Origin of the sequence: Streptomyces sp. ADI96-02 (genome assembly GCF_003846185.1) — a bacterium.
Classification (GTDB): Bacteria; Actinomycetota; Actinomycetes; order Streptomycetales; family Streptomycetaceae; genus Streptomyces.
The window spans coordinates 2,911,821-2,955,445 of the sequence record NZ_ML123034.1 but is presented as its reverse complement, the minus strand read 5'-3'; the positions used below and the strand labels follow the sequence as shown (position 1 = coordinate 2,955,445).

At 70.3% G+C, this 43,625-nt stretch carries 37 protein-coding genes, 1 tRNA gene and 2 pseudogenes; 30 read left to right on the top strand and 10 right to left on the bottom strand.

Annotated elements, in window-relative coordinates; translation table 11 throughout:
• A partial coding sequence (locus EES43_RS31000; RefSeq protein WP_206430045.1) for a hypothetical protein occupies positions 1-183 on the top strand: 183 nt, incomplete at its 5' end.
• Positions 184-297: 114 nt separating this feature from the next.
• Positions 298-1,674, top strand: a complete 1,377-nt coding sequence (locus EES43_RS12790; RefSeq protein WP_124268846.1) for a polysaccharide deacetylase family protein — start codon at positions 298-300, stop codon at positions 1,672-1,674.
• A 226-nt stretch (positions 1,675-1,900) separates the two neighbouring features.
• Here EES43_RS12790 and EES43_RS12785 read toward each other — a convergent pair whose 3' ends face one another.
• A complete protein-coding gene (locus tag EES43_RS12785) occupies positions 1,901-2,890 on the bottom strand; it encodes an ATP-binding protein (protein WP_124268845.1) in 990 nt (329 codons plus the stop codon).
• Between the two features lie 102 nt (positions 2,891-2,992).
• On the opposite strand from EES43_RS12785, the gene EES43_RS12780 reads away from it, so the two are divergent.
• On the top strand, positions 2,993-3,817 hold the full coding sequence (locus tag EES43_RS12780; RefSeq protein ID WP_124268844.1) for a Fic family protein: 825 nt from the start codon (positions 2,993-2,995) through the stop codon (positions 3,815-3,817).
• Positions 3,818-4,332: 515 nt separating this feature from the next.
• On the opposite strand, the gene EES43_RS12775 is transcribed toward EES43_RS12780, so the two are convergent.
• Positions 4,333-5,178, bottom strand: coding sequence for an HAD family hydrolase (locus tag EES43_RS12775; RefSeq protein WP_124268843.1), 846 nt, complete (start codon positions 5,176-5,178; stop codon positions 4,333-4,335).
• Positions 5,179-5,678: 500 nt separating this feature from the next.
• Between EES43_RS12775 and ssd the strand changes: the two genes are divergently transcribed.
• From ssd to EES43_RS31845, 7 genes are all read left to right on the top strand, one after another.
• Positions 5,679-6,815, top strand: a complete 1,137-nt coding sequence (gene ssd / locus EES43_RS12770; RefSeq protein WP_124268842.1) for a septum site-determining protein Ssd — start codon at positions 5,679-5,681, stop codon at positions 6,813-6,815.
• On the top strand, positions 6,812-7,960 hold the full coding sequence (locus EES43_RS12765; RefSeq protein WP_124268841.1) for a TadA family conjugal transfer-associated ATPase: 1,149 nt from the start codon (positions 6,812-6,814) through the stop codon (positions 7,958-7,960). Before ssd ends, EES43_RS12765 begins: the two co-directional genes overlap by 4 nt.
• Positions 7,957-8,904: a type II secretion system F family protein gene (locus EES43_RS12760; protein ID WP_241192399.1), complete on the top strand. Its 948-nt coding sequence runs from the start codon at positions 7,957-7,959 to the stop codon at positions 8,902-8,904. Before EES43_RS12765 ends, EES43_RS12760 begins: the two co-directional genes overlap by 4 nt.
• Before the next feature lie 8 nt (positions 8,905-8,912).
• Positions 8,913-9,806 (top strand): type II secretion system F family protein, encoded by an 894-nt coding sequence (locus EES43_RS12755; RefSeq protein ID WP_124271949.1) that lies wholly within the window; start codon positions 8,913-8,915, stop codon positions 9,804-9,806.
• Between the two features lie 287 nt (positions 9,807-10,093).
• Positions 10,094-10,279 carry a DUF4244 domain-containing protein gene (locus EES43_RS12750; protein ID WP_124271948.1) on the top strand — a complete coding sequence of 62 codons (186 nt, stop codon included), beginning with the start codon at positions 10,094-10,096 and terminating at the stop codon, positions 10,277-10,279.
• A complete protein-coding gene (locus EES43_RS12745; RefSeq protein ID WP_124268840.1) occupies positions 10,266-10,718 on the top strand; it encodes a TadE family type IV pilus minor pilin in 453 nt (150 codons plus the stop codon). Before EES43_RS12750 ends, EES43_RS12745 begins: the two co-directional genes overlap by 14 nt.
• Entirely contained in the window at positions 10,709-11,314 is a 606-nt protein-coding gene (locus EES43_RS31845) for an Rv3654c family TadE-like protein (protein WP_346774283.1), read from the top strand. The genes EES43_RS12745 and EES43_RS31845 overlap by 10 nt, the downstream gene beginning before the upstream one ends.
• Here EES43_RS31845 and EES43_RS12735 read toward each other — a convergent pair.
• Positions 11,277-13,733: a DEAD/DEAH box helicase gene (locus EES43_RS12735; protein ID WP_124268839.1), complete on the bottom strand. Its 2,457-nt coding sequence runs from the start codon at positions 13,731-13,733 to the stop codon at positions 11,277-11,279. The two genes, EES43_RS31845 and EES43_RS12735, sit on opposite strands and share 38 nt — an antisense overlap.
• 79 nt (positions 13,734-13,812) lie before the next feature.
• On the opposite strand from EES43_RS12735, the gene EES43_RS12730 reads away from it, so the two are divergent.
• The 11 genes from EES43_RS12730 (at position 13,813) to EES43_RS12680 (ending at position 31,383) form a co-directional block, all read left to right on the top strand.
• Entirely contained in the window at positions 13,813-14,166 is a 354-nt protein-coding gene (locus tag EES43_RS12730; RefSeq protein WP_003967428.1) for an STAS domain-containing protein, read from the top strand.
• A 199-nt stretch (positions 14,167-14,365) separates the two neighbouring features.
• Positions 14,366-14,836 (top strand): ATP-binding protein, encoded by a 471-nt coding sequence (locus EES43_RS12725; protein WP_124268838.1) that lies wholly within the window; start codon positions 14,366-14,368, stop codon positions 14,834-14,836.
• A 357-nt stretch (positions 14,837-15,193) separates the two neighbouring features.
• Entirely contained in the window at positions 15,194-17,629 is a 2,436-nt protein-coding gene (locus EES43_RS12720; protein WP_124268837.1) for a sodium-translocating pyrophosphatase, read from the top strand.
• Between the two features lie 421 nt (positions 17,630-18,050).
• Positions 18,051-18,707 carry a small secreted protein gene (locus EES43_RS12715; RefSeq protein WP_124268836.1) on the top strand — a complete coding sequence of 219 codons (657 nt, stop codon included), beginning with the start codon at positions 18,051-18,053 and terminating at the stop codon, positions 18,705-18,707.
• Between the two features lie 166 nt (positions 18,708-18,873).
• Positions 18,874-20,400 (top strand): DUF7059 domain-containing protein, encoded by a 1,527-nt coding sequence (locus tag EES43_RS12710; RefSeq protein WP_124268835.1) that lies wholly within the window; start codon positions 18,874-18,876, stop codon positions 20,398-20,400.
• A 532-nt stretch (positions 20,401-20,932) separates the two neighbouring features.
• Positions 20,933-21,130, top strand: coding sequence for a hypothetical protein (locus EES43_RS12705; RefSeq protein ID WP_124268834.1), 198 nt, complete (start codon positions 20,933-20,935; stop codon positions 21,128-21,130).
• 281 nt (positions 21,131-21,411) lie between these two features.
• Positions 21,412-24,300 carry a type I DNA topoisomerase gene (topA, locus tag EES43_RS12700; RefSeq protein WP_124268833.1) on the top strand — a complete coding sequence of 963 codons (2,889 nt, stop codon included), beginning with the start codon at positions 21,412-21,414 and terminating at the stop codon, positions 24,298-24,300.
• A 429-nt stretch (positions 24,301-24,729) separates the two neighbouring features.
• A complete protein-coding gene (tmk, locus tag EES43_RS12695) occupies positions 24,730-28,107 on the top strand; it encodes a dTMP kinase (RefSeq protein ID WP_124268832.1) in 3,378 nt (1,125 codons plus the stop codon).
• Positions 28,108-28,301: 194 nt separating this feature from the next.
• Positions 28,302-29,507, top strand: a complete 1,206-nt coding sequence (locus EES43_RS12690; RefSeq protein WP_124268831.1) for a DNA polymerase III subunit delta' — start codon at positions 28,302-28,304, stop codon at positions 29,505-29,507.
• 163 nt (positions 29,508-29,670) lie between these two features.
• Positions 29,671-31,200 carry an alpha/beta hydrolase gene (locus tag EES43_RS12685; RefSeq protein ID WP_124268830.1) on the top strand — a complete coding sequence of 510 codons (1,530 nt, stop codon included), beginning with the start codon at positions 29,671-29,673 and terminating at the stop codon, positions 31,198-31,200.
• 109 nt (positions 31,201-31,309) lie between these two features.
• Positions 31,310-31,383, top strand: a tRNA-Thr gene (locus tag EES43_RS12680).
• A 593-nt stretch (positions 31,384-31,976) separates the two neighbouring features.
• On the opposite strand, the gene EES43_RS12675 is transcribed toward EES43_RS12680, so the two are convergent.
• On the bottom strand, positions 31,977-32,531 hold the full coding sequence (locus tag EES43_RS12675) for a hypothetical protein (protein ID WP_206430044.1): 555 nt from the start codon (positions 32,529-32,531) through the stop codon (positions 31,977-31,979).
• Between the two features lie 382 nt (positions 32,532-32,913).
• Here EES43_RS12675 and EES43_RS12670 point away from each other — a divergent pair.
• The 6 genes and pseudogenes from EES43_RS12670 (at position 32,914) to EES43_RS12645 (ending at position 38,507) form a co-directional block, all read left to right on the top strand.
• A pseudogene (locus EES43_RS12670) lies at positions 32,914-33,567 on the top strand (hemolysin III family protein).
• 1,216 nt (positions 33,568-34,783) lie between these two features.
• Positions 34,784-35,122 (top strand): helix-turn-helix domain-containing protein, encoded by a 339-nt coding sequence (locus tag EES43_RS12665; RefSeq protein ID WP_124268829.1) that lies wholly within the window; start codon positions 34,784-34,786, stop codon positions 35,120-35,122.
• A 519-nt stretch (positions 35,123-35,641) separates the two neighbouring features.
• Positions 35,642-35,845: a cold-shock protein gene (locus EES43_RS12660; RefSeq protein WP_097933814.1), complete on the top strand. Its 204-nt coding sequence runs from the start codon at positions 35,642-35,644 to the stop codon at positions 35,843-35,845.
• Between the two features lie 325 nt (positions 35,846-36,170).
• Positions 36,171-37,688, top strand: a complete 1,518-nt coding sequence (locus EES43_RS12655; protein WP_124268828.1) for a DEAD/DEAH box helicase — start codon at positions 36,171-36,173, stop codon at positions 37,686-37,688.
• Between the two features lie 46 nt (positions 37,689-37,734).
• A complete protein-coding gene (locus tag EES43_RS12650) occupies positions 37,735-38,139 on the top strand; it encodes a CBS domain-containing protein (protein ID WP_124268827.1) in 405 nt (134 codons plus the stop codon).
• Between the two features lie 56 nt (positions 38,140-38,195).
• Entirely contained in the window at positions 38,196-38,507 is a 312-nt protein-coding gene (locus tag EES43_RS12645; RefSeq protein ID WP_069752083.1) for an SCO5918 family protein, read from the top strand.
• Between the two features lie 103 nt (positions 38,508-38,610).
• On the opposite strand, the gene EES43_RS12640 is transcribed toward EES43_RS12645, so the two are convergent.
• The 6 genes and pseudogenes from EES43_RS12640 to EES43_RS12620 form a co-directional block, all read right to left on the bottom strand.
• Positions 38,611-38,970, bottom strand: coding sequence for a hypothetical protein (locus EES43_RS12640; protein WP_124268826.1), 360 nt, complete (start codon positions 38,968-38,970; stop codon positions 38,611-38,613).
• 71 nt (positions 38,971-39,041) lie between these two features.
• A pseudogene (locus EES43_RS31290) lies at positions 39,042-39,194 on the bottom strand (serine/threonine-protein phosphatase); the annotation flags it as partial.
• A complete protein-coding gene (locus EES43_RS12630) occupies positions 39,170-39,538 on the bottom strand; it encodes a hypothetical protein (protein ID WP_206430043.1) in 369 nt (122 codons plus the stop codon). The pseudogene EES43_RS31290 and the gene EES43_RS12630, both read right to left, overlap by 25 nt.
• Positions 39,538-40,791 (bottom strand): methionine adenosyltransferase, encoded by a 1,254-nt coding sequence (locus EES43_RS12625; protein ID WP_124268825.1) that lies wholly within the window; start codon positions 40,789-40,791, stop codon positions 39,538-39,540. The genes EES43_RS12630 and EES43_RS12625 overlap by 1 nt, the downstream gene beginning before the upstream one ends.
• An 80-nt stretch (positions 40,792-40,871) precedes the next feature.
• Positions 40,872-41,099 (bottom strand): hypothetical protein, encoded by a 228-nt coding sequence (locus EES43_RS31285; protein ID WP_241192398.1) that lies wholly within the window; start codon positions 41,097-41,099, stop codon positions 40,872-40,874.
• Positions 41,066-41,596 (bottom strand): phosphotransferase, encoded by a 531-nt coding sequence (locus EES43_RS12620; protein ID WP_241192397.1) that lies wholly within the window; start codon positions 41,594-41,596, stop codon positions 41,066-41,068. Before EES43_RS12620 ends, EES43_RS31285 begins: the two co-directional genes overlap by 34 nt.
• Before the next feature lie 209 nt (positions 41,597-41,805).
• Between EES43_RS12620 and EES43_RS31280 the strand changes: the two genes are divergently transcribed.
• From EES43_RS31280 to EES43_RS12610, 3 genes are read left to right on the top strand one after another with little or no spacing between them, the layout of a single operon-like run.
• Positions 41,806-42,294 (top strand): helix-turn-helix domain-containing protein, encoded by a 489-nt coding sequence (locus tag EES43_RS31280; RefSeq protein ID WP_241192396.1) that lies wholly within the window; start codon positions 41,806-41,808, stop codon positions 42,292-42,294.
• Between the two features lie 27 nt (positions 42,295-42,321).
• The gene (locus tag EES43_RS31275; protein ID WP_241192395.1) at positions 42,322-43,026 is read left to right on the top strand and encodes a hypothetical protein; all 705 of its coding nucleotides are present in this window, start codon (positions 42,322-42,324) and stop codon (positions 43,024-43,026) included.
• Positions 43,027-43,036: 10 nt separating this feature from the next.
• Positions 43,037-43,519, top strand: coding sequence for an NUDIX domain-containing protein (locus EES43_RS12610; RefSeq protein ID WP_206430042.1), 483 nt, complete (start codon positions 43,037-43,039; stop codon positions 43,517-43,519).
• Positions 43,520-43,625 lie beyond the last annotated feature (106 nt).

The window sequence follows — 43,625 nt, the reverse complement described above, 5'->3', positions numbered from 1 at the left end:
GCAGACATGTTCCCGTCTCCTCCGGAGGCGGCGCGGTCGCGCGCGGGTGTGAAAGACGCGGCCGTGGATCACGGCGTGCAGCGGCGGGCTTCATCAACGCTGAGTAAACGGATCGTAATGGAGAGTAAATTTCTCCGCCTCGCATTTGGGGCATTCGGTCCACTGTGTCACCTGATCAAGTGAATAAGCAGCTTTTCATTCGGCATGTCTAACTGACCATCACAGAAGTGCGTGCGAGTTTGGCCGCGCCGTGTCGGCACTTCAACGCAAATAACCTGCAAGGAAGAGGGTGGGCGGATGATGGCCGCCACGAAGAGGATCGCCTTGGGCGTCATGACCACGGCGCTGGTCGCCGTACTCGCCGGCTGCTCCGGGCTCGGATCAGGAGGCTCCGGGTCCGGTGCGGACAGGGAGAAGGGCGCCCACGGGGCCAAGGAGCAGGCCCCGGCCGGGCCCCCGAAGAACGCTGTCAAGCTCATCGGCGACGGCTCCACCGCCTTCACCGGAGCCCAGCCCAAGATGCCGGCCGTCAAGCGTCTGGCGCCCGGTCAGAAGCCGCCGCAGTTCGTGGTGTTCTCCTGGGACGGAGCCGGAGAGGACAGCCAGAAGCTCTTCTCGCACTTCCGCGGCGTCGCCAAGAAGTACAACGCGAAGATGACCTATTTCCTCAGCGGTGTGTACCTGCTGCCGGAGGAGAAGAAGGACCTCTACAACCCGCCTCAGCACTCGGCGGGCCGTTCCGACATCGGGTTCAACGACACCGAGGGCATCCGCAACACCCTCACCGAACTGCGCGCCGCCTGGCAGGACGGCAACGAGATCGGCACGCACTTCAACGGCCACTTCTGTGGCAAGGACGGCGGCGTCGGGGCCTGGTCCATCGATGAGTGGAAGAGCGAGATCACTCAGGCGAAAGGTTTCGTCAAGGGCTGGAAGACCAACACTCCGGAGCTGAAGGCCGAGGCCCCGCTGCCCTTCGACTACGACAAGGAGCTGGTCGGCGCTCGCACCCCCTGCCTCGAAGGGCAGAAGAACATGGTCGCCGCGGCCCGGACCATGGGCTTCCGCTACGACTCCAGCGGTGTCGGCGACCAGGTCTGGCCCAAGAAGAAGGGCGGGATCTGGGACATCCCGCTCCAGCTCGTGCCGATGCCGGGCCGCGCCTTCGAGACGCTCTCGATGGACTACAACTACATGGTCAACCAGTCCGGTACGACGACCCAGGGAGACCCGTCCCAGCACGAGTACTGGGGTGACCAGATGCGCGATGGCCTCCTCCAGGCCTTCGACCGCTCGTACAAGGGCAACCGGGCGCCGCTGATCATCGGCAACCACTTCGAGTCCTGGAACGGCGGCACCTACATGCGCGCCGTCGAGGAGACCATCGCCAACGTGTGCACCAAGGAAGGCGTGCGCTGCGTTTCCTTCCGGCAGCTCGCCGACTGGCTGGACGCCCAGGACCCGCAGGTTCTCGCCAGGCTCAGCACGCTCGCCGTCGGGCAGGCGCCCAAGGGCGGCTGGTCGTCCTACCTCAGTGCCCAGTCCGCTGCCGGGCAGCCCGCGGGCAAGGAGTCGGCCAGGAAGGAGAAGGCTGAGTCCGAGAAGAAGGCTGAGTCAAAGGACAAGGCGGAGTCCGAGGAGAAGGCTGAGTCCGCCGCGCGGAACGCCGAATAGTCCGCATCGACCGGCGTGGGCGTCGCCGGGATCGGCCCGTGACCGATGCGGGATCGCCGGCATCGGCCCGTGACCGATGAGCCCGCTGTGATCGGCCTGGCCGGGTTGGCCAGGCCGATCGCCCACGCTCCATGCGTCGATCACGCGCCCGTCGCGCGCTCGGGCCGCCCGGCCCGCAGCGCCGTGCGGTACGAGGTCGCGGGCCGTGCGCGCCGTGCGCCAGCCGTCAGGCGGGTGAGGCCGCGCCCGCGTGACGTTCGTCCAGCACGAAGGAGGGGTCGACCTGGGCGGCCAGGTCGGCGCCTGTCTTCTCGTTCCCCCAGCTCTCCGCGTTCTTCAGGTGGAAGTGCACCATCTGCCGCGTGTAACGATCCCAGTCGCGCAGCTCGTACGAGTCCTCGGCGGCGTCCTGCAGCGCCTGCAAGGCCATCCGGTTGTCCGCCTCCAACAGCTCGAACCGGGACGACCGGCCCTTCTCCATCGACCGGACCCACTCGGAGTGGCCGAAGCCGGTCAGCAGGTCGTCGCCGACCTCCGAGCGCAGGAACCCCAGATCGTCCGGCCCCTGCACCTTGTTGCCGACGACCTTCAGCGCGACGCCGAAGTCCCGTGCGTACTCCTTGTACTGGCGGTACACCGACACCCCCTTACGGGTCGGCTCGGCCACCAGGAAGGTCATGTCGAAGCGCGTGAACATCCCGGAGGCGAACGAGTCCGACCCCGCCGTCATGTCGACCACGACGTACTCGTCCGGGCCGTCGACGAGGTGGTTGAGGCAGAGCTCGACGGCTCCCACCTTCGAGTGGTAGCAGGCGACGCCCAGGTCGGACTCCGTGAACGGTCCGGTGGCCATCAACCGGATGTCCCCGTCGTCGAGCCGCACCGTACGCGCGCAGGCGTCGAAGATGGGGTTGTCCTCACGGACCCGCAGCAGGCGGGATCCCTCACCGGGCGGCGTCGTCTTGATCATCGTGTCGGAGGACGCGATGCGCGGGTTCGTGCCACGCAGGTAGTCCTTGATGAGCGGGAGGTGCGCACCCATGGCCGGAAGGGCGGCTGCCTCGGCCTCGTCGAGGCCGAGGGCGGCCCCCAGGTGCTGGTTGATGTCGGCGTCCACGGCGACGACATGGGCTTCATTGGCGGCGAGATGGCGGATGAAGAGCGAGGACAGCGTGGTCTTTCCGCTGCCGCCCTTCCCGACGAAAGCGATCTTCATGTTCACCTAGGGTAGTCGCTCGCACGCAATGCGCTGTCGATGTCGGTGAAGAAGGCCACGTGAGGGTGGTCCGCGTACGGGGGGCGCGTAGCCTCCTTACTTATGAGTACGACTGCCTCAGACCCGCTCGCCACGCTCGGCGCCCTGCCCGGGGTGCCCGAGGCCGTGGACTCCGTACGCAAGGCCGTCGACCGGGTCTACGGCCACCGAGTCATGCGCCGCCGAAGCAACGAGGTCACCGCCGAAGCGGCGCTGCGGGGGGCCCGGGGTTCGGCGGCCCTCGCGGGCGCCGACTGGAATCTGGAGGAGGTGCGCCGACGGACCGACTTCAGCGGCGACGGTGACGCGCGTACCGTCGGCGCGGCGCTGCGGCTGACCGCGGAAGCCGGTCAACTGCTCTCCATCTGGCGCCAGTCGCCGCTGCGGGTACTGGCCCGACTGCACCTCGTCGCGGCGGGAGGGGCGGCCCCCGACGACTCCGTCGGTCGTCCCCGCCTGTTCGGTGAGTCCGTAGACGAACCGCTCATCGAGGCCCCGCTGCCCGGTGCCGAAGAGCTTGCCGGACGGCTGGAGGGGCTGTCGCAGCTGATCATCGCCGGCAGTGCCGCGCCTGCCCTGGTCGCGGCAGCCGTCGTGCACGGTGAACTGCTGGCGCTGCGCCCCTTCGGCTCGCACAACGGGCTGGTGGCTCGGACCGCGGAGCGCATCGTGCTGATCGGCAGCGGCCTGGACCCCAAGTCCATCTGTCCGGCCGAGGTGGGCCATGCGGAGCAGGGGCGAGCCGGCTATGTGGCGGCCTTCGAGGGGTACACGGCGGGCACGCCGGAGGGCGTGGCCGCCTGGATCGCGCATTGTGGACGTTCGGTCGAGCTGGGTGTGCGCGAGTCGACCGCGGTGTGCGAGGCGCTGCAGCGGGGCGCGGCCTGACCGTCGCGACCTGGGCGTTCGCCGTCAACCGTTTACGGGCGTTGTCCGCCGTGTGCGGACGGCGCGCGGGGTGGTGGCAAGGGGAAGAGGTTGCGGCGGTACCGGAGTGCGGTACCGCCGCTGGCACGTCCGCCCAGTTACCAAGCGTCCTCGTGATGTGCCCATCAGGTCGGGAGCTTTGCCCGTCACCTGGTGCGGCTGGCCCGTAATCGACGGGTCGACGTCGCGTGGGTACTCGGCTTCCGTGCTCGGTCCGTGGGGCCGTCCATGCGTTACAGGTCATCCTCGCGGATGTCCTTGGTCTCGCGGGCCGTTGACTCCTTTGTACTCCAGGGTCGGGAGAAGGGAAAGCCCTCACCCAACTTCTTTACTTTTATGTTCAATTAGGTGCGAATCGGGCGGCGATGGGTCCGCCCGCCCGGGCACCCGCTTGCCCTCGGCCGGGCCGCCCGGCCGCCGGGCTTGGGCACCCCAGTCGCCGCGTTCGATCGCCGGGCGTGATCGCTGAGCACTGCTCAGGCCGATGCTGTCGCGCCGGTGAGACGGCGTCGGCTGGCGTACCAGACCAGCCCCGCGGTGACGGCTGCCGCTCCGACCGCCGCGGCGGCCACCAGTGCCGGCCGGGGCGGCATCGAGAAGGCAGGAAGCCGCTGCTTCAGTCGGACCGGACGATTGAAGACGAGAATCGGCCACTCGCGAAGGGTCGCTTCGCGGCGGAGCGCGCGGTCCGGGTTGACCGCGTGCGGGTGGCCGACCGACTCCAGCATCGGTACGTCGGTCACCGAGTCGCTGTAGGCGTAGCAGCGTGAGAGGTCGTATCCCTCCGACACTGCGAGCGCCTTCACCGCCTCGGCCTTGGTCGGTCCGTAGGCGTAGTACTCGACCTCGCCCGTGAAGCAGCCGTCGTCGCCGACGACCATGCGCGTGGCGACCACTCGGTCGGCGCCGAGCAGTTCGCCGATCGGTTCGACGACCTCTGCGCCCGAGGTCGACACGATGACCACGTCGCGTCCTGCCGTGTGATGTTCTTCGATGAGGGTGGCCGCCTCGTCGTAGATGATCGGGTCGATCAGGTCGTGCAGGGTCTCGGCGACGATCTCCTTGACCTGCTGTACGTTCCACCCCTTGCAGAGGGCGGAGAGATATTCACGCATCCGCTCCATCTGGTCGTGATCGGCGCCCCCGGCCAGGAACACGAACTGTGCGTACGCGGTGCGCAGTACGGCGCGGCGGTTGATCAGTCCGCCTTGGTAGAAGGACTTGCTGAAGGTCAGAGTCGAAGACTTCGCAATGACCGTCTTGTCCAGGTCAAAGAAGGCTGCTGTGCGCGGCGAGAAGCAGTTTTCCACAACGCTGAGCATAGGGGCCCACCATTCGGCGTAAACTCCGGCGCGTGGGTTTGCCTGAGAAGGCCCTCGGGTACACCATGGAAGTCACGGATCGTTCGCGACCGTGCTAACCCGGCCCGACTCCTCCCCCCCCGAGTCGGCCGTGGGGACGACCCCCGCTCTCCCCCCCGGCGGGGGTCGTCGCATGTCCGGACGCGTTTTCGTCCCGGAGTCCCAGGCTTTCCTCCCTTCCGGCCCGCTCGGGGCCGACTTGTGCGAACGGTTGATGCGCGCCGTGTCTGGTCACAGTCTGTAGTGCGACAGACGCTCTCCGGAAGTCGCTGGTTCGGGTTACGGAGATATTCACAGCCGGGAAGTTGTCCACAGTTTTCCACCAAGATCCACATCTTTTTCCGAGGTGTTGCACGTTGATTCCGCCCACGAAGTCCGTGGGTGCCGGAATCGCGCATCTCGGAAACGCGCCGAGATCGCCGCGAACCGCACTGAAGGGGCAGTGAGAAGGGGCGGAGATCGTGACGGGATCCCTGGTACGAGAAGGGCCGGCGGTCGGCGAAGGCCGACGCGGCGGACCGCTGATCGTGACGGAGGACGTGGAACTGCTGGACGACCTGCTGCGGCTGTGCGCGGCTGCCGGAGCGGAACCGCAAGTGCATCACGGCCCACCGGGGCCGCGGGGCGGCTGGGAGCAGGCGCCGATGGTCCTCGTGGGCGACGATGCGGCGGTGCGGTGCCGCGGGGTGAGTCGCAGGCGCGGAGTCATGCTGGTCGGGCGGGACCAGGACGACCCGGAGGTCTGGCGGCGCGCGGTGGAGATCGGGGCCGAATACGTGCTGCGGCTGCCCGACTCGGAGAACTGGCTCGTCGACCAGATCGCCAACGCGGCCGAGGGGGTGGGCCGGCCCGCACTCACCGTCGGAGTGATCGGCGGCCGAGGTGGCGCAGGTGCGTCCACGCTGGCCTGTGCGCTCGCCGTGAGCGCGGCGAGGTCCGGTCGGCGGACGATGCTGATCGACGGCGATCCGCTGGGCGGAGGTATCGACGTCCTGCTCGGAGGCGAGCGCACCGAGGGCATGCGATGGCCGGATTTCGCCCATTCGAAGGGCCGCCTCGGCGGAGGCGCTCTCGAGGACTCGCTGCCCGCCCTGCATGGACTGCGGGTGCTGAGCTGGGGGCGCGACGACGAGGTGGTCATCCCGCCGCAGGCGATGCAGGCGGTGCTGGCCGCCGCCCGCAGACTCGGCGGGGTGGTGGTCGTGGACCTGCCACGCCGGGTGGACGACGGCGTCGCGGAGGCTCTCGCCCAGCTCGATGCCGGCCTGCTCGTGGTCCCGGGAGAGCTGAGGGCCGTCGCGGCGGCCAAGCGTGTGGCATCCACCGTGGGCATGGTCCTGAAGGACCTGCGGGTGGTGGCCCGCGGGCCTTATGCCGCAGGCCTCGACGAACGCTGGGTGGCCCGGGCCGTCGGCCTGCCTCTTGTCGGCGAACTACCCCTGGAACATGGACTCCTGGCCGCCCAGGACAACGGTGTGCCGCCCGGCGGCAGCGCCCGTGACCCACTGGCCCGTTTCTGCGAGGCGTTCTGGGAGCAGGCGGTCGCCGCACGGGACGCGGGCGTCGCGGCGGCTCCGTACAGCGGAGGAACGCCATGACCGACGCGCTGCTCGACGCGGTACGCCAGCGGCTGGCGCGCAGCGGCGCCGCTCCCACACCGGCCGGGGTCGCCGCCGCGCTGCGTGCCCAGGGAAAGCTGCTGGGGGATGCCGAAGTGCTCGGTGCGGCGGCCGAGCTGCGGGGTGAACTGGTGGGAACGGGCGTGCTGGAGCCGTTGCTCGCTGACCCCGCGGTGACGGACGTGCTGGTCTCCTCGCCCGACCGGGTGTGGGTGGACCGTGGCGGAGGACTCCAGCTGACCGGGATCACCTTCCCGGACGCCGCCGCCGTACGACGGCTGGCCCAACGGCTCGCCGCCGTGGCCGGTCGACGGCTGGACGATGCCCGGCCGTGGGTGGACGCGCGCCTGCCGGACGGGACGCGGATGCACGCCGTACTGCCGCCCGTGTCCGTCGACTCGACCTGCCTCTCCTTGAGAGTGGTCCGGCCACGAGCCTTCTCCCTGACCGAGCTGGTGGAGGCGGGGACGGTCCCCCCGGGCGGCGACCGGATCCTGCGCGCGCTCGTGGAGGCCCGGCTCTCCTATCTGATCAGCGGGGGCACGGGGGCGGGCAAGACGACACTCCTGGCCAGCCTGCTCGGCGCGGTGGGCGCGGACGAGCGGATCGTGCTCGCCGAGGACTCCGCCGAACTGCGGCCCGATCACCCTCACGTGGTGCGCCTGGAATCCCGCCCCGCCAACCAGGAGGGAGCGGGTCTGGTGACGCTGCGGGATCTGGTCCGTCAGGCCCTGCGGATGCGGCCCGACCGGCTGGTGGTCGGAGAGGTCCGAGGCTCCGAGGTGACCGAGTTGCTCGCCGCCCTGAACACGGGACACGAAGGAGGCTGCGGCACTCTCCACGCCAATGCGGCGGGACACGTCCCCGCGCGGCTGGAGGCGCTGGGAACAGCGGCCGGACTGGACCGGTCCGCCCTGCACAGCCAGTTGGCCGCCGCACTCTCGGTGGTCGTGCATCTCGCACGGGACCGGGTCGGCCGACGGCGGATCGCCGAGGTGCACGTCCTGGGGAGGGACACGGCCGGCCTGGTCGTGACCGTGCCCGCTCTGAGCTGGGGAGCCGACGGATTCGTTCCCGAGCGCGGCTGGGAGCGGTTGGCGTCCCTGATCGAAGGTGTGCTGTGACGGGGGTTTCCTGGGCCTATGAGGCGCACGCCGCGGCTCTCTGCGCGGGAGCTGCCGCGTGGCTGGTGGTGATGCGGGAGCCGGGGGCGCGCCGTGCGCGGCTGCTGTTCGCGCATGGAGCCGCGGAGCTGGACCAGCGGCTCCCGCGGCGACCGTGGCCCGTTCTGCTCAAGGCACGTGACGCCACTCGGGAATGGGCCGGAGCGCGGCGCGAGTGGTGGTGCGTACCTGTCGCCGTGTTGCTCGCGCTCCTGGGGGCTTCGGTACTGCCGCTGATCGTCGGCGCGGTTGCTGTACCGCTGGTACGGAGGTGGCTGCGAAGGCGGGATCAGCGGCGGGAGCGGGAGCGGGGGGCCGATGCGGTGACAGCGCTGTGCGGCGCGATGGTCGGGGAGCTGCGGGCAGGACGGGAACCGGGGCAGGCGCTGCTGACCGCGCTGGATGTCGGCTCGGCGGAGGCAGGGGACCGCCCGGCGCGGGAGGGTGCAGGCAGGACGAGCTCGCAGGGTGGATGGCTGGGTGACGCGGAGGCCGCGGTGCTGGCTGCCGCGCGGTTCGGTGGCGATGTGCCCGCGGCACTGCGGCAGGCGTCGGAGAGGACCGGCCTCGGTGGACTGGCGGGTATGGCCGCGTGCTGGCGTGTAGCCGTGGACGGCGGAGCCGGACTGGCATCCGGTCTGGACCGCCTCGATACGGCGTTACGCGCGGAACGGCGCAGACGGGACGAGCTGCGTGCCCAACTGGCGGGGGCCTGGTCGACGGTGGTGGTCCTGGCGCTGCTGCCCGTGGCCGGCCTGGGCCTGGGAGCGGCGCTCGGAGCCGATCCGCTGCGTGTTCTGCTGCACACGCCCGGCGGGCTCGTCTGCCTGACGGTCGGAGGCATGCTGGAGGCGGCCGGGCTGTACTGGGCCTGCCGGATCGTGCGCGCCGGAGAAGCGCCGTGAGCGGGCTCATGAGTGCGGCGACCGGAGAGGCGATCCACAGTCTGGGGGTGCTGGCGGCGGTGTCGGCCGCCGTGGTGCAACTGACTCTCGTCTACGCCGCGGCCCGAAGGAACCGAGCGGTACGCGGGCGGGGAACGCTGCTCCTGGCAACAGACCCGAACGCACGGCAGGGGTGGTGGGCCTGGGCGACGAGGACGATACGCGGCGGGTCTGCCCCGCCCACGGCCTCTTCTTCGGACACGCCCGTCACCACGCGGCGGCAGGGCGGTGGAGAAAGCCGGAGAGGCCTGACCGGGGTGGTGCGGTGGGCGGCTCCGGCGGGGGCCGGGCTGGCCGGCTGGATGCTGGTCGGCGACCTGCTGGGCTGCGCGGTCGGTGCGGCTGCGGCGTACGGGACATGGCGCAGGCAGGCGTCCCGGGCGCGAGGGAGCACGCGTGAGGCCCGCGCGGAACGGGCCGTGATCGCCGGACAACTGCCCCTGGTCGCTGATCTCCTGGCGGCGTGTGTGACCGTCGGCGCCGGGCCGCGTGAGGCCGCGGAGGCGGTGGGCGAGTCCGTGGGCGGGCCGGTCGGCGAACGGCTCGCCGGTACGGCGGCCGAGATCCGGCTCGGCGGCGATCCGGCGGAAGCGTGGGGCGGGTTCGGCGAGACGGCGGGGGCCGGACCGCTGGCCCGTTGCCTCTACCGGGCCGGGGCGACGGGGGCCCCGGCAGCCGAGCCGGTGTCCAGGCTGGGCGAAGCCATACGTGCCGAGCGCGCCGCCGCTGCTGTCGCGCGTGCTCAACGGGCCGGGGTGCTGATCACCGCACCGGTCGGGCTCTGCTTCCTCCCGGCCTTCCTGGCGGTCGGAGTGGCACCCGTGATCATGGGCCTGGCCGGCAGTCTGCTGGCCGCCCGCTGAGGGCTTTTCCGCCAGGGATTGCGGGACAGCCCTCAGGCCGGGAGCGCGATCACCTGTCGCTTTGGTCGGCGCCTTCTGCCACCGCTGGTGCTGGCGCTGGAGCTGCCTGAGGCTCTGCGGCTCGTGCCGCTTCGGGTCGCCCAGGCCGTTCATCGGGTGCCGTAACGGCATCCCAACTCTCTGTCGATTCTGTCCGGGGGACGAAAATGGAAAATAAGTTCGAGGAGCGAGGCGTTGGTGAACGGGGCCGCGCACGCTTGTCACTGTGGTTTTCGGATCGCCCTGCGATGTGGTTCGCGTGGTGGCCGGCGCGGCGGGTTCGATCCGATCGCGGGATGACCACGTCGGAATACGCGGTGGGGACCATCGCAGCCTGCGCGTTCGCGGCGGTGCTCTACAAGGTGGTCAACAGCGGGCCGGTGATGTCGGCCATGCAGTCCTTGGTCGAGGACGCGCTCGATGCGAAGTTCTGAGACGAGGCCCGGACGCGGTGTGCGTTGGCGCGCGTGCGGGGTTGGGCGTGTGGGCTCGCGGGATGAACGGATTCGGGACCCAGACCGTGGGGCGGTGACGGCCGAGGCGGCCGTGGTCATCCCCGTACTGGTGGCTTTCGCGATGGCGTTGCTCTGGGCTCTGGTCGCGGCCTCCGACCAGATCCGGTGCGTGGACGCGGCCCGCGCGGGGGCGCGGGCGGCGGCCCGTTCGGAGCCGGAGGCCGAGGTGTTGGCGGCGGCTCGGGACGCTGCGCCTCGGGGAGCCCGCGTCGCCGTTCGCAGGGCGGGGGATCTGTGGCGGGTGCGCGTGGAGGCGCCGACGCCGGGGCCGGATGGCTTGGGCGTGACGCTGAGCGCCGAGGCGGTTGCCTTGGCGGAGGACACCGTCGGCGTGGGCGGGGAAGGAGCGTGGCGGTGAGGAGAGCCGAGGCGGGGCAGTACCGGGTCCGCCGGCACCGGGGCCGAGGCGTCGGCCACAGCGAGCAGTACCGGCGCGGAGGCCGGGCGGGGAGGAGCGGCCGGGGACCAGACCGGCGGCGGGCCCGGCTGGTGAAGCCGAGATGGGTGCGCGGCCGGGGCCAGGCTCAGAGCCAGGGCCGGGACCAGGGCCGGGGCCAGGCTCAGGGCCAGGGCCGGGGCCAAGGCCGAGGCCAGGCTCAGGGCCAGAGCCAAGGCCGGGACGGGGACCGGGGTACGGCGACGGTGTGGGTCGCCGTCACCGGGGTCACCCTGTGCGCGGTGTTCGCCGTCGTACTGGCCCTGGGCCAAGCCGTGGCCGCTCGTCACAGGGCAGGCGGCGCGGCGGACTTGGCGGCCCTTGCGGCGGCCGATCGAGCCCTGGAGGGGCCGGCGGCAGCGTGTGAGGCGGCGGGACGTGTCGCCCTGGCGCAGGACGCCTCGATCGTCCGGTGCGTGGTGGAGGGGGAGACCGCGGATGTGACCGCCCGGGCGGGATTCGGGCTCTATGAACCAGCTGTCAGGTCACGGGCGGGGCGGCCCTCAGGAGTTCGGTGAGGAGGCGTACGGCACCGCGCTTGTGCAGGGGCTCGTTGCCGTTGCCGCACTTCGGCGACTGGATGCAGGAGGGGCAGCCCGCCTCGCACTCGCAGGAGGCGATGGCCTCGCGGGTCGCGGTGAGCCAGGTGAACGCCGTGTGGAAGGCGCGTTCGGCGAATCCCGCGCCGCCGGGATGGCCGTCGTACACGAAGACCGTCGGCAGCAGGGTGTCCGGGTGCAGCGGTACCGAGACTCCGCCGATGTCCCACCGGTCGCAGGTGGCGAAGAGCGGCAGCATCCCGATCGACGCGTGTTCGGCGGCGTGCAGGGCGCCCCCGAGGATCTCCGGGTTGATCCGGGCCGCGTCCAACTGGTCCTCGGTGACCGTCCACCAGACGGCACGGGTGCGCAGGGTGCGGGGAGGCAGGTCGAGCTTGGTCTCGCCCAGGACTTCCCCGGTGATCAGTTTCCGGCGGAGGAAGGACACGACTTGGTTGGTGACCTCGACGGAGCCGTAGCAGAGGCGTCCCTGGCCCCAGGGGATCTCGGTGTCCGTATCCAGGACGGTGATGGCCGTGGTGTCGCGGGCGACGGTCGAGTACGGCGGTTCGGCCTGCTCCACCAGTGCCACCGAGTCCTCCAGGTCCAGTTTCCGCACGAGGTAGGTGCGGCCCTGGTGGAGGTGGACGGCGCCCTCGTGGACGGCCGTGTGCGCGGCGGCGTCGTCGACCGTCCCGAGGAGGCGGCCGGTGCCCTCCTCCACGATCTGCACGGGCCGGCCGCCCTCGCCGCGGATGTCGGTGAGATCCGCCGCCCGCTCCCGGCGGGTCCAGTGCCAGCCCGCCGCCCGCCTGCGCAGGAGCTTCGCGGCCTCCAGCTGAGGCAGCAGCTCGGGTACGGCCGGCCCGAACAGCGCGATGTCGGACGCAGTGAGCGGCAGCTCCGCGGCGGCGGCGCACAGGTGCGGCGCGAGGACGTACGGGTTGTCCGGGTCCAGCACGGTCGACTCCACCGGCTGCTGGAACAGCGCCTCGGGGTGGTGCACCAGATACGTGTCCAGCGGGTCGTCCCGGGCCACCAGGACGGCAAGGGCGCCCTGCCCCGAGCGGCCGGCCCGGCCCGCCTGCTGCCAGAGGGAGGCCCGGGTGCCCGGATAGCCGGAGATGACGACGGCGTCGAGGCCGGAGACGTCGATGCCGAGTTCGAGGGCGGTGGTGGCCGCCAGGCCGAGCAGTTCACCGGAGTGGAGGGCTCGTTCCAGGGCGCGGCGTTCCTCGGGGAGGTAGCCGCCGCGGTAGGCGGCGACCCGCTCGGGCAGCGAGCGGTCGATCTCCGCGAGACGTTCCTTGGCGATCACCGAGATCAGCTCGGCCCCGCGCCGGGAGCGGACGAAGGCGACCGAGCGGACGCCCTGCACGGTCAGGTCGGTGAGCAGGTCGGCGGTCTCGGCCGTCGCGGTACGGCGTACGGGGGCGCCGTTCTCGCCGTGCAGCTCGGTGAGCGGGGGCTCCCACAGGGCGAAGACCAGCTCGCCGCGCGGTGAGGCGTCGTCCGACACCTCCGTGACCGGAAGGCCGGTGAGCCGCCCGGCGGCGACCGCCGGCTCCGCCGAGGTGGCCGAGGCCAGGAGGAAGACCGGGTCGGCGCCGTAGCGCGCGCAGAGGCGGCGCAGCCGGCGCAGCACCTGGGCGACGTGGGACCCGAAGACGCCCCGGTAGGTGTGGCACTCGTCGATGACGACGAAGCGCAGCGCGCGGAGGAAGGAGGACCAGCGGGGGTGGGACGGCAAAATTCCCCGGTGCAGCATGTCGGGGTTGGTCAGGACGTAGTTCGCGTACTGCCGTACCCACTCGCGTTCCTCGACAGGCGTGTCGCCGTCGTAGACCGCGGGCCGGAAGGCGTTGCCGAGCGGGGCCGCGAGCCCCTTGACCGAACGCCGCTGATCGGCCGCCAGAGCCTTGGTGGGCGCGAGGTAGAGAGCGGTGGCTCCGCGGCCGTTCGGGGCCTCCGAGCCGTCCAGGAGCGTGCTGAGGACCGGCGCGAGGTAGGCGAGCGACTTGCCGGACGCCGTGCCGGTGGCGATCACGACGGATTCGCCGTCCAGCGCGTGCTCGGCGGCGGTGGCCTGATGCGCCCACGGATGCTCGATTCCGGCCTTCCGGATCGCCGAGATCACTTCTGGTCGGATGCGATCGGGCCAGATGGCATGGGTTCCCGCACGCGGGGGCAAGTGCTCCGTATGAGTGATGCGCGCGGCCCGGCCCGCCCCTGTGGCGAGCCGGTCGAGGATCATGGCGGGAGAGGGGCGCATGCCCCCACTCTCGGGTGGTCGTCCGGGACGGTGATTCTTGGCCATCGGCACCGAGTGTGTCACTGGCGTGACGGACAATGGTCCCAAGGCGTCGTGCATGGCTGCTGGTAAGTGATTGAATGCCATCGCGGCTGGCGATCCGTCCCCTGGCCTCCGTCGGGGAGACCGAGGGGCGACCGCTCGATAGCAAGGTGCTGGAGGATCCGTGGACCTGTCCCTGTCGACTCGCAATGTGTCCGGGCCTGGTGGCGACCGTACGGTCGTCGAGGTCGGTGGCGAGATTGATGTGTATACCGCGCCCAAGCTGCGCGAGCAGTTGGTCGAGTTGGTGAATGACGGCAGCTACCACCTGGTTGTCGACATGGAAGGTGTCGACTTCCTCGACTCCACCGGCCTCGGCGTGCTCGTGGGCGGCTTGAAGCGTGTCCGGGCCCATGAGGGCTCGTTGCGCCTGGTCTGCAACCAGGAGCGCATTCTCAAGATCTTCCGGATCACGGGACTGACCAAGGTGTTCCCGATTCACACCACGGTCGACGAGGCTGTCGCCGCCACCGACTGAGGTCGGCGCGGGTCGGCTCCGGTCGTGCCCGCAGGGCGGTGAACAGGCCGGCAGCGGCAGCGTGTGGGCCGCGACGGGCAGGCGGTCGGCTTTCGGGTCGGCTGTCGGCTTCGTCGGCTTCCGGAGGAGGAGAGGCAGGGGTGCCGGGCCGTAGGACCGGGCCTCTGAGGCGTACGCCCGAACGTTCGAGGGGGATCGCATGGCCACCGTTGAACTCCGCTTCAGCGCTCAGCCTGAACATGTCAGGACGGCCCGCCTGGTGGCAGCCGCCGTGGCGCGCCGGGCCGGGGTCGACGAGGCGGTGCTCGACGAGGTCAGGCTGGCCGTCGGCGAGGCGTGCAGCCGAGCGGTGGGGCTGCACCGCAGCCACGGCATCACCGCTCCGGTCAGTGTGGCGCTGACCGAGGAGGAGAAGATCTTCTCCATCGAGGTGGGCGACTGCATTCCCGCCCCGGGAAGCGGCTCCGGCGGAACGCCGGGGGCGCGCGGCGGGGCCTCCGGGGCGGCCCCGGGCGGGCCTGACCACGAGGCCGACGGGGACGGCGATGACGATATGGGCCTCGCGGTCATCAGCGGCCTCGTGGACGACATGGAGGTCCGTTCCGGTGCTGAGGGCGGAGTGATCCGGATGAGCTGGCCGACGGCGGCCCACGTTCCGGTCGAGCCCTGAGCCGAGCACGGTCGCCCTTCCGGGACCACCCACCGGCCTTGCCGCCCGTCCGAACCCGTCCGTGCACCTGAAACCGTGGTGCCGTGTGTCTTTTGTCCAAGGACTGGACTGGACTTGTCCCGCAATCCCTGGTGGGACAACCCTCAGGCCCTGCTGAGCAGGGCCTTTCTTCGTGTCGCGCAGCTGCTGAAGCAGCGGTAATGCTTCCGGGCTATTACTGCATTCGAGCACAATGCCTCTCCTGATCTTTCGGCGTTGGAAGGAGAGGGCTCATTTCTCTTCCCGCCCACTGTTTTGATCGGGTTCCGCTCCCTACAATCCGTCCACGTCTTGAGCGCTGAGCGTCAAGGAGGACGTATGGCGGAGTTCTTCACCACCCCAATGGCTGCACTGACGCAAGAATCCGCACTTTCCGGCCGGACCGCCTCACTCGCGGCGGCGGTGCTCACCGAGGGCAACCGCGTGATCGTCGTGGTGGTGGCTCTCGTCGCGATCGCCGCGCTGGGCGTGGCCGGGCTGCTGGCACGCCAGGTTCTGGCGGCGGGCGAGGGCACCGGACGCATGAAGGAGATCGCCGCGGCGGTCCAGGAGGGCGCGAACGCCTATCTGGCCAGGCAGTTGCGTACGGTCGGTGTTTTCGCCGTGATCGTGTTCTTCCTGCTGCTCGTGCTCCCGGCCGACGACTGGTCGCAGCGTGCGGGGCGTTCGCTCTTCTTCCTGGTCGGCGCGCTTTTCTCGGCGGCGACCGGATACATCGGAATGCGGCTCGCCGTACGGAGCAATGTGCGAGTGGCCGCCGCGGCGCGAGAGGCGACTCCGGCGGAAGGTGAACCGGAAAAGGATCTCACCGCCGTCTCGCACAAAGCGATGAAGATCGCTTTTCGTACCGGTGGCGTGGTCGGCATGATCACCGTGGGGCTCGGGCTGCTCGGCGCTTCCTGCGTGGTTCTCGTCTACGCCGCGGACGCGCCCAAGGTGCTGGAGGGATTCGGGCTCGGCGCGGCTCTGATCGCCATGTTCATGAGGGTCGGCGGCGGAATCTTCACCAAGGCCGCCGACGTGGGCGCCGACCTCGTGGGCAAAGTGGAACAGGGCATCCCCGAGGACGATCCGCGCAACGCGGCCACCATCGCCGACAACGTGGGCGACAACGTCGGTGACTGCGCGGGCATGGCCGCCGACCTCTTCGAGTCGTACGCCGTCACGCTCGTCGCCGCTCTGATCCTCGGCAAGGCCGCCTTCGGGGACGCGGGGCTGGCCTTTCCGCTGATCGTTCCGGCGATCGGCGTGCTCACCGCCATGATCGGGATCTTCGCCGTCGCACCGCGCCGCACCGACCGCAGCGGAATGACGGCCATCAACCGGGGATTCTTCATCTCGGCGGCCGTCTCGCTCGCCCTGGTCGCGGTCGCCGTCTTCGTCTACCTGCCCTCCACCTACGCCGAGCTGGACGGCGTCACGGACGGGGCGATCGCCGCGCACGGCGGCGACCCGCGGATCTTCGCCCTGGTGGCGGTGGCCCTCGGCATCGTCCTGGCCGGCCTCATCCAGCAGCTCACCGGCTATTTCACCGAGACCACCCGCCGGCCGGTCCAGGACATCGGCAAGTCGTCGCTGACCGGCCCGGCGACGGTCGTCCTCGCCGGCATCTCCATCGGTCTGGAATCCGCCGTCTACACCGCCCTGCTGATCGGCCTCGGCGTCTACGGGGCCTTCCTGCTCGGCGGCACGTCGATCATGCTGGCGCTCTTCGCGGTGGCGCTCGCAGGGACGGGCCTGCTCACCACCGTCGGGGTCATCGTCGCCATGGACACCTTCGGCCCGGTCTCCGACAACGCCCAGGGCATCGCCGAGATGTCCGGGGACGTCACCGGCGCCGGGGCCCAGGTGCTCACCGACCTGGACGCCGTCGGCAACACGACGAAGGCCATCACCAAGGGCATCGCGATCGCGACCGCCGTCCTGGCGGCTGCCGCGCTCTTCGGGTCCTACCGCGACGCCATCTCCACGGCCGTCGCCGACGTGGGGGCGGGGGCAGGGGAGCTCGGGCTGAGCCTGGACATCTCGCAGCCCAACAACCTCGTCGGCCTCATCCTGGGCTCAGCCGTCGTCTTCCTCTTCTCCGGACTCGCCATCAACGCGGTCTCGCGCTCCGCCGGCGCCGTGGTGCACGAGGTCCGACGGCAGTTCCGCGAGCATCCCGGGATCATGGACTACACGGAGAAGCCCGAGTACGGACGAGTCGTCGACATCTGCACCAAGGACGCCCTGCGCGAACTGGCCACCCCGGGACTGCTCGCCGTCCTCGCGCCCATCGCGGTCGGGTTCACGCTCGGCGTCGGCGCGCTCGGCTCGTATCTCGCGGGCGCGATCGGCACCGGCACGCTGATGGCGGTCTTCCTCGCCAACTCCGGTGGTGCGTGGGACAACGCCAAGAAGCTCGTCGAGGACGGTCACTACGGCGGCAAGGGCAGCGACGCCCATGCCGCGACCGTCATCGGCGACACGGTCGGCGACCCCTTCAAGGACACGGCGGGTCCGGCGATCAACCCGCTGCTCAAGGTGATGAACCTGGTCGCGCTGCTCATCGCCCCGGCGATCGTGCAGTTCAGCTACGGAGGGGACGCGAACCCGTGGGTACGAGCCGTGGTGGCGGTCTTCGCGCTGGCCGTCATCGTCGGTGCGGTCTACGTGTCCAAGCGGCGCGGCATCGCCGTGGGCGACGACGACAGCGGCCCCACCGGCGGTGTCGGCCCGCCGGCCCCGTCCCCGGACCCCGCAGCCGCCCCGTGAGCGGCGCGGACGCGGGCGCGTCGCCCAGCGTCGCCGGGTGACGCGGGGGCAGATGACGGGCGGGCGGCGTGTGCTGATGCACCGTCTGCCCGTCTGCCCGTCTGCGACGTTTGACGTCTGCCTGTCCGCGACGTCTGTTACGGGCCTGCGCGTCTGCCGCCGGTCTGCCCGTCGCCCGTCGCCCGTCAGCATCTCGCCTCTGCTCATCGCTCGCCCGCCCGTGCCCGTCTGCCCGCCTGTCCGGATTCAGCCGATCGGGCGGGTGACCGTACGGGTGACTGATTCGTTGGGTGAGTGGCATCTCCCTCATTTCCCTTGGTGCAAATGGCTTCAAAAGTGTGCACATCGGATGCTCGACACCAGGATGTCGTCCTCGCGGCGTGTAAGTTCCGGGCCGAGAGCCTTGGAAGGGACCCATCCGGTGAACAAGAAGCTTGCAGCCGCACTGTCCGGCGGTGCGGTACTCGTACTGACGCTGTCGGGCTGCAGCGACGACAGCGACAACAAGGTGAACGACTGGGCCAAGAAGGTCTGCGACCAGGTCCAGCCGCAGCTCCAGCAGATCGCCAACGCCAACGCCGACATCCAGCAGCAGACCGCGGACAACAGCAAGCCCGCCGACGTCCAGCAGACCGACTCGGCTGCCTTCCAGCAGATCTCCCAGGCGTACAAGTCGCTGGGCGCGGCGGTGGAATCAGCGGGTCCGCCGCCCGTCGACGACGGCGAGACGACGCAGAAGGAGGCCGTGAAGGAGCTCAACGCCTCCGCCGCGGCGTACGCCGATCTGAAGACCAAGGTCGACGACCTCGACACCAAGGACCAGGCGAAGTTCGCCGACGGTCTGAAGGGCATCGCCGACGAGCTGAACAAGATCAGCAGCAACGGCGACCAGGCGCTGAAGAAGCTCCAGTCCGGTGAGGTCGGGACCGCGATGTCGAAGCAGAAGGGCTGCCAGAAGCCGACGGCCTCGACCGGCCCCTCGGGCTCCGGCGCGGCCGACGCGGACGCCGGTGCGGGCACGGACTCCTCGCCCTCCGCCTCCGCCTCCGCCTCGGCCTCGGCCGAGAAGAAGGCCTGACGCGACACGCGTTCCGGCGGAGATCCGCCGCAGCGTGCGCCGTACCCCGGCGGCCCGGACAGCGCCGTGCCTCAGCGGTCTGGCCGACGCCGTACGTCAGCGGCCCGGACACCTTCCGTGTGTCCGGGCCGCTGCCGTTGTCGGTGGGAGCGGCCACAATGGGCGGGTGAGTAAGACCGGTCTTCCCGCACCCGCCCATGCCGCCGCCCTCCGCGAGGCCCTGCTCGCCGCCGACTTCACCGCCGACGGCCTCCTCGACCGGCTCGGCGGACCCGCCTACGCCGCCCTCGCCCGCAGCGAGACCGTTCCAGCCCTGCGGGCCACACGCGGGGTGTCGCCGCTCGACACCCTGGTGCGGCTGTTCCTCCTCCAGAACCCCGTGCCACAGGAACAGGCCCGTGCCGCCCTGCCCCTGGAGGAGTGCGTCCGGGACGGCTGGGTGACGCAGGCGGGCGACACGGTCCGCGCCAACGTGGACGTGCGCCCGTACGGCGGTCCGGACGGCGAGGACTGGTTCATCGTGTCCGACCTCGGATGCGCGGTCGGCGGCGCGGGCGGGATCGGCTCGCGCGAGGAGGGCGTCGTCCTCGGAGTCGGCGGAGCGTCCACCACCCTCGCCGGCATCACCGTCCGCACACCGGTCGCCTCGGCCCTCGACCTCGGTACGGGCTCCGGCATCCAGGCACTGCACGCCGCCCAGCACGCCGCCCGCGTCACCGCCACGGACCTCAACCCCCGGGCGCTGGAGTTCACCCGCCTCACCCTCGCCCTGTCCGGCGCCGCCCCCGCCGACCTGCGCGAGGGCTCGCTGTTCGAGCCGGTCGGCACGGAGACCTTCGACCTGATCGTCTCCAACCCGCCCTTCGTCATCTCTCCCGGCGCCCGCCTCACCTACCGGGACGGCGGCATGGGCGGCGACGACCTGTGCCGCACCCTGGTGCGGCGGTCCGGCGACCACCTGAACGACGGCGGCTACGCCCAGTTCCTCGCCAACTGGCAGCACGTGGACGGCGAGACGTGGCAGGACCGGCTGCGTTCCTGGGTGCCGGACGGCTGCGACGCGTGGATCGTGCAGCGCGAGGTCCAGGACGTCACGCAGTACGCCGAGCTGTGGCTCCGTGACAGCGGCGACCACCGCGGCGACCCCGCCGAGTACGCCGAGCGGTACGCGGCGTGGCTGGACGAGTTCGAGGCGCGCGGGACCACCTCGGTCGGCTTCGGCTGGATCACGCTGCGCAAGTCCGCCGCCGCTGCCGCGGGCCGTCCGTCCATCGTCGTCGAGGAGTGGCCGCACGCCGTGCAGCAGCCGCTCGGGCAGGCCGTCCAGGATCACTTCGCCCGTCAGGACTACCTCCGCGACCAGGACGACGCCGCGCTGCTCGCCGGGCACTTCGTCCTCGCCGACGAGGTCGTGCAGGAGCAGGTCGGGATGCCCGGCGCCGAGGACCCCGAGCACGTGGTGCTGCGCCAGCACCGCGGCATGATGCGGGCGACCAAGGTCGACGCGGTCGGCGCCGGGTTCGCGGGCGTGTGCGACGGCTCGCTGCCCGCCGGGCGCATCCTGGACGCCATCGCCCAGCTGATGAACGAGGATCCGGTGCTCCTGCGCGACCGCACCCCGCAGGCGATCCGGGTGCTGGTCGAGGAGGGCTTCCTGGAGCCGGTGCCGGCCGCCGGGCCGGGGGCGGCGTAGGCCGCCCGCGCCGGAGAGTGAGTAGGTCGCGGGCCGGGGCCGGGGCCGGCGCGCGGGCCTTGGGCCGGGGTCGGCGGGACCCGGGCCGGAGCGGGCGTGGGCCCGAGCGGGCGTGGGCCCGTGCCGGGGCGGGCACGGGCCTTGGACCGGAGATCGTGGAGGCTCCCGTTCCTCCTTCCGTTCCCGTGCCCCTCCCGGGTCCGCCCCGCCGGCCCGTGCCTCCCCACCAGCCGCTTCGCGTGGAGCGGTCGTCCGCGTTCCGCTTCCGTCGGGGTTCCGGTCCCAGGCCGCCCCGGCCACCGCCACCGCCGTACGAAACGGCCTTCCCTCCGCCCCGGCGCGCCCGGCGTGCCCGACCGCTCATGCGCCCGACCGTGTGCCGTCCGGCAGCGGGAGAGTGCTGTTCACCCGGGGTTCGTGTCGTCGATGCCCCGGGGTGGCAGCCTCCCCGTGCCGGGCCGCCTCCAAGGTCCGGCACCGAGCCCCGGGGCGGTCCCCGGGCCAGGCGCCGCGACGGCCGAGGGGTTACGACATGGAGAGCGTTTCAGCAGTCTTCGCCAGTGGGGCCTTCGCCCTGTTCGGTACGGCTCTCCTGGCCTGGACGGGGGCGCGCGTCGCCCATCGCGCGCCGGTGCTTCACGGTGTGAGCCCCACCGCCTCCACCGCACTCGCCACGCTTTTCGGCGTAGTTTTCCTCGCCCTCGGCGTGTGGTGTTTCACGCTCGTCTGATTCCGGCCCCCGGCCGTGCCACGCCCGGGACGGCGGGGTGCCGGGAAGGCGCCGCGAGCGCCGCCGAAAAGCCGCAGGCCGTGAAGGTGCACGGCGTGGACCCGACGGTCCGGGCGGCAGGAATGGCGGAAGTCGGGTTACCGTTCGAGTGGCCGTTGCGGGCTTTTGCCGTTTGACACGGGGGCGGGTTGTACCGTCACACTCCGCAGCGACAGCACCGCGCGCAGCATTCCCACGCTGCCCGGATGCCCATCGAGTGTCGACCGGAGAGAAGAGCGAAGTTGTCCCCGACCAGCGAGACCGCACAGGGCGGCCGCCGACTCGTCATCGTCGAGTCGCCTGCCAAGGCGAAGACGATCAAGGGCTATCTCGGCCCCGGATACGTCGTCGAGGCGAGCGTCGGGCACATCCGCGACCTCCCGAACGGCGCGGCGGAGGTCCCGGACGAGTACACCGGCGAGGTACGCCGCCTCGGCGTGGACGTCGAACACGACTTCCAGCCCATCTACGTCGTCAACGCGGACAAGAAGGCCCAGGTCAGGAAGCTCAAGCAGCTCCTGGCCGAGTCCGACGAACTCTTCCTCGCCACCGATGAGGACCGCGAGGGCGAAGCCATCGCGTGGCACCTTCAGGAAGTCCTCAAGCCCAAGGTCCCGGTCCACCGGATGGTCTTCCACGAGATCACCAAGGACGCGATCCGGGCCGCCGTCGCCAATCCGCGCGAACTCAACCAGCGCATGGTCGACGCCCAGGAGACCCGCCGCATCCTCGACCGCCTCTACGGTTACGAGGTCTCGCCGGTCCTGTGGAAGAAGGTCATGCCGAAGCTCTCGGCGGGCCGCGTCCAGTCCGTCGCCACCCGGCTCGTCGTCGAGCGGGAGCGCGAGCGCATCGCCTTCCGCTCCGCCGAGTACTGGGACCTGACCGGCACGTTCGCCACCGGCCGCACCGGTGACGCCTCCGACCCCTCGACCCTGACCGCCCGCCTCAGCGCGGTCGACGGCCGGCGAATCGCCCAGGGCCGCGACTTCGGCCCCGACGGGCAGCTCAAGGCCGGCTCCGCCCAGACCCTGCACCTGGACGAGACGAACGCCCGCGCCCTGGCCGCCGCGCTCGCCGACTCCAGCTTCGCCGTCCGGTCCGTCGAGTCGAAGCCGTACCGGCGCTCGCCGTACGCGCCGTTCCGTACGACGACCCTCCAGCAGGAGGCGAGCCGCAAGCTGGGATTCGGCGCCAAGGCGACCATGCAGGTGGCGCAGAAGCTGTACGAGAACGGCTTCATCACCTATATGCGTACCGACTCCACGACCCTCTCCGACACGGCGGTCTCCGCCGCGCGGGCGCAGGTCACGCAGTTGTACGGGGCGAGCTACCTGCCCGACAAGCCGCGTACGTACGCCGGCAAGGTCAAGAACGCGCAGGAGGCGCACGAGGCGATCCGCCCCTCCGGCGACCGCTTCCGCACGCCCGCCGAGACCGGGCTGACCGGGGACCAGTTCCGGCTCTACGAGCTGATCTGGAAGCGGACCGTCGCCTCCCAGATGAAGGACGCCGTCGGCAACTCCGTCACCGTGAAGATCGGCGGCCGGGCGAGCGACGGCCGCGACGCCGAGTTCTCCGCGTCCGGCAAGACGATCACCTTCCACGGCTTCATGAAGGCGTACGTCGAGGGCGCGGACGACCCGAACGCCGAGCTGGACGACCGCGAGCGGCGGCTGCCGCAGGTGGCCGAGGGCGACGCGCTCTCCGCCGAGGAGGTGTCGGTCGACGGGCACGCCACCAAGCCGCCCGCCCGCTACACCGAAGCCTCGCTGGTCAAGGAGCTCGAAGAGCGCGAGATCGGCCGCCCGTCGACGTACGCCTCGATCATCGGCACCATCCTGGACCGGGGCTACGTCTTCAAGAAGGGCACGGCCCTCGTCCCGTCCTTCCTCTCCTTCGCCGTGGTCAACCTGCTGGAGAAGCACTTCGGCCGGCTCGTCGACTACGACTTCACCGCCCGTATGGAGGACGACCTCGACCGCATCGCGCGGGGCGAGGCCCAGTCCGTGCCGTGGCTCAAGCGCTTCTACTTCGGCGCGGCCTCCGCCGACGACACGGCCGGAGCCGGGTCCGCCTCGGACGCGGGCAACGGCGACGGCGACCACCTCGGCGGCCTGAAGGAACTGGTCACCGACCTCGGCGCGATCGACGCCCGGGAGATCTCGTCCTTCCCCGTCGGCAACGGCATCAAGCTCCGCGTCGGCCGCTACGGCCCGTACATCGAGCGCGGCGAGAAGGACTCCGAGGGCCACCAGCGCGCGGACGTGCCCGAGGACCTGGCGCCCGACGAACTGACGGTCGAGCTGGCGGAGGAGCTGCTGGCCAAGCCCAGCGGCGACTTCGAGCTCGGCGCGGACCCGGTCAGCGGCAACCAGATCATCGCCAAGGACGGCCGCTACGGCCCGTACGTCACCGAGGTGCTGCCCGAGGGCACGCCGAAGACCGGCAAGAACGCGGTGAAGCCGCGCACCGCCTCCCTCTTCAAGTCCATGTCGCTGGACACGGTGACCCTCGCCGACGCCCTCAAGCTGATGTCGCTGCCGCGCGTGGTCGGCGAGGACGCCGAGGGGGTGGAGATCACCGCGCAGAACGGCCGCTACGGCCCGTACCTGAAGAAGGGCACGGACTCCCGTTCGCTGACCTCCGAGGACCAGCTCTTCGACATCACGCTCGACGAGGCCCTCGCCATCTACGCCCAGCCCAAGCAGCGCGGCCGGGCCGCGGCCAAGCCGCCGCTGAAGGAACTGGGGACCGACCCGGTCAGCGGTGCGCCGGTCGTGGTGAAGGACGGCCGCTTCGGCGCGTACGTCACCGACGGCGAGACGAACGCGACCCTGCGGACCGGCGACAGCGTCGAGGAGATCACGCCGGAGCGCGGTTACGAGCTCCTGGCCGAGAAGCGCGCCAAGGGACCCGCCAAGAAGACGGCGAAGAAGGCCCCGGCGAAGAAGACGACGGCCAAGAAGACGGCCGCGAAGAAGACGACGGCCACCAAGACCACGGCGGCCAAGAAGACCGCGGCGAAGAAGACCACGACCGCGAAGAAGGCGACCACGGCCAAGAAGACGGCGACGAAGGCCGCGACGGCGAAGAGGACCGCCTCCGCCTCGGCCGCCACCGAGGACTGACGGGGCGGCGGGTCGGCCCCCCCTCGGCGGGTCGGCCTCCCCTCGGCGGGTCGGCCTCCCCTCGGCGGGTCGGCCCCCGGCCTCCTCGGTCCTGCCCGTCGGCTTCTCGGCCCTGCCCGTCGACTCCTTGCCCCTCGGCTCCTCGTCGGGTACGGGGGCGGGCGCGGGGGGACGGGACGGATACGGGGGCGGTGCGGACCCGGGCTCCTCCCCTCCGCTGCCCGCCCGCCCGTTCCGTCCGTTTCCGTTCCCTGGGTCGTCTCCGTTCCCTGGTTCCGGTCCCGCCGGCGCCGTTCCCGTTCCGGATCCGTACACGGCGTGCCCGGCCTGGCGGCCCGGCGGCGTCCGAAAAGCGTTCATACAGGAACTCGGCGACCATATGTTCGGACGCGCCGACAGCCACCGCACCACTGCCGATAGGCTGGGCGGATGACGCGAGCCGAGCAGCCAACGGTCGTGAGCCCCACCTCCGACACACTTGCCGCAGACTCACGCGAGCGCGCCGTACGAGCCCTGTTGCGTGTTCCCCCGCTGAAGCGGTTGTGGAGCGCCCAGCTCGTCGGCGGTATCGGCGATGCACTCGCCCTTCTCGTGCTGGTGCTGCTGTCGCTGCAAGCGGCGGTCCTTGAGGGCTCATTCGGCACCGGATACCGCGGGGCGGCCTTCGCCGTCGCCGCCGTGTTCGGCGCCCGGATCCTTTCCACCCTGCTCTTCGGAGCCGTACTCCTGGGGCCGTTGACATCGCTCACGGCACCCGGCGGGCCACTCGACCGGCGATGGCTGATGATCGGGGTGGACGGGCTGCGGCTCGCCGCCCTGGTCATCGCCCCCCTGTGGATCGACTGGACGCCCGACCAGGCGCTCACGCTGATCCTCGTGACCGTCTTCGTGACCGGTGCCGCAGAGCGCCTGTGGGCGGTGGCCAAGGAGAGCGCCGCCCCCGCGCTGCTGCCCCCACCGCCCATCGAAGGCGCTGCCGTACGCCCGCTGCCCGATCACCTCGACGCCCTGCGCCGGCTGTCGCTGCGCACCAACTTCCTCGCCGTACCCGCCGCCGCGGTCGTCCTGCTGGCGGCCACGCTGGTCGGCAACCTCCTCGGCTCCGGCCTGGAGTGGTTCTCCTTCCACCAGGCGGCCCTCGCCTCCTACGTGGCGGCCGGTCTGTTCTCCGCCTCCATCTCCGTCCTCTACTTCCTCGAACTGCCCGGTACCCAGACGCCCCGGCCGCGCTCGCCCCTGGAGGGGCTGCGCCGGCCCACCTCCGGCAGCGGACCCGACAAGGGCCGCACCGGCTCCCTCCCGCTGGTCGTCGGCGTCTGCGCCGCCATCGCCGGGGCCATCGCCGCGGCCGGCGGGGTTTCCGCGCTGCACGCCGTCGACCTCGGCGGCGGACCGGCGACCTTCGCCCTGCTGATCCTCGGGCTCACCGGCGGCACCGCCCTCGGCATCCGCACGGCCCGCAAGGTGCTCCCCGCCCTGTCGCGCCGCCGCCTGCTCGCGCTGGCGACCGCCGTCACGGGACTGGCGCTCCTCGCACTCGGCCTGGTCCCGGACACGGCCACCGGCCTCGCGATCGCGTTGCTGGCCGGATACGCCGCCGGGGTCGCCGCGAACATCGGGCACGCGGTCGTCGACCAGGAGACCGAGGAGTTCCGGCGGGCCCGCACCACCGAACACCTCCAGGCCGTCGTCCGCGTGTCCGTCGCGCTGGGAGCCGTCGGCGGGCCGCTGCTCGCCGCCGCGATCGGACGGCACCGCCTGGGCTCCGGCGACTTCGTCTTCGCCCACGGCGGAGCGGCCTACGCGCTGATGCTGATCGGCGCACTGCTGCTGCCGGTCGCCGCGATCGTCCTCGCCAAGACGGACGACCGGGCCGGGGTGCCGCTGCGCCGCGACCTGCGCGAGGCGCTGCGCGGCGGCGACCCGGCGGTCGCGCCCGCCACCACCGGTTTCTTCCTCGTCCTGGAGGGCGGCGACGGGGCCGGCAAGTCCACCCAGGTCGAAGCGCTCGCCGACTGGATCCGGGGCAAGGGCCACGAGGTCGTCGTGACGCGTGAGCCCGGGGCCACGCCCATCGGCAAGCGGCTGCGGTCGATCCTGCTCGACGTCTCCTCCGCCGGTCTCTCCAACCGCGCCGAGGCGCTGCTGTACGCCGCCGACCGCGCCGAGCACGTCGACTCCGTCGTCCGCCCGGCCCTGGAGCGCGGCGCGATCGTCATCTCCGACCGGTACATCGACTCCTCCGTCGCCTACCAGGGCGCCGGACGGGATCTGGCCCCGACCGAGATCGCCCGGATCTCGCGCTGGGCGACGGGCGGCCTCGTACCGCATCTGACCGTCCTGCTGGACGTCGACCCGCGGACCGCGCGGGAGCGGTTCACCGAGGCGCCGGACCGGCTGGAGTCGGAGCCGGCGGAGTTCCACGACCGGGTGCGGTCCGGCTTCCTTACGCTGGCCGCGGCCGACCCGACGCGCTATCTGGTGGTGGACGCCGGTCAGGAGCCGGAGTCGATCACCGCGGTCGTCCGGCACCGCCTCGACCAGCTCCTGCCGCTCTCCGAGGCCGAGATCCAGGCCATCGAGGAGGCGCGCAGGGCGGCCGAGGAGGAGGCCCGGCGCAAGGCCGAGGAGGAAGCGGCCCGCAAGGCGGAGGAGGAGCGGCTGGAGCGTGAGCGCCAGGAACAGCTCGCCCGGCTGCGCGCCGAGGAGGAGGAGCGCAAGGAGCGCGAGCTGGAGGAGGCCCGCCGCCGCGAGGCCGAACGCCAGGCCGAGGAGGCTCGGCAGCGCGCCGAGGAGGCCCGCCGCCGTGCCGAGGAGGACCGCCGTCGGCTGGAGGCCGAGGAGCGGGCCCGCGAGGCCGAGCAGGAACGGCTGCGCAGGCAGGCCGAGGAGGAGGCCCGGCAGCGCAAGGAGGCCGAGGCGCTTCGCCTGGAGAAGCAGCGCAGGGCGGAGGAGGCCCTGGTGCGTGCCGAGGAGGCGCGTCGCCGGGCCGAGGCCGAGGCGGCTGCTCGTACGGAGGCCGCCCAGGCGGAGGCCGCGCGAGCGGACGCGGCCCGTGCGGAGGCGGCCCGAGCGGAGGCGGCTCGTGCGGAGGCCGCTCGTGCGGAGGCGGCTCGTGCTGAGGCGGCCCGTTCCGACGCTGCTCGTTCCGCGGAGTCCGGCCGTTCGGGGACAGCCTCGCGGTCCGGGGGCCGTTCCGAGGGCCCGTCCGTGCCGGACAACGAGATCACGGTGCCGACGCCGGTCGTGAACCCGAACGAGGTCACCCAGCCGGTGCCGAAGGCCCGTCCCGAGGACGACCGGCGCACCGGGGACGACGGCGACCGGCCCGCCCAGGATCGTGGGCGCTCCGAGGGGCGTACAGGCTCTCCGAACCGTACGGACTCCGGGAACCGTTCGGACTCCGGCCGGAAGTCGCTCGCGGACGACGAGACGGCGATGCTGCCCCGGGTCACCGACCGGCATGCCGTCCAGGACGCCGAGGAGACGGCGGTGCTGCCGCCCGTGCGCGACGACCAGCCCTCCGACCGCGTGCCCCGGGGCTACTTCCGGGACGAGCGGCCCGCCGCCTCGCCGGCCGAGAGCGAGAACGAGCGCACGCGCGAGCTGCCGCAGGTCAGCGATCCGGAGGCCGACCGGGCGGCCCGCGAACAGCGGGAGAGCGAGCGCAGCCGCCGCAAGCGCCCCCGCTCGGACTGGGCCGAGGAGACTCCGCTGGACGACCTGCCCACGCTCGCCGACGAACTGCTCGGCGAACCGGACGACGACGAGAGGCCGCGGGGCGGGGGCCGGCGCCCGCGCGGCTGACCCGTTCCGCACTCCGACAGTCCCGCCCGTTCACCCCTCCCTGGGTGAGCGGGCGGGACTGCGACTGTCGGGTGAGCGCGCGGGATTGTCAGAGGCGTCCTTCACAATGGACATCGACACCGACACCCCGGCGGCGTGCCTCCGCTGCCGTCGCTCGCCGTACCGCACGACACCATCGGAAAGGGCGGTGACCCATGACCGTATGGGACGACCTCGTCGGACAGGACCGCGTGCAGGAGCAGCTGGCCGCCGCGGCGAAGGACGCCGACGCGCTGGTCACCGCGGTCTCCGAGGGGAAGCCGGTGCCGCCGGGCTCGAAGATGACCCACGCCTGGCTGTTCACCGGACCGCCCGGTTCCGGCCGGTCCACGGCGGCGTGCGCCTTCGCCGCAGCGCTCCAGTGCACCAGCCCGGACCGGGCCCTGGGCGGCGCTCCCGGCTGCGGCTTCTGCGACGGCTGCCACACCAGCCTGATCGGTACGCACGCCGACGTGCAGGTGATTCGCACGGATCTGCTCTCCATCGGCGTGAAGGAGACCCGGGACCTGGTCCGTCGCGCCCAGCTCTCGCCGGCGGTCGGCCGGTGGCAGGTGATCGTCATGGAGGACGCCGACCGTCTCACCGAAGGCGCGGGCAACGTGCTGCTGAAGGCCGTCGAGGAACCCGCGCCGCGCACGGTGTGGCTGCTGTGCGCACCCTCGCTGGAGGACGTGCTGCCGACGATCCGCTCCCGCTGCCGCCACCTGATCCTGCGTACGCCTCCGGTGGAGGCCGTCGCCGACGTGCTCATCCGGCGCGACGGCGTCGATGCGGAGCGGGCGCACTCCGCGGCTCGCGCCACCCAGGGGCACATCGGCCGGGCCCGTCGCCTCGCCACGGACGAGCGGGCCCGCGCGCGGCGGGCCGCGGTGCTCAAGGTGCCGCTCCGGGTCGCCGACGTCGGCGGCTGTCTCAAGGCCGCGCAGGAGCTGATCGACACGGCCACCGAGGACGCCAAGCAGATGGCGGAGGAGGTGGACGTCAAGGAGACGGAGGACCTGAAGACGGCACTCGGCGGGGTCGCCGGAGGCCGGATGCCGCGCGGCACGGCGGGGGCGATGAAGGAGCTGGAGGACAGGCAGAAGCGCCGCAGGACGCGTACCCAGCGCGACAGCCTGGACCTGGCGCTGACCGAGCTCACCGGGTTCTACCGCGATGTGCTGGCGCTTCAGCTCGGTTCGCGGATCGCCATCGCCAATGTGGACGTGCACGACTCCCTGGACCGGATCGCGGAGTCCTCGACCCCGGCCCAGACGCTGCGCAGGATCGAGGCGGTGATCGCGTGCCGGGACGCCATGGACCGCAATGTGGCGCCGCTGCTGGCGGTGGAGGCCATGACGATGTCGCTGCGCGCGGGCTGAGACGATCTCCGGGGCCGGCGGGCCGGAGTGGCCGGGGCGCGCGGGACGGTCGGGGCCTCGGTGCCGGGCGGCCGGGCAGCTGCGGGGGCGAGGCGACCGAGACATGTTCACCCGAATGAGCAGGGAAACGGACGACTCGTCACCCGGCGGATACGCTCGCTGGATGGATACCAGGCGCCTGCTCCGCACTTTCGCCATCGGGATCGGCACGGCCGGTCTCCTCGCCTCCGGCTGCAGCAGCGGCGGTTCGACGCCCAGCGCGTCGGCCACCGGCACCGCGGCCCCCGAGGGGCTGGGCTCGTACTACGCGCAGAAGCTGAGCTGGCGCGACTGCGGGGTCGAGGGCTTCGAGTGCACGACGATGACGGCGCCCAAGGACTACGACGAACCGGACGGCGGCGACATCGAGCTGGCCGTCTCCCGCAAGAAGGCCACCGGCCCGGGCAAGCGGATCGGCTCGCTCCTGGTGAACCCGGGCGGCCCCGGCGGTTCCGCGATCGGCTACCTCCAGGGGTACGCGGCGCTCGGCTACCCGGCGCAGGTGCGGGCCCGCTACGACATGGTGGCCATCGACCCGCGCGGAGTGGCGCGCAGCGAGCCGGTCGCATGCCTCACCGGCAAGGAGATGGACGCCTACACCCAGGTCGACCAGACGCCGGACGACGACGCCGAGGTGAACAAGCTCAGCGAGGCGTTCCGGAAGTTCGCGGCGGGCTGCGAGAAGCGGTCCGGCGAGATCCTTCCGTACGTCTCCACGGTCGACACGGCCCGGGACATGGACGTGCTGCGCGCACTCCTCGGCGACGGGAAGCTCCACTACGTCGGCGCGTCGTACGGGACGTTCCTCGGCGCCACGTACGCGGACCTCTTCCCCGCGCGGGCCGGGCGGCTCGTCCTGGACGGTGCGATGGACCCGTCGCTGAAGGCGATCGACATGAACCGCGACCAGACGGCCGGCTTCGAAGGGGCCTTCCAGTCCTTCGCCGCCGACTGCGTCAAGCAGCCCGACTGCCCTCTCGGCACGACGTCCACGGCGGACGCGGCGACCGAGCTGAAGCGGCTCTTCGCCGACCTGGACGCCAAGCCGATCCCGACGGGAGACGACCGGCCGCTGGGCGAGGCCCTGGCCACCACCGGGGTGATCGCCGCGATGTACGACGAGGCGGCCTGGCCGCAGCTGCGGGAGGCCCTGGCAGGAGCCCGGCGCAGCGACGGCTCCGGTCTGCTCTCGCTGGCCGACAGCTACTACGAGCGCGAGCCGAACAGGAAGTACGCGAACCTCATGTTCGCCAACGCCGCCGTGAACTGCCTCGACCTGCCGCCCGCGTTCGACGGCCCCGACGCCGTCGAGAAGGCCCTCCCGGGCTTCGAGAAGGCGTCCCCGGTCTTCGGCCGCGGCTTCGCCTGGGCATCCCTGAACTGCGCGTACTGGCCGACGAAGGCCACCGGCACCTCGCACCGCACCGAGGCGAAGGGCGCCGACCCGATCGTCGTGGTCGGCACCACCCGCGACCCGGCCACCCCGTACAAGTGGTCCCGCTCCCTCGCCGACCAGCTCTCCTCGGGCACCCTGCTCACGTACGACGGCGACGGCCACACCGCGTACGGCCGGGGCAGTGACTGCGTCGACACGGCGATCAACAGGTACCTCCTGGAGGGCACGCCCCCCACGGACGGCAAGAAGTGCTCGTGACCTGCTCCTGACCTGCGCAAACCAGTCCGGGAGCACCCGGTACGGAGCACCCCTGGAAACTGTGTAGACTTGGCGTCGCTGCTGATCGCACCATAGTGCGGCAGGGCGCGCCGCCTTAGCTCAGTTGGCCAGAGCAACGCACTCGTAATGCGTAGGTCTCGGGTTCGAATCCCGAAGGCGGCTCAGAAGAACCCCAGGTCACATCGCCCGTGACCTGGGGTTTTCCCTTTGGGTGACCGTGGTATCACGGTCGATCGGTCACTTATGGTCTGTTCGCCCCAATACGTAGGTCGCAGGTTCGTTGCGCTGTGGCCTGTGAGTTTCGGCAAGGCTCTGACCTGCAGTTCTGGTGCAGTTGAGCGCCCTGGTGACCGAGTGGTCACCTACTCCGGTGGACAGCCGGTGGACAAGCGTGCTTGACGCTATGTCAGGGAATCCTGCGCCTTCCGCGGGAAGGGGAAGGCTTCAGGGCCTGCGGAGGGGCGGTTCGGCCGGAGTGCTTTCTGTGCTGGTCCGACATAAGGAAGAAGCCTCTGAGCCGTAGCTGCCAGTCGCTGTTCCACCAGCCTGCTGGTCGCTGTCGGCCGTCATGTCCCTCGCCGTGTGCGGGAGCGCAGCGATCGCTGTGGTCTGGGCCGAGTGCTCTAAGGGGAAGCACCTCGTGGTGTGCCGCAGGGTTGCGGCACCTCACTCACGACCCAGCTGTGCGAACCCGCACTGGTGGCGGCCATCCGCAGCAGACACACCGTTGCCGAGTCCAGCGCTAGAGCCTGTTTTCAGACGCTCGACCAAGCTTTGAGGAAGGCTTTCCGCCCAACAGGATCGTCCGACCTGCGGTCGGCGTGCAGGACGTGCCACGCGGTGAGTTCGAGATCGCGGAGCCATAGTTCGCCGATGACCTGTGTCTTGAGGTCGGGCAGGTGGTCCGACTCGATGAGGGCTTGGCCGATCACCTCTCCGGCTGCGAGGCGTTGGGGCGGGGTCATCTCGTCGACGGCCGAGAGAATCTGTCGGGCCAGGGTGGTTCCCTCGCCCGTCAGTGATTCGAGTACGCCGGCCTTGATAGTGGCGGGCAGTAGGTAGGCGGTTCCCGAAGACCTCCACAGGTCCGACCAAAAGCGTTCTCCTGCCTCGGTAGGGGCGGGGAGCGCGGCCAGCAGTCCGAGGAGATGACCGATTGCCGCGTAGCCACCCGAGTGGGCAGCCGCGACGACTGCGATGCCTGCGACGCGCTCCACGTCGACCTGGCCGGTTTCCGGAGCGGGGCCCAGCTGATGCTCCAACTGATCGGCCAGAGGGGTGGACAGGTGGGGGCGAACTTCAGGAAGCATGGGCGCTCCTTGCGGGTGGGCGAGCGGAGATGCTGGTTCGGGAGCCCTGATCGTTCCCCACGGCCGGTCGGTCTATTCGGCTCCGGAAGGCCCAACCGACGTCGGAGTTGCGGGGGGTTCGTCTGGCGGCGTCGGTGCCGCATCGGCGACGAGCCCTTTCTCCCGGACCTCTTGAAGGCTTTCGGGTGGGCTTTTCTAGCATGGGCGCATGATTGCCAGTGACGCTCATGAGTCCGGTGAAGGTCGGGAAGCCGTGTCCCGCAATGCAGCTGGAGCCGGAGGTGTCCACGTCGGCTCAGGGCGTGGAGAGCGCGGCGAAGTCGCTCAGCCCCGCGAAGCACAGGGTGACGATGGAGCGAAGAGTGGTCATCCGTTCGCTGCTCTGGTGGAGAGGCTGTCGACATGGTGGAGCCGGTCAAGCCGAGGCCGCGTGGCTGGCTGCATGCGGGGATGGTCCCCGCCTCGTTGATCGCGGGCATCGCGCTCATCTGGTTGGCTCGCACGCCGTAGGCGATCTGGGCCTGCACCGTCTACGCGGTCACTGCCTGGTTGCTGCTCGGGACAAGCGCCATCTACCACCGCGGTACCTGGGGCCACTGGGGGAGGCTCTCCTGCGACGCCTCGACCACGCCAACATTTTCCTGATCATCGCCGGTACCTGCACCCCCCTGGCCGCGTTGCTTCTGCCGCCCAACGACAGGTCCGTGCTGCTGTGGACCGTGTGGGCGGGCGCGTTGGTCGGCATCGCGTTCCGGCTCCTGTGGGTCGGAGCGCCACGCTGGCTGTACACCCCGTGTTACCTGGCCCTGGGGTGGGCGCCTGTGTGGTATTTGGCCGACTTCCTGCACACCGGAGGAGCAGCCCACTCACCCTGGTCGTGGCCGGCGGTCTCCTCTACAGCGCGGGCGCGGTCGTCTACGCAATCCAGCGACCCGACCCCTCGCCCCGCTGGTTCGGCTTCCACGAGGTCTTCCACTCGCTCACCGTGGCAGCGTTCACCGCGCACTACATCGCCATCCTCTTGGCCGCCTACTGACCAGCCGCCGCTCTCGAGGGGCGATCCGCCGTGCTACCGACCGCGATGTTCTACCGGCGTGTTCCAGGGCCGCGGTGTCACCGGGCGAGGTCGGCGCTGACGTCTTGCCACCGGATGTCCGGTGAGCCACCACGGTGGCGCGGGCGAGTCGGCTGACCACGGGCGGTCGAAGCCTCCCGTGTCGCCGTTCAGGTCGGGGTGCGCATGCGCAGTGCCCGCAGGCTGCTGGCGAGGACGGCCACCGTGATGCTGTCCGGGCAGGCGGATAGGTGAGCAGGTCCAGAGGGCAGGTGCCGTCGCCGAGCAGGCAGGTGAGACGTCGACGCTCACCGTCTCCATCAAGCCACCCTGGCCTCCGCCGTCCGTGCTGAGTCCTGTCTGAACGGGGCCTGTGTCCTGTCCGGCCGCGATCCGACCGGATGTGCCCGGCTGCGGGTAACGGCCGTGGCCGGGTGCGAGGGTCTTGGCTGGGATGACCCATCTGCGCTCCGCCGGTGGCTCAGGCAGAGAGCCTTTCCCGCTAGCGTCTTAAAATCTGTGCTGGCTGAGGTAGACATTGAGGTGCGGTGTGGCTATGGTTTCTATCGTAAGCAAGAAGGACGGCAGGGCCTTGCAGAGATGAACTGCCAGGCAGCAGTACTCAGTAGTTGCAGTGTGCAGGTCGGTGCGGTGGTGGAGTTCCGAAGCCAGGGTTCTTGCAGGAGGGCGACGGGGCCGACGACCGGACCGGGTGGCCCGCCGTTTTCAGGGGCTGCCGTGAGCAGAACCGCAGAAGGCAAGTGCAGTCCGCAGTACGAGTGGTCCCTCGGTAAATGGCGTCAGGCTGCGGCGCGCGTACCGAGAAGTTCGGCAGTGGGGTTCTAAGCCAGAGCAGATGCAGGATGGGCGACGGGGCTGGCTGCCGGAGTGGCGCTGTGAGAGGCCACCAGGAGTACGGAAGTGGTTTGTCCAGAGGGAAAGAACGGAGGAGTTGAGCGCCATCAGGATCGCCCGGGCGGAAGTGTTGGGCCCGGGTACCGCAGGACATCGTGAGTGAGGTGGTCTCCGGTCAAGCAACCGCGATCCCCGCAACCCCGGACCTCTTCCCGGCAGGTATGCGGAAACACAGAGCCGGCGTAGCTGATCAAGGCCGGCTGATGGTGTAGCAGTTCCTTCGGGGCCCGGGTGCCACATGGCACCCGGGCCCCTCCGACGCGTGTTCCACAGGAAGGTACAGATGACAGCAGACGATTCGTTCGGCCGTCTCGACGACGACGACTACCCCGCCTACACCATGGGTCGGGCAGCCGAGATGCTCAACACCACACAAGGGTTCCTCCGCGCCATCGGCGAAGCCCGCCTCATCACGCCCCTGCGCTCCGCGGGCGGCCATCGCCGCTACTCCCGTTACCAGCTCCGCATCGCCGCCCGCGCCCGCGAACTCGTCGACGGCGGTACCCCGATCGAGGCCGCCTGTCGCATCGTCATCCTCGAGGACCAACTCGAGGAAGCCCAGCGGATCAACGCCGAACACCACCGAGACGCCAATCCGCCCGGCATGCCGACCTCGGGCTGAAGCGCCGCGCGCCCGGTGGAAGACCGGCAGGTGTCGGACTCACCTGCCGGAAGTGAGCTTGAGGACGGGCTTCGGCTGCGGCGTCAGAGGCAGCTTCCCGGACGCGTACCGCCCCGTTCGTGAGGCGCCCTTCGGGCTACCGTGAGCTCCAGTCTGTCGCCGCCGACAAAACGGTCGGCATCCCCGTGCTGTGAAGGGTGAGCACCCTTCACAGCAACGCTGCGCTCGGGGCGGGCCGATATCTATGGCCACGGTGTGAGGGTTCAATGCGCCGCGCCGGGAGTGTTTTTACCGCAGTGAAGAGACTGGAATTTTTCACCGTACGCGGACCATTACGGCATGCTACTGTCGGTCTCGGTTGCAGTTGTGGTTCCCAAAAACTTCAAGCTTCTGCGTGGGTATTTCCGACCAGTGGAAGCTTCATTGTATTTCCGGTTTTCTCCGGGCGGGGCATCATCGCGGCGACGCGGCATCCGTGCATGACGGATTCCGACGTACCTGCCCCGAAGGAGATATGACATGGCGTCAGGCACTGTGAAGTGGTTCAACGCAGCCAAAGGTTTCGGTTTCATCGAGCAGGACGGTGGCGGCGCTGACGTGTTCGCCCACTTCTCGAACATAGCCGCCCAGGGCTTCCGTGAGCTGATCGAAGGCCAGAAGGTCACCTTCGACATCGCACCGGGCCAGAAGGGCCCGACGGCCGAGAACATCGTTCCCGCCTGACGCTGACGCGTACTTCGTGGCTGGGGCCCGCATCCTTCGGGGTGCGGACCCCAGCTCCGGGCATTCCCCCGGAGTGGTGCCACCTGCGGTGAAACCCCCGCCCGCCTAGTTTTCTCGCTGCCCATTCCTTTCGAGTCCCGCCTACCGGTGGAACTGGATTCCTCGCCCCTATGGCGTCGCCCGTTCCATGGCCTGCCTCCCAACCCGGGATCAACCGCAGGTCTTATTTGATTCTCCATTCTGCTCGGCCCGTTCTTGTGATTCCCCGCGCTGTTCTTCCGCTGCGGGAATTCCTTGATACGTGCCGTATCAAGGAAGGTTCTGAATGAACCCCACACGTACGAACAATCGCTCTTCCCGTGCCCGCAGCCGTACCGCCGACTCCGGCCGGGGCGGTAGCCGCTTCAACTCGACCGTCCCGACCCGTTCCGCTGCCCCGGCCCGTTCCGGCGGTTCGGGTCGCTCGGGTGGCCAGGGGCGGCGGCCCGCCGCGGTCCAGGGCGAGTTCGCCCTGCCGGTCACGGTCACTCCCGCGCTTCCCGCCGTCGAGGCGTTCGCCGACCTCGACATGCCGGCGCAGCTGCTGGCGGCGCTGACCGCGCAGGGTGTGAGCGTCCCGTTCCCGATCCAGGGGGCGACCCTGCCCAACACCCTCGCGGGCCGCGACGCCCTGGGACGCGGGCGCACCGGCTCCGGCAAGACCCTCGCCTTCGGACTGGCCCTGCTGGCTCGCACCGCCGGTCAGCGGGCCGAGCCCCGTCAGCCGCTGGCCCTGGTCCTCGTGCCGACGCGTGAGCTGGCCCAGCAGGTTACCGACGCCCTGGCCCCCTACGCCCGTTCTGTGAGGCTGCGTATGGCCACCGTCGTCGGCGGCATGTCGATCGGGAGGCAGGCCAACGCACTGCGCGGCGGAGCCGAGGTCGTCGTGGCGACGCCGGGCCGGCTCAAGGACCTCATCGACCGTGGTGACTGCCAGCTGAACCAGGTCGCGATCACCGTCCTGGACGAGGCCGACCAGATGGCCGACATGGGCTTCATGCCCCAGGTCACCGAGCTTCTGGACCAGGTCCGCCCCGAGGGCCAGCGGATGCTGTTCTCCGCCACCCTGGACCGTAACGTCGACCGCCTGGTCCGCCGCTACCTCACCGACCCGGTCGTCCACTCCGTCGACCCCTCCGCCGGTGCGGTCACCACGATGGAGCACCACGTGCTCCACGTGCACGGCGCGGACAAGAACCGTACGACCACCGAGATCGCCGCCCGCGACGGCCGGGTGATCATGTTCCTGGACACCAAGCGGGCCGTGGACAAGCTCACCGACCACCTGCTGGCCAGCGGTGTGAGGGCCGCCGCACTGCACGGCGGGAAGGCGCAGTCCCAGCGCACCCGGACCCTCACCCAGTTCAAGGCCGGGCACGTCACCGTGCTCGTGGCCACGAACGTCGCCGCGCGCGGCATCCACGTCGACAACCTCGACCTCGTCGTCAACGTCGACCCGCCGACCGACCACAAGGACTACCTTCACCGCGGCGGCCGAACCGCGCGGGCAGGGGAGTCCGGCAGCGTCGTCACGCTGGTCACACCCAACCAGCGCCGCGACATGACCCGCCTCATGACCGCCGCCGGCATCGTGCCCCAGACCACCCAGGTTCGCTCCGGCGAAGAGGCACTCGGCCGCATCACCGGCGCCCAGGCCCCCTCCGGCATTCCTGTGACGATCACCGCGCCGGTAGTCGCGCGGCGTGAGCGCAGCCGCAGCGCATCCTCTCGCGGCCGGCGCAGCCCCGCCTCCGCGGCCCGGCGCGTGACCGCACATCAGTCCTCCTTCGACGCCGCAGCCTGAGAACTCCGTGATCCGGAAACTCACCCACCGCTGCAGGAGGCACCTTTTGACGCTCGTCCAGATGCAGCCCCGCACGACGAATGCCACTGCCGTAGGCAGGACGGTCGCCGATGCCATGGACACCGCCGGGCCGCAGGTATGTGATGACATGACCGTCGAGGTGGCCCTGTCCGTCATGGCCAGTGCCCGCACCGGGCATCTGCTTGTCTGCGACGACAGCGGCCGGTGTACCGGACTGGTCACCCACACCCAGCTTGCAGCAGCTCGTGACGGTTCCGCGTACTCGGACAGGGGCCGGCTGCGGGACATCCTCGGCGACCGAGGGCCGTTCACCTCGCCCGTGACCACCATGGCCGAAGCCGGGCACATGATGCGCTACAGCGACGTCGATGCCCTGCCCGTGGTCGACGAACACGGCAGCGCCCTGGGCGTCCTCGCCCTCGCCCGCTGAGCCGTCCCATCCGCGGCAGAACCACTCCCTCTTCGTTCCTCTCCCTGTGAGGCATCATGCGCTGTGTCATCGCCCGCTTCCCGTTCGACCTCACCAGGAGCGGCGTCCTGGAATCGATGAAGGGCATCAAGCCCGAGCACGCTCCCGGCGAGTCCGTGATCATCGGCCGACGGACCTACCCCGTCAAACAGGTCGGACAGGTCATCACACGCCAGGACCGCCGCGACTTCAGCGCAGGAGAAGTACTGCGGGCCATGACCCAGCTCGGCTTCACCTGCCGCGACCTGGCCCCGGCCCCGGCACCCACTCGCGTTCTCAATCCTTTGCAACAGGCATCCGCGATGCTCGGCGCGCCTGTGGCCGCTTGAGCGACGGGCAGGCGTGAGCCGCCGGCAAGCAGTGGTGAGGGGCCGTCCGGAACATCCGGGCGGCCCCTCACCGTGTGCTGGAGCAGTCCGGCCCGGCAGTGTCTCAGTGGTCGGAGTAGCTGAAGTCGCCCATCGTCCAGGCGCTGACGTCCTCGATCGCGACCCGGTACATCCCGCCCGTCTCCGGGATCCCCACCGTGCCCTGCAGAATCCGCGCCACGTGGAAGTGCAGGTGCGTGGGCGGCCCTTCCTCGGGTGCAGCGGCGGTGAACGTGGCGGAGAAGTCGCTTAGGCGGGCCGAGTCCGCAAGGACCTCCGACACCCGCTGCCTCCAGACGGCCTCGGGTGCCAGCCGGCCCGTGATGACAGCTCCACCGGCGACCACGGTCAGGGCCATCTGATTGCTGCGCCCGGATTCCACCAGGGCGGCAACGTCAACAAGCAGCGCGTCAGGCTTCGACATAGGGCCGATTATATTCGTCAAACATTGGCAGGCCCTCCCGCGCTGCGTTACGGGCATGAGGCCGGGCACCTTCAGCTTCGAGGTCCTGCGGCCGGTGAGGGAGAGGTGTGCTGTCCTGCCGTCGGGGAAGCTTCGGAGACGTCGGCGCCGTGGTCCGCGTCGCGGCGGGTGGACTTGGTGCCGTACCAGTCCAGACACATCACGGTGGCGTCGTCGTCCAGACGCCGACGAGTTCGAGGGCCGCCACGGCCAGGTCATCAGCGGCTTCCACGACACCGATGGTCGGTCCACCGGCCCAGAGGCGCAGCGCGTCCACCTCGCGGTGGTAGCGGGCGGGGTCGAGCCATGCCTTGAGAAGGAGCGGACGCCCGTCGAGGCAGGTCGCCGTCGCGATCACCGAGGCGTGTCCGGCGTCGTGATAGGCGGTGAGGGTCAGCTTCCAGCGCTTCGCCGCTTGCGCCAGCCGCCCCGGGGCGGCGTCGAGCCACCGCTGGGCGGAGGGCCCGTAGTGCGCGAGCAATCGCTGCCGGCAGCCGGCGGGGATCTCTCCGAGCGTCCGCTTCGTCATCAGCTCAGCACGATCCCGTCGGAGACCAGCTCGTCGGTCAGCGCGGGGAACTCGCCCAGCGTCTCCGCGACGAGTGCCTGCACCTTGTCGACCTCGGCGTCATGGGCGGAGAGACGCACCAGGATGCGCCACGGCTGATCGAGACGCTGACCCGTGGTGCTGCTGACCAGGTGCACTTCTGCGTGCCCGTTCGTTGCCTCGTGCAGTCGCTCGGCCAGGCGCTGGGCGGCGATATTGTAGAGCTTGCCGACGTGGTAGACGGGATTCTTGCCGTTGGCACCCTCCAGGTTCATCGGCCGCAGTGGCGTGATCAGCCCGTTGACCCGGTTGCCGCGCCCGACCACGCCCTCGTCCCCCGACTCGATCGAGCTTCCGGTGTACGTCAGGTACAGCTCGTCCCGCTCCGGTACGTCACGGGCGTTGAGCCGGAAGCGTGCCTGAGCACCGGGTAGCCGCAGGTTGGCCATCCGATGGCACTCGGCCAGGACGGTCTCCGCGTTGCGGACGTACTCGGCCCGGCTGGTGACATGGCGCGACTTCTGCGGGACGCACAGCACCACGTCGGCCTGGTCACCGCCCCAGTAGCCCATGAGCTTGACGTCGGAACCGCACCATGCGCGGGCGCGGGTGAAGTCGCTGTCCCCGGAGAAGTGGTTGGCCAGCTCGCGGACGAAGGACTCGAATGCATTCTCCGGAGCCCAGCCGGTTCCCAACGAGGTGTCGTTCGACAGCCTCACCCGCCGCTCGCGGAGGTCGTCTACGGAGCGCGGATTGAACCAGCGCGTGCGGTCCGGGACCCTGTCGTCCGTCAGAACGGCGCCCGGGATGGAGTTGCTGGTGATGTTGAAGACGATGTCAAGGTGGTTCGCCACCTCGGGAAGCCGCTCCGCGAAGAAGGCCCTGACCTCGGCCTCGACGATCTCCTCGACCGGGATCGTCTCGCCCCCACACACGGGTGCTGCCCGCCCGTTCACCAGGACGCGTACGGGAGCCGTCATCCTGCCGGCCCCGTACCGAACCTCGCTGGCCCCATCGAGTAGAGCGAGCTTGTCGAAGTTGTGGTGCAACACCGCGCCGAAGCATGCGACGGTGTGGTGGCTGTAGGCGCGGGACAGCCGCTCGGCGAGGTGGTCTGCCAGGGTGTCCGGGTGACCGAGGCCCTTCCGCTCGACGATGGTCGTCGTGTCCGGTCTGGCCATAGCGGTGTCGATGACGAGGTGGCTGTTGTCGATGATCGTGCTCGTACGAGGCATCACGAACTTCCTTTCAGGGGTGGTCGGAAGGGGAAGGGCGCAGGCGTCAGCACGCCTGGACGAGCGGTGCGGTGAGGGGTTCAGCGGGGAACGTCGGCGGCGCGGAGGAACTCGACCGTCTGGGCAAGTGACCTGTATGCGGGGGCGGCCTGTTCCTCGGCGGCGATTCGGCGGATGTCGTGGGTGGAGACGAGATCGATGTCCTGGGTCCTACGGCGATCGAGCCAGAGGAGCAGGCGCCTGACGAGGACCGGGCCGCTGAACGGCATCCGGGTCAGCAGGTCGATCGGTACGTGTCCGGCCGGCACACCCGGCCGGAGGGTTCGGTCAGCACCTTCCACCAGGGCAGCCAGCGGCAGCGGGCGGAGAACTGATCCAGCAGGAACTGACGTGACGAGGTAGGGCTGGCTTGTGGTGTTCCCCAGCCGGAGCCCGGGGTGGTACCAGCCGTGGGCCGGTGGAGCCTGCCGCTCACCGCCATGACGTGCCCGATGTACTCCTCCGCCGCCTCGGGCGTACCTGTCGAGCACGGCTTGCCCGCCACCGTGCGGAACACTGTCCATGACCTGCCCTCGCCGTTTTCCGTGGCAAGAATCGCCGGGACGGAGATACCCCGGAGTGCGGCGCGCTCGATCGTCGTGGCCTCGCGCAGGCGTCGGCCCTCGGGCTCGATGCCCACGTAGACCTTCAGCAAGGCACGGCCGTCCGTGGCGAACCGCGTCCTGGAGTACGGCTTGAGCACTACCGGTCCGAATGGACCGAACTCCGGCACGATCCCCGACTCCGTCAGCTTCGTGCTGTACACCCTCCTCACCTCCATTCAGCGGGACGTGTCCTACTCGCGTCCGAGAAGCAGGACTGATCATCAAAGCCAGCCGGTTGAAACAGAGTTGGCGGCTTTGCCCGGCGGCGTTCTCGCTCTACTGCGACAGTAGGTACGGCGTCCCGCAGCACCCTGGAAAAACTTTCCAGGGTCCTTTCCGGCCACGAGGTGATGCTCAGGACATGCGAGGGATGACGGAGAACCTGACCATCGGCGAGCGCGTCGCCTGGTACCGACGTCGGCGTGGCCTTTCCCAGGAGGTCCTGGCCGGCCTCGTCGGACGCACCACGGACTGGCTGAGCAAAGCGGAGAACAACCGGATCGAGCTCGACCGCCTCTCGGTGATCACCTCACTCGCCGAGGCGCTCGACGTTTCCCTCGGAGACCTGCTCTCTGAGCCGACCCTCATGGAGTGGTCGAACGACAGCGGGCGCCGTACGGTCCCCGCTCTGCGCGAAGCCCTCATGGACTACAAGCAGCTCACACCCTTGCTCGGGCCCCCACCCGACGATGAACCGCCCACACTGGAGGATCTCCGGGTCAACGTGAAAGAAGCCCTCGACGCCTACCAGGTGTCGCGCTATGGGTATGCCACTCGGCGGCTTCCGCTCGTTCTGGCCGATGCGCTTACCGCCTCCCGCGTGTACTCGGGGGACGAAGGCCGGGAGGCGTATGCCTAACTCGCCTTGGCCTACCACGGTGCGGCCATGGTGCTGGGGAAGGTGGGGGAGTCGGAACTGGCGTGGATCGCCGCCGACCGCGGCCTCGCGGCCGCACAACAGAGTGGTCAGAGCACAGTGACGGGCTCGCTCCTCCGAGCGGTCACACACTGTCTGATGACCACCGGCCGATTCACCGCCGCGATCCAGCTGGCGAACGACGCGGCGGACACCATGCAGCCTGGCCTGGGCGCGGCGGATGACGAATACCTCTCGGTCTACGGCACGCTTTTCCTCGCCGGCGCCATGGCGGCAGCCAGGGCAGAGGATCGGGCGACGACGCAGACCTTCCTCCGTGAGGCCGGTGAGGCCGCACAGCGACTGGGCACCGACGCGAACCATCTGTGGACGGCCTTCGGCCCTACCAATATGTCCATCCACTGTGTCGCCACCGCAGGAGAGCTCGGGGACCTTCAGATAGCCGCGGACCTCGGGCAACGCATTGACACCAGTGGCTTGCCGACAGAACGACGCGTGCGGCACAGCCTGGAAGTGGCCCGAGCACTCAGCGCCTGGAACCGGACCGACGAGGCCCTGACCACTCTGCTGGACGCTGAGCAGATCGCGCCGGAACAGGTACGCCACCACTACCTGAGCCGGGAGCTGGTCATTGGCTGGGTCCGCGGCACCAGAGGCCGCCCGTCCCAGCCAGTGGCAGACCTGGCTCGCAGACTCGGCGTGGTCGGCGGTTAGAGTCCGTCCCGTGACCGAGAACGAGCACGAGGCGAAGATGGCCCACCCGCGCATGGCGGCCGGCGCGCTGTTCGTCGATGACGCCGACCGGGTCCTTCTCGTCGAGCCCTCCTACAAGGACTACCGCGATATCCCAGGGGGGTACGTCGAGCATGGGGAGTCCCCCATGCAAGCCTGCGTGCGCGAGGTCCATGAGGAGCTGGGCATCAGGCCCGCCATCGGGCGCCTGCTCGTCGTGGACTGGGCACCGAACCCGGGAGAGGGCGACAAGGTCCTCTACCTCTTCGACGGGGGCCGTCTCGGCGCCGACGAGTGTCGGCACATTGCGCTGCAGACAGACGAGCTCCGTGGGTATGCCTTCCACGACGCAGGAGAGCTGTCCGAGCTCACCATCCCCCGCCTGGTGAGGCGTATCGCCGCTGGCATCGAGTCCCGTGTTAACGGCATGACTGCATACCTGGAACACGGGGTGGCACCGCACGCAGCGCGCTGACCTCATAGGCGAGGGCGCGGCTTCGCCCAGCAAGGACTGTCCCGACAGACATCATCTGCACGACAATGGCCACAGGACCAGATTTTCCCTAGTGTCCTGAGTCGTT

What these genes read in the sequence shown, in the direction of transcription:
- EES43_RS12705 (WP_124268834.1), top strand. Translation starts at nt 20,933, where the DNA reads ATGGAGAGCGTTTCAGCAGTCTTCGCCAGTGGGGCCTTCGCCCTGTTC.
- EES43_RS12790 (WP_124268846.1), top strand. Translation starts at nt 298, where the DNA reads ATGATGGCCGCCACGAAGAGGATCGCCTTGGGCGTCATGACCACGGCG.
- EES43_RS12780 (WP_124268844.1), top strand. Translation starts at nt 2,993, where the DNA reads ATGAGTACGACTGCCTCAGACCCGCTCGCCACGCTCGGCGCCCTGCCC.
- EES43_RS12675 (WP_206430044.1), bottom strand. Translation starts at nt 32,531, where the DNA reads ATGCTTCCTGAAGTTCGCCCCCACCTGTCCACCCCTCTGGCCGATCAG.
- EES43_RS12690 (WP_124268831.1), top strand. Translation starts at nt 28,302, where the DNA reads ATGACCGTATGGGACGACCTCGTCGGACAGGACCGCGTGCAGGAGCAG.
- EES43_RS31280 (WP_241192396.1), top strand. Translation starts at nt 41,806, where the DNA reads ATGACGGAGAACCTGACCATCGGCGAGCGCGTCGCCTGGTACCGACGT.
- EES43_RS12655 (WP_124268828.1), top strand. Translation starts at nt 36,171, where the DNA reads ATGAACCCCACACGTACGAACAATCGCTCTTCCCGTGCCCGCAGCCGT.
- EES43_RS12750 (WP_124271948.1), top strand. Translation starts at nt 10,094, where the DNA reads ATGTGGTTCGCGTGGTGGCCGGCGCGGCGGGTTCGATCCGATCGCGGG.
- EES43_RS12645 (WP_069752083.1), top strand. Translation starts at nt 38,196, where the DNA reads ATGCGCTGTGTCATCGCCCGCTTCCCGTTCGACCTCACCAGGAGCGGC.
- EES43_RS12735 (WP_124268839.1), bottom strand. Translation starts at nt 13,733, where the DNA reads ATGGCATTCAATCACTTACCAGCAGCCATGCACGACGCCTTGGGACCA.
- EES43_RS12665 (WP_124268829.1), top strand. Translation starts at nt 34,784, where the DNA reads ATGACAGCAGACGATTCGTTCGGCCGTCTCGACGACGACGACTACCCC.
- tmk (WP_124268832.1), top strand. Translation starts at nt 24,730, where the DNA reads ATGACGCGAGCCGAGCAGCCAACGGTCGTGAGCCCCACCTCCGACACA.
- EES43_RS12640 (WP_124268826.1), bottom strand. Translation starts at nt 38,970, where the DNA reads ATGTCGAAGCCTGACGCGCTGCTTGTTGACGTTGCCGCCCTGGTGGAA.
- EES43_RS31275 (WP_241192395.1), top strand. Translation starts at nt 42,322, where the DNA reads ATGGTGCTGGGGAAGGTGGGGGAGTCGGAACTGGCGTGGATCGCCGCC.
- EES43_RS12625 (WP_124268825.1), bottom strand. Translation starts at nt 40,791, where the DNA reads ATGCCTCGTACGAGCACGATCATCGACAACAGCCACCTCGTCATCGAC.
- EES43_RS12660 (WP_097933814.1), top strand. Translation starts at nt 35,642, where the DNA reads ATGGCGTCAGGCACTGTGAAGTGGTTCAACGCAGCCAAAGGTTTCGGT.
- EES43_RS12725 (WP_124268838.1), top strand. Translation starts at nt 14,366, where the DNA reads ATGGCCACCGTTGAACTCCGCTTCAGCGCTCAGCCTGAACATGTCAGG.
- EES43_RS12745 (WP_124268840.1), top strand. Translation starts at nt 10,266, where the DNA reads ATGCGAAGTTCTGAGACGAGGCCCGGACGCGGTGTGCGTTGGCGCGCG.
- EES43_RS12755 (WP_124271949.1), top strand. Translation starts at nt 8,913, where the DNA reads ATGAGTGCGGCGACCGGAGAGGCGATCCACAGTCTGGGGGTGCTGGCG.
- EES43_RS12785 (WP_124268845.1), bottom strand. Translation starts at nt 2,890, where the DNA reads ATGAAGATCGCTTTCGTCGGGAAGGGCGGCAGCGGAAAGACCACGCTG.
- EES43_RS12685 (WP_124268830.1), top strand. Translation starts at nt 29,671, where the DNA reads ATGGATACCAGGCGCCTGCTCCGCACTTTCGCCATCGGGATCGGCACG.
- EES43_RS12775 (WP_124268843.1), bottom strand. Translation starts at nt 5,178, where the DNA reads ATGCTCAGCGTTGTGGAAAACTGCTTCTCGCCGCGCACAGCAGCCTTC.
- EES43_RS12720 (WP_124268837.1), top strand. Translation starts at nt 15,194, where the DNA reads ATGGCGGAGTTCTTCACCACCCCAATGGCTGCACTGACGCAAGAATCC.
- EES43_RS12630 (WP_206430043.1), bottom strand. Translation starts at nt 39,538, where the DNA reads ATGACGAAGCGGACGCTCGGAGAGATCCCCGCCGGCTGCCGGCAGCGA.
- EES43_RS12765 (WP_124268841.1), top strand. Translation starts at nt 6,812, where the DNA reads ATGACCGACGCGCTGCTCGACGCGGTACGCCAGCGGCTGGCGCGCAGC.